This is a genomic window from Streptomyces sp. L-9-10 (assembly GCF_004151105.1).
Classification (GTDB): domain Bacteria; phylum Actinomycetota; class Actinomycetes; order Streptomycetales; family Streptomycetaceae; genus Streptomyces.
The window spans coordinates 9115-66785 of the sequence record NZ_PHRF01000057.1 but is presented as its reverse complement, the minus strand read 5'-3'; the positions used below and the strand labels follow the sequence as shown (position 1 = coordinate 66785).

Sequence of the window (57671 nt, the reverse complement as noted above, 5' to 3'; positions counted from 1 at the left end):
GCAGTTCGCCGCGCTGCTCCTTGGCGTCGCGGGCCATCCGGCCGAGGTCGGAGCCGACGTACGGCGCGAGGTCCGTCTTGTTGATCACGAGCAGATCGGCGGTGGTGACACCGGGCCCGCCCTTGCGCGGGATGTCGTCGCCGCCCGCCACGTCGATGACGAAGATCTGCGCGTCCACGAGGCCCTTGGAGAAGGTCGCGGTGAGATTGTCGCCGCCGGACTCGACGAGGATCAGATCGAGCGGGCCGACGGCGTCCTCCAGATCCTCGACGGCTTCCAGGTTGGCGGAGATGTCGTCGCGGATCGCGGTGTGCGGGCAGGCGCCGGTCTCGACCGCCTGGATGCGCTCGGGCGGCAGCACCGCGTGCCGGAGCAGGAATTCCGCGTCCTCGCGTGTGTAGATGTCGTTGGTGACGACGGCGAGCGACAGCCGGTCACGCAGAGTGCGGCAGAGCGCCGCGACGGTCGCGGTCTTGCCCGAGCCGACGGGGCCGCCGAGGCCGATACGGAGAGCGCGCCGCCTGCCGTCGGGGCGCAGGGCGTCGGCGCTGACGGCGGCCGGGCCCGAATGGCTGTGGTCGAGATGCATGGTGCGGCTCCTGTCGGGTCGGTACGGGACTGAGGATGCGGGGGCCGGGACGGGTCTCACGAGGCGAACAGCCGCACCGGCCACCCCGCGTGCGCCTCCGCGGTGATGTCGAGCAGCGGGGCCGAGGCGGCGGGCAGCACGTCGAGACCCTCCCGCACCGCCCGTCCGGCCAGCTCCGCGGCCCGCCCGGCGACCCGGTCCAGTTCCGGCGCGAGACGGGCGAGGACGGCGGTGGCCTCGAAGGGGTCGAGGCTGAGCAGCCGTACGGCCGCGGTCGCGGGGCCGCTGACCGTTTCGTACCCCGCGCAGTACGCGGCGTCCTCGGGGCCGAGCCCGGCGGAGCGCGCGGTGAGGCCGAGGACGACGGGCTGGTGCGCGCCGCGCGGCCGGGCGGCGGCGAGCGCGTCCAGTTCGCCGCCGGGCCAGGTGGCGCGGGCGGCGCGCATCAGCTGCCGGCCGAGCTTGCGCGCGGTCGCCCGGAGCGCGGGGGAGGGCGTGCGGGCGTCGGCGGCCTCGTCGAGTTCCAGTGGGTCGAGACCCCCGGCCGCCGCGGCGGCGAGGGCCGCCGCGGTCAGCCCGGTGGTGTGCAGCCGGCCCCGGCAGAACGCGGCCAGGCTGGGGGCGTCGTGGATCCGCCCCGCTCTGACGGCCGACTCGGCCCCGCCCGAGTGGGCGTGACCGCCGGCGGGGAACCGGCCGTCGGCGAGTACGAGCAGTGCGGCGCGGTTCATCAGAACAGGAAGTAACGCTGGGCCAGCGGGAGTTCGGCGGCGGGCGCGGGTTCCACCGGCTCGCCGTCGATGGTCACCGTGAAGGTGTCGGCGTCGACCTCGACGCGTGGCAGTGCGTCGTTCTCCCGCATGTCCGCCTTGGTGATCCCCCGCGTGTTGCCGATCGGCGCGAACCTCTTGGCCAGGCCGAGGCGTTCGGGCAGCCCGTCCTCGATCGCCGCCTCCGCGACGAAGTTGACCGAGCCCGCCGCCGCCGCGCGGCCCAGCGCGCCGAACATCGGTCGAGGCAGCACCGGTTGCGGAGTGGGGATGGAAGCGTTGGCGTCGCCCATCTGCGCGTAGGCGATCTGCCCGCCCTTGAGGACGAGGTGCGGCTTGACGCCGAAGAAGGCCGGGTCCCAGAGCACCAGATCGGCGAGTTTACCGGTCTCGACGGAGCCGATCTCCCGGTCGAGTCCCTGCGCGACCGCCGGGTTGATGGTGTATTTGGCGACATAGCGGCGGGCGCGGTGGTTGTCGGCGCGGCCGTCGCCCGGCAGTGCGCCGCGGCGCTTCTTCATCACGTGCGCGGTCTGCCAGGTACGCATGATCACCTCGCCGACGCGTCCCATGGCCTGGGCGTCGGAGGAGATGATCGAGATGGCTCCGAGATCGTGCAGGATGTCCTCGGCCGCGATGGTGGAGGGCCGGATACGGGACTCCGCGAAGGCGAGGTCCTCGGGCACGGCCGGGTTGAGGTGGTGGCAGACCATCAGCATGTCGAGGTGTTCCTCGATGGTGTTGACGGTGTGCGGCCGGGTCGGGTTGGTCGAGCTGGGCAGTACGTACGGCTCGCTGACCACGGTGATGATGTCGGGGGCGTGCCCGCCGCCCGCGCCCTCGGTGTGGTACGCGTGAATGGTGCGGCCCGCGATGGCGGCGAGGGTGTCGCCGACGAAGCCCGCCTCGTTCAACGTGTCGGTGTGGATGGCGAGTTGCGCGCCGGACTCCTCGCACACCCGCAGGCAGGCGTCGATGACGGCGGGGGTGGCGCCCCAGTCCTCATGGATCTTGAACCCCAGTGCTCCGCCGCGCAGCTGGGCGCGCATCGAGTCCTGGGACATCGTGTTGCCCTTGCCGAGCAGCCCGATATTGACGGGGAAGGTCTCCAACGCCTCGAACATCCGGCCGAGATGCCAGGCTCCGGGGGTGACGGTGGTGGCTTTGGTGCCCTCGGCCGGTCCGGTGCCACCGCCGACGAGGGTGGTGACTCCGCTCGCCAGCGCCTGGTCGACGATGGTCGGCGAGATGAAGTGGACATGCGCGTCGATCGCGCCGGCGGTGACGATCTTCCCGTTGCCCGCGATGACTTCGGTCTCGGGCCCGATGACCAGCTCGGGATGGACGCCGTCCATGGTGTCCGGGTTGCCGGCCTTGCCGATTCCGGTGATCCGGCCGTCCCGTACCCCGATATCGGCCTTGACGATGCCCCAGTGGTCGATGATCAGAGCGCCGGTGATCACGGTGTCGGGCGCGCCCTCGGCCCGGGTCGTACGGGACTGGCCCATCGACTCGCGGATCACCTTGCCGCCGCCGAACACCGCCTCGTCCCCGGCGAGCCCCGGCCCGCCGGAGCGGTCCTCCTCGATCTCGACGAGCAGATCGGTGTCGGCGAGCCGGATCCGGTCGCCGGTCGTGGGGCCGAACAGATCGGCGTACCCGGCACGGGACAGCTCAGTCATCGAGGGGACCTCCGGTCTCTCCCCGCAGGCCCGGCACGACGCGCAGACCGGTGAGGGGTACGAGTACGACATCGACGGGGATGCCGGGTTCGAAGCGCACGGCGGTGCCTGCGGCGATATGCAGCCGCTTGCCGCGCGCGGCGGCCCGGTCGAACTCCAGACCCGGGTTGGCCTCGGCGAAGTGGTAGTGGGAGCCGACCTGGACCGGCCGGTCGGCGGTGTTGAGGACGGTGAGCGCGGTGACCTCGCGGCCCTCGTTGAGGGCGATCGGCCCGTCGGCGTAAAGGATCTCTCCGGGAATCATCGGCCGCGCTCCCCCGTCAGACGATCGGGTCATGGACGGTGACGAGCTTCGTACCGTCCGGGAAGGTGGCCTCCACCTGGACGTCGTGGATCATCTCGGGGATGCCTTCCATGACATCGTCCCGGCCGAGCACCGTGCGCCCCGAGGCCATGAGTTCGGCGACGGTACGGCCGTCCCTGGCGCCTTCGAGGATGTGCGAGGTGATCAGGGCGACCGCCTCGGGATGGTTCAGCCGCAGTCCGCGCTCCCTGCGCCTGGCCGCCACGTCGGCGGCCACATGGATGAGCAGACGCTCCTGCTCGTGCGGGGTCAGTTGCACGCTTCCACCTCATCGTCTCCGGCCCGGTGACGGCCGGGCGCAGCGGAACCCTAGCCAACGTCAACACTCTGTTGAACTGCGATCGGGGTGGTCACAGCCAGGCATTGCACGTTAGGGCGGAAGTTTTTCCAACGCGTTAACTGATCTTTTGCCGACCCATGGGCACCGGGCACGCAACCCGTTCGGCAGCACCTCGACGGGCACGTCACCGGGGGACGCGGCTTCCGACGGCCACGGCGGAGCCGGCGGCGACCCGGTCCGGCGCCGGACCCGCCCCCGTCGGCCGGGACCGGGAGCGACGGCCTCACCTGCCGGGGCCCGGAGGCCGGTCACCGCCCTCCGGGCCCTGATGGTCCCGCTGGTGCTCCGCCGCGATCCCGAACCGCCGCCGCTCACCGGGGGCGGACGGTACGGACCCGATGGCCGAGACCGAGCTGATCACCTGCTCCTCGACCGCCTCCGGCTCGCTCTCGAGCCGTTCCAGATCGGCGGCGGAGACCAGCGCGACCAGCGGCTTCCCGTGCCGGGTCACCACCACGCGGTCACCGCCGTAGACGACGCGGTTGATCAGATCGGCGAGCTCTGCCCGGGCTTGCGTCACCGGAATCTCGTAGGCCATGTCCCCCAGCTTAAGAGGACGACACGCCAGGGACTTTCGATCGGCCCATGGCGTCCGGTGGCGGGTCCCACGCTGTGGAAGCGGTCACTGCTCCGCGAAATAGGCACGCAGGACACGGGGCTGGAGCGCGTAGCGCCGTTTGAACGACGGGTTGCGCCGGCCCAGCTCGACCCAGTCCAGGCCGGACGCCCAGGCTTCCCGCATCACATGGGCGTAGGACACATAGAAGGGGCTGTACCCGGGGGTGTCCTTCTGGGCATAGCCGACTGCCCAGAAGTGGAGCCGGGTGTCGTCGGTGAGGGTGAGCGCGGATGCGATCATCCGGTCCTCGACGCGGAGTTCCACGGCCCGGACACAGTCGCCCAGTTCCCGCACGAAGTCCTGGAAGAGACCGGGCCGGTAGTAGTCGGCGTTGTCGAACTTGGCGGCGTTGGCGCGGGCCAGCCGCAGGAAGCCGTCCAGGTCGGCCTTCCCCACGTCGACCGTACAAGCGCTCACTCCCGCACGTTCCGCCTCGCGCAGATCGTGCCTGAGGTTGTGCCTGGCCTTCCTGCTGAGAGCGCGGGTGAGGTAGTCGTCGAACCCCGTGTACCGGTCCAGGGCCAGCCCCCATCCCACATCGATGTCGATCCCGGCGAATCCGGCGTCGGTCAGCTGGGCGTCCAGCGGGCCTGCGGCGTCCGCGTTGACGATGCCGCACAGGCCCGCACCCCACTCGGTCGCGAGATCCCGCAGTGCGGTGACGGCGCACTCGGCGGCGGACCGGCTTCCGGGGCCGGGCCGCACCGGCAGCACGGTGTCGTAGCAGTGCCAGGCGTGACTGAGCAGCGCGGTCCGGCCGGCCGCGTGGGGGTAGTGCTCCGCGATCACCCGCATCGGGTCGACATCGCGTTGCAGATAGGCGGGCAGGGCGGCGTGCGCCCGCCCCGACCCGTCCTCGACCAGGAGGTACGCGGTACGCAGGACCGGGTGCAGCGGATGCTTCTCGAAGGCGCGCAGGAACGGGCGGCGGTAGAAGACGGGGGCGTGGGCCGCCGTCATCAGGTCGTCCCACCTCTCGTCGACATCGTCGATCGTGGTGTGGACACGCACGGTGCAGTCCATGACGGCCCCCTCAGTCCCGGGGGACCCAGTCGAGGATCACCTTGCCCGCGTGCCCTTCGGCGGCGGTGGCGAAGGCCTTCTCGTAGTCCTCCGCGGGGAAGTGGTCCGTGATGACGAACGACGGGTCCATGCCCTGGTCGAGCAGGTCGGCCATGGCGTACCAGGTGTCGAACACCCGGCGTCCGCTGATGCCCTGGATGGTCAGCATGCGCAGGGAGATGTCCGCCCAGTCCGTGGGTACGTCCTCGTCGGGCAGGCCGAGGGCGGCGATCCGGCCGCCGTGGGCCATGGCGCCGATCAGATCGCTCAGAGCGGACGGATTGCCGGACATCTCGAAGCCGATGTCGAACCCCTGCTCCAGGCCGAGCGCGGCGGGGTCGATGGGTCCCTCACCGGCGTCGATGACGAGATCGGCACCGGCCCGGTGCGCGAGGTCGAGCCGGAAGGGGCTGACATCGCTGACGGCGACCAGACGCGCGCCCCGGTGCCGGGCGACCGCGGCGGCCATGGCACCGATCGGCCCCGCTCCGGTGACCAGTACCGTCCGGTCACGGACGGGGAAGGCGTCGGCGACATGAACGGCGTTGCCGAAGGCGTCGAACATGGCGGCGACGTCCAGGGAGACACCGGGCCGGTGCGCCCAGACGCTCCGCGCGGGCAGGACCACGTATTCGGCGAACGCGCCGTCGCGCTGGACTCCCAGGCCCTGTACCGCGTCGCACAGATGCTGCCGGCCGGCCCGGCAGTTGGCGCAGGTGTCGCACGTCACATGGCCTTCGGCGCTGACCAGTTGGCCGGGCAGCAGGCCCCCGACCCCGGCCCCGGCCGCCACGATCTCGCCGACGAACTCATGGCCGACGACCCGTGGTGCCGTCACCGTCCGCGTCGCCCACGGGGTCCCCTTGAGAATGTGCAGGTCCGTGCCGCAGATGCCGGTGCGCAGCACACGGACGAGGACGTCGTGGCGTCCCGGCTCCGGCGTGGGTACGTCGGTGTAGTCGAGCCCTTCGCCGGGCCCGCGTTTGACGAGCGCCTTCATCGCACACCCGCCGAACCGGCGCCGTCGACCGCCCGGCCCCTGACCGCGTCCAGCGGGACGGCGATGCGCTGGTCGTTCTTGTCCACGAGCCACTGGTCGATGTCCAGCAGCCACCACCGGTGGACTTCGAGCAGATAGAAGCGGCGCGGTCCGTCGCCCCTGAACTCGTCCAGCGGCAGCCGCCACTGGCGGCGGACCTCCTCGTCAGGGAAGTTCCGCTCGTAGTACCAGGTGCTGAGCTCTCCGAGTTCGTCCGGCTCCACCGGCCGCGCGGTGCCGGTGAACTGCGCACCGTCCAGCCCGAAACCGGGCAGCTCGGTCAGATAGATCGAGCCGGATATCCGCGGGTCCGCCTCGATATTGCGTGAGTGCTGGGCCCGGCGCAGCGAGTACCACAGCAGCCGGAGGGGGTTGCGCAGCGGTACGTAGTTGACGGTGGAGGCCCAGGCTCCGTCGGGACCGTGGGTGGCCAGGGTGGTGAAGCGGCCGTTCTCGATGAGGAAGCCGCTGCGTTCGGCGAGTTGAGGCAGGGGTGTCATGACGGCTCGTACTCCTTGGAGGTGTCGAGGATGGCGGCGTGCGGCGCGGACAGGTAGGGCGCCCAGAATTCGGGCGGGCCGGCGGCCGAGGGCGACAAGCGGTGCGACTGCCACCGCACGGGACCGAATCCGGCCTCCCGCAGCGCCTTCTCCAGCGTCGTCACGCTCCAGTAGCGGGCGGTGATGCTGACGTCGTGCGCGGCGAAGGACAGGGCGAGATCCACCGGGGAGCCGTCCTCGGGGGACTCGCCCGTGCGCAGCCGGAATCCGTAGCGTTCATAGTGGCGGGGGTCGTGGTGGGCTTCGGGATGGATGGGCAGGGTGACGAACCTGCCGCCCGGCCGCAGCGCGTCAGCGGCGGTCCGGCACAGGCCCACGAGTTCCTCGTACGTGGTGGCGTACGGGAGGACGTACACGCCGATGACCAGGTCGAAGCCGCCCTCCAGTCCGGCCGGCAGGTCGCCGTCGACGTAGCGGACGCCCAGGGGCTCCGCGGACTCCTGCGCGCGGGCGTGGTCGATCATGCCGCCGGACTCGTCGAGCCCCACGACCAGCGCGGTGCCGCTCCGTGCCAGCGCCCGGCTGTAGACGCCGCTTCCGCAGCCGAGGTCCAGGACCTTGAGCCGCGAGAGGTCGCCCAGCAGCCCGAACACGCTGGGGAATTCGAGGTCGCGGCGGAACGGCAGCCGCGAGAAGTCGTCGTAGATCTCGGCCAGTTCATCGAATTGCGTCATCGAGGACTCTTTCCGTGTGGGTCGCGGGAACAGCGGTGGTGGCCATCGGGCCTCCTCGGGGAGGGTGCGGAGAGGAATCGGGCCATACTCGTCCCGGGCACCGGGATCGGGATGAAACGCCGCGAGACCGGGGATATCTCCTACAGTTACCCATCGGCCCGCCCCCGAGCGCGGTCCGCCGTGATCGATGCGTGCACGCGTTGAACGCTTGTGCCATCGCGCACTCGACGGCATCGAACGAGGCGCACCGGGCACGTCCTGAGGAGAACAGGGGGCCGTGGCCCGCCATCAGCCCAACCGACACCTTGCCCGGCTGCTCAACGAGGCCCGCTGGAATCCGGCGGAACTGGCCAGGACCGTCAACGATCTGGGCGCGGCTCAGGGCCTGCGCCTGCGCTACGACCGCACCTCGGTCGCCCACTGGCTGACCGGATCCCGTCCCCGGCCTCCCATACCCGACCTGGTCGCCTCGGCGTTCAGCCGCCGCTGCGGACGGCTCGTCACGACGCGGGAGACCGGCCTCGCGCGGGGCCCGCAGGCGACCGAGGATCCGCTCCTGGCCGACCAGGACATGCCGGGCAACGCCCTGGACCGGCTCGCCGCCCTGACGCACGCCGACACCGACCCCGCGCGCCGGGCCGTGCTCACCGGCTCCGCCTATGACCTGGGGGCCACCAGCGCGACCTTCTGGAGCCCCGAGCGGCCCGCCGTCCCGCCGCCGGCACGCGCCGCGGGCCCCCGGGCCACCCCGGCCGACGTCCAGCGCCTGCGCTGGATGGTCCACATCTTCGCGGACCTCATGGAACGCCACGGCGGAGCCCACGCGCGCACCGCCCTGACCGCCTATCTGACCGACGACACAAGCCGTCTCCTCGCCGCTCCCGCCCGCCCCTCCCTGCGCCGGGAGTTGCTGAGCGGTGCGGGGCAACTCACCCATCTCCTGGCCCGTATGAGCATGGACGCGGGCCATCCGAGCCTGGCCCAGCGCTACTTCGCGGCGGCTCTGGGGCTCGCCCGCGAAGCCGACGACCGCGGCCTCTTCGCGACCACCCTGCGCGCCATGAGCACCCAGGCCCTGTACCTCGGGTTCGAGGAGCACGCCGGAGATCTCGCCGACGCGGCCGTCGACACCGCCGGCCGGCGCGCCGATCCGGCCCTCCGGGCCTTCGTCCTGAGCCAGCGCGCGCTCACCCACGCCCGCACGCGGCGCCGCCGCGAGGCCGTCAGGGATCTCACGGCGGCGGAGACGCAGCACGACCGCGCGACCGGCCTGCCAGGACCGTTCACCCACTACCCCCGGCCCGGACTCGACTACCAGCACGGCAGGACCCTGATCGCCCTGGGGGACACCGCGGGGGCGACGCGGCTCTTCTCCGGCGCGGCCGAGGCCCGTGCCGAGGACCGCCACAGATCAAGTGCCCTCACCCGGGCGCGGCTCGCCGACACGCTCCTGACCCTGGGTCACCTGGAGGAGTCCTGTGTCCAGTGGCACGTCTTCCTCGACCACTACCCCAGTCTGCGGTCGGCCCCCGCCGACCAGGCGCTCAGGCGTCTGCGCGGATCTCTGAGCGGATTCCGAAGACGGCCGTACGCCGCCGCCGTGCTCCACCGTGCCCGGGGCCTCACTGTCCCGCCGTCGCCCACCTGACCGGGGCGTATCCGAGCGGGACGTATCCGGCCGGGGCGACCCTGACCGGGGCGTCCGCAACGGGCTGAATGCAAAAGGATCGTCCATGCCCGAGGTGTAGCGCCACGCCACCCCCGGCGAACGGCCGGAGCGGGCGAGGCGCGGAGAGTGCACCCGCAGAATCGCTTCATGTCTGCTCCATTCGACCGAACGCGCCCACGGCGAAGGCCTCTTGCTCCGGATTCCCCGGCATACCCCGCATCTCATTTTCTGTACGTCCTGTACATTTTTCACAGAGCCCGCGAGAACCGCGAGACGCGCGTACGAGGAGAGGCACGCCATGAACCGTCCGTCAGCCCGCTACGTCCTGCCCGAGTTCACCGAGCGGACGACCAACGGGACCCGCACCCTCGACCCGTACTCGAAGCTCCTCGAAGAGCGGATCATCTTCCTCGGCACGCCGGTCGACGACACCGCGGCCAACGATGTGATCGCGCAGCTCATCCACCTCGAATACGCGGCGCCCGACCGGGACATCTCGCTCTACATCAACTCCCCGGGCGGGTCGATCAGCGCCATGTCCGCGATCTACGACACGATGCGGATCGTGACCTGCGACGTGGAGACCGTCTGCCTCGGACAGGCGGTCTCGACCGCCGCCGTACTGCTGGCCGCGGGGGCGCCGGGCAAGCGGCTGGCGCTGCCCGGCGCCCGGCTCGTCCTCCGGCAGCCCGCCATCGAGGAGCCGATCCAGGGCCGGCCGTCCGACCTGGAGATCCACGCGCGGGAGATGCTCCGACTGCGGTCGCTGCTCACGTCCATGCTGGTGCGTCACACCGGGCAGAGCACCGAGCGGATCACCGAGGACATCGAGCGCGACACGATCTTCGACGCGCCGGCCGCCCAGGCGTACGGACTGCTCGATCACGTCATCCGGAACCGCAAGACATCCCTCGACACGCCGCGCGACCCCTTCGGCGGGCGGTGAACGCCGGTGCCGGCACGGCGAGTCGTTCCCGTATGGACGCCGCCCATACGGGAACGACTCGCACGTTCGGCGTATGAACCGTCCGGACCAGTACGGGGTCCCAAGTTGCGCGAAGCGACCGGATCGTCCAGGCGCCCCGAACTCCCTTGCAGGTACGGCCCTCATCGGGGCTCGCGCCGCCGGCGTGACACACCCCTTCGCCACCCTTTTGGGGCATCCGTGATGAACTTCACATATCGTCGTTTCGTCTCGGATATCCACCTGTTCCTGCGTCAAGATCCGTGGGACGACAAGCCCCCGCCACCGCGGCGGGGCGGTCCGGGCGGACGCCGAGTCCTGCCGCCGCACCGGATGCCTGGTCGACAGGAGTGGATCGGCAGGAGTGGAGGACCCAGGCAGAACGGGACGACGCCCGGTGTGGTCGTCCCTCGGGGTGAAGTCGTGAGAGCGGCCGGGCAACTTCGCCAGCCCGAACCCGACAGGTCATCCTTCACAGGCGGCTGACGAAGGGTTGCGCATGACCGCGCAGACGAATGTCCCGTCTCTGCTGTCCAGGACCGGTGCGGTTTCGGTCCTCACACTCGCCGCGCTCGGCGGCACGATGCTCGTGCCCGGCGCCACGTCCGAGGCGGAGGCCGCCACGCGCGCGGTCAACGCCCTCAAGATCGCCGCCTCGAAGAAGGGCTCTCCGTACCGGTGGGGAGCCACGGGGCCCCACCGCTTCGACTGCTCCGGGCTGACGCTCTACTCGTTCAAGAAGGCCGGCAAGACGCTCCCCCGTACGGCCCAGCAGCAGTACAACTCATCCCGGCACATCTCTTCCTCCCAACGGCGCAAGGGGGACCTGGTGTTCTTCCACTGGGGCAACAGCGTCTACCACGTCGGTATCTACGCCGGCAGGGGGAGGATCTGGCACTCGCCCAAGACCGGGGCGCTGGTGCGGCTGGAGCGGATCTGGACCCGGAGCGTCCTCTACGGCCGGGTGAACTGACCGGGACGGGGCCGGGACCGCCCCGTCCCGGCCCCGGTCGGCCGGTCTCAGCTCACGTCGGCCGCCACCGGGACCGTCCATGGCAGGACGATCCAGACCGTCTTGCCCCCCTCCGCGGTCGGGGTGACGGAGAGCTGTCCCCCCTGCTCGGCGGTGAGCGAGCGGACGATCACCATGCCGCGGCCGTTGTCCTGCTGAACGGCCGCCGGCAGCCGTTGCGGCCAGCGCGGATGGCTGTCGGTGACTCCGACGCGCAGCTGCTCGTCACGTTCGAGCCGGACCTCCACGGTGAACGTGGGTGACTGCCCGAAGGTGTGCTGTACCGCGTTGGTGGCCAGTTCCGAGACGATCAGCCGGACCGTCTCGGCCATGTCCTCCCGCACCGGCAGCCCCCACTCGGCCAGCAGGTCCACGACGTATCTTCGCGCCGCGGTGACCGAGGCGGGATCGCTCGGCAGGGTGATGGATGCTTCCTGGTGGTCTGCCATGGCGACGCCGTCCCTTTCCCGCCGGGCCTGGCTCCGGCACAGAGCGAATGACTGCGCGGACGGCCTCGGACCGTGCTTCGCGTCAGCCTCCCACTGATCGTGCCGTTCCCAGGGCCGATCCACCGAGATCTGCATATATCTGTCGCTCAAAGCGGTGAACTCTGCAACGCGAGACCGTATTTGGGCGCCGGAAAGATATCTTCTCCGCCGCGGCGCCCGAGGGCGCGACGAACACTGGGCGGGGAGGCAATCATTCATGCGGCATATTCCAGCGGTGCGCCGGCGCAGGCTCGGCGAGGAATTGCGCAAGCTGCGGCAAGGCGCGGGACTGACGAGCGGCCAGACCGCGCGGCTGCTCGGCTGGCACCAGTCGAAGGTCAGCCGGCTCGAGACGGGTGTCAGCGGGGTGAAGGACGAGGATCTGGCCGGACTGCTCGACGCGTTCGGCGTCACCGACGCACAACAACGGCTGCTGCTGGGCGCCTTGGCGGGGACCACCAGCAGCGGCCAGGGGTGGTGGATGGCGTACGGCGGCGTGATCCCGCCACAGTACCGGGACTTCATCAGCCTGGAGTCCCAGGCCCGCACCGCGCGCACGCTGGAGACTTCCGTGGTCCCCGGGCTGCTCCAGACCCCCGCGTACGCCCGTGCCGTGACCCGTGCCGCGCTCGGCGGACTGCCCGCCACGACGGTCGACTCCCTGGTCGAGGTGCGGCTCGCCCGCCAGGAGGTGCTGCGCGCCGACATACCCCTGGAGCTGCACGCCGTGCTGGACGAGGCCGTTCTGCGCCGTGAGGTGGGCGGGCCCGGCGTGATGCGGGAGCAGTTGCAGCGGCTCTCGGAGCTGGCCCGTCTTCCGCATGTCTGCCTTCAGGTGCTGCCGTTCACGGCCGGCGGCTATGTAGGACTTACCGGCCCTTTCGTTATCTTCTCATTCCCGCACATTACTGATCTGGATTTGGTCGTTCTCGACCATTTGACGAATAGCCTCTATCTGGAGCGGAAAGAAGACCTTGAGGCGTACTGCGCGGCGTTCGGCACCATGCAGGCGCATGCCCTCTCGACAGAGGATTCATTGGATCTCATCGCCGGGATCGGTGACGGCGCCTAGGGAGCATCATGACCCCCCACCTGACATGTCCATCCGCATGGCATCGCAGCAGCTACAGCACCGGCGCGAACAACTGTGTGGAGTGCGCCCCCATCGCCGTGGGCGGACTGGCCGTACGTGACTCCAAGGAAGTGACCCGACCCCATCTGTTCTTCTCGGCGGACGCGTGGACTTCCTTCGTCTCCGCGCTGCGCGACGAGGCGCCCGCGCACTGACCGCTCGGGCCCGGTCGGCTCAGCTCGCGTCCCCCGGCGCGAGCGCGACGATCGTGTCCACCGCCGTGCCGATCTGCTGATCCGTCAGATCGGCACGCGCGGTGAGCCGGATCCTGGAGATGCCGTCCGGCACCGAGGGCGGACGGAAGCACCCCACGGCCAGCCCCGCCGCACGGCACTCCGCGGCCCAGCGCACCGCCGCCTCGGGGGACGGCGCCCGCACGGAGACCACGGCGGCGTCCGGTCGTACGGCCGTCAGGCCCGCCCCGGTCAGCAGCCGGTGCAGCGTACGGGCCACCTCACGCGCCCGCTCCGGCCGGGCGGGCTCGCGGCGCAGCAGCCGCAGACTCTCCAGCGCGCCTCCCACGGCCGCCGGCGCCAGTCCGGTGTCGAAGATGAACGTACGGGCGGCGTTGACCAGATGGCCGATGACCCGTGCAGGGCCGAGTACCGCGCCGCCCTGGCTGCCCAGGGACTTCGAGAGCGTGACGGTGGCCACCACACCGTTGGCGCCGGCGATACCCGCCGCGTACGGCGTGCCCCGGCCCCCCGCGCCGAGCACCCCCAGTCCGTGCGCGTCATCGACGAGCAGCGCCGCGCCCCGGGTTCGGCAGACCTCGGCGAGTTCGCCGAGCGGCGCCGCGTCGCCGTCCACGGAGAACACCGCGTCGCTCACCATGAGCGCCCGCCGCCCGGCGTGCGCGTCGAGTGTCTTGCGTACGGCCTCGGGTTCGGCGTGCGGGACGACCACGGTCTCGGCGCGCGAGAGCCGGCAGCCGTCCACGATCGAGGCGTGATTGCCCGCGTCGGACAGCAGCAGCGAGTCGCGGGCCGTGAGCGCGGTGAGGGCGGCCAGATTGGCCGCGTATCCGGAGGAGAGGACGAGCGCGGCCTCGAAGCCGCAGAACGCGGCCAGTTCACTCTCCAGTTCGGCGTGCAGTTCGGTGCTGCCCGTGACCAGCCGGGAGCCGGTGGCGCCGGCGCCCCAGCGGCGCGCGGCCTCCGCCGCCGCGCCGGTCACGGCAGGGTGGCGGGTGAGCCCCAGATAGTCGTTGCTCGCCAGGTCCAGCAGCCCGGATTCGGCGGGGCGCGGCCGGAGCGTACGGACCAGACCCGACCGTTCACGGCGGCGCGCCTCGTCGTCGGTCCAGTCGAAGGGGTCGCGCTCCATGGTCCGGTCCTTTTGTAGGCAACGCACAGACCTTAGCCGGGCCGCCACGGGGGCAGGGTGTGGTCATACACACACGTCGATCCGATGGCCTTGTGGGATTCCTCCTTTTCCCAGACGTCCTCCGTGGGCAAGGATCAGCACCATGGACCTGCTGAACACGCTGGTGGAGAAGGGCCTGCGGCGCGAGCCGCCGACCCGCGAAGAAGCGCTCGCCGTACTGGCGGCCTCCGACGACGAACTGCTCGATGTGGTGGCCGCGGCCGGGAAGGTGCGCCGCCAGTGGTTCGGGCGGCGGGTGAAGCTCAATTATCTGGTCAATCTGAAGTCCGGGCTGTGCCCCGAGGACTGCTCGTACTGTTCGCAGCGGCTCGGCTCCAAGGCCGAGATCCTCAAGTACACCTGGCTGAAGCCCGACGAGGCGTCGAAGGCGGCGGCCGCCGGAGTGGCGGGCGGGGCGAAGCGGGTCTGTCTGGTCGCGAGCGGCCGGGGGCCGACGGACCGGGATGTCGACCGGGTCTCGCAGACCATCGAGGCGATCAAGGAGCAGAACGAGGACGTCGAGATCTGTGCCTGTCTCGGGCTGCTCTCGGACGGCCAGGCGGAGCGGCTGCGGGCCGCGGGCGCCGACGCGTACAACCACAACCTCAATACGTCCGAGGGCACCTACGGCGACATCACCACCACCCACACCTACGCGGACCGGGTGGACACCGTACAGCGGGCGCAGACCGCCGGGCTGTCCGCGTGTTCGGGGCTGATCGCCGGCATGGGCGAGAGTGACGCGGATCTGGTCGATGTCGTCTTCTCGTTGCGCGCGCTGGACCCGGACTCGGTGCCGGTCAACTTCCTCATCCCGTTCGAGGGGACACCGCTCGCCAAGGAGTGGAACCTCACCCCGCAGCGCTGTCTGCGCATTCTGGCCATGACGCGGTTCGTCTGCCCCGATGTGGAGGTCAGGCTCGCGGGCGGGCGCGAGGTGCATCTGCGCTCGATGCAGCCCCTCGCGCTCCACCTGGTCAACTCGATCTTCCTCGGGGACTATCTGACCAGCGAGGGCCAGGAGGGCAAGGCGGACCTGGAGATGATCGCGGACGCGGGTTTCGAGGTGGAGGGCGCGGACACGACCACGCTGCCCGAGCACCGTCGCGACGGGTGCGGTCCGTGTGGCGGAGACGGGTCCCGGACGTCCGCTGACACTGCTCCGGCCGACGCGGCCGATCCGCTCACGGACACCGGGGCGCCCCGTACGGACCTGGTGGCGGTGCGCCGTCGCGGCGCCGGCACCGACCTGGCGCCCAATGCCTGAGACGGCCCCCGGTGAACTGCTGGCCCTGGACCGGGCCCATGTCTGGCATCCGTACGGCCCCATGCCCGGCCGTGCCGAACCGCTGGTCGTGGAGTCCGCGTCCGGGGTTCGGCTGCGGCTCGCCGAACCCGCCCACGGACAGCGCGAGTTGGTCGACGGCATGTCGTCCTGGTGGTCGGCGATCCATGGTTACAACCACCCCGTGCTCAACGCGGCGGCGCACGGCCAGCTGGACCGTATGAGCCATGTGATGTTCGGCGGGCTCACCCACGAGCCCGCCGTGCGGCTCGCGGCGCTGCTCGTCGACATCACTCCGGAACCGCTGCGCCATGTGTTCCTCGCCGACTCGGGCTCGGTGTCGGTCGAGGTCGCGGTGAAGATGTGTCTCCAGTACTGGCGTTCGGTGGGCCGTCCGGCGAAGCGGCGGCTGCTGACCTGGCGGGGCGGCTACCACGGGGACACCTGGCAGCCGATGTCCGTGTGCGACCCCGACGGCGGGATGCATGACCTCTGGTCGGGGGTGCTGCCCCGGCAGATCTTCGCGGACGCGCCGCCCGCGGGGTACGAGGAGACGTACGCCGACGGCCTGCGCGCGCTCATCGCCCGCCACGCGGACGAACTGGCGGCGGTCATCGTCGAGCCGGTGGTCCAGGGCGCGGGCGGGATGCGCTTCCACTCCCCCGCGTATCTGCGGGTCCTGCGCGAGGCGTGCGACGAGCACGATGTGCTGCTGATCCTCGACGAGATCGCGACGGGGTTCGGTCGTACGGGGACGCTCTTCGCCGCCGAGCAGGGGGGCGTCTCGCCGGATGTGATGTGTGTCGGCAAGGCGTTGACCGGCGGGTATCTCACGATGGCGGCCACGCTGTGCACCTCACGGGTGGCCGAGGGCATCTCGCGCGGCGAGGTCCCGGTACTGGCGCACGGACCGACGTTCATGGGCAATCCCCTGGCCGCCTCGGTCGCCCGCGCCTCGATCGAGCTGCTGCTCGACCAGGACTGGGCGCGGGAGGTCAAGCGGATCGAGGCGGGCCTGCGCGAGGGGCTCGCGCAGGCCGCGTCCCTTCCCGGTGTACGGGAGGTACGGGTGCTGGGCGCCATCGGCGTGGTCCAGCTGGACCACGCGGTGGACATGGAGGCCGCGACACGGGCGGCGGTACGGGAGGGCGTATGGCTGCGGCCGTTCCGCGACCTCGTGTACACCATGCCGCCGTATGTCACGGATGACCGGGATGTCGAACGGATCTGCCGCGCGGTGACGGCGGCGGCGAGAGAGGGCTGAAGCATGCCGGTGGTGATCGTGACGGGAACCGGGACGGAGATCGGCAAGACCGTCGTCACGGCGGCGATGGCGGCCGTCGCGCTGGCGCGTGGGCGTACGGTCGCGGTGCTCAAGCCCGCGCAGACCGGTGTCGGCCCCGGCGAGCCGGGTGATGTGGCGGAGGTCGCGCGGCTGGCGGGACCGGTCACCGCCGTCGAACTGGCGCGATTCCCCGAGCCGTTGGCCCCCGCGACCGCGGCACGGCGGGCCGGGGCGCCGCCGGTGGGGCCGGACGAGATCGCCGTCGCGGCCGAGAAGCTGGCCACCGAGCACGATCTGGTGCTGGTCGAGGGCGCGGGCGGACTGCTCGTACGGTTCGACGAGACCGGCGCGACGCTCGCGGACGCGGCCCGGCTGCTGGGGGCGCGAGTGCTGGTGGTGGCCCCCGCCGGGCTCGGCACGCTGAACATGACCGCACTGACCGCGGAGGCGCTGCGCGCGAGATCACTGACGCTTGACGGGGTCGTGATCGGCCGCTGGCCCGCCGTGCCCGATCTCGCGGCGCGCTGCAATCTGGCGGATCTGCCGGACTCGGCGGGTGCGCCGCTGCTGGGCGCCGTCCCGGAGGGCGCGGGCGGGCTGGCTCCGGAGGAGTTCCGGGAGCGTGCGGTGTCCTGGCTGGCGCCGCGCCTGGACGGACGGTGGGACGCGGGGACGTTCGCGCGGGAGGCGTCCGTCGGAGACGGCTGAGGCAGCTGAGGCAGCTGCGGCAGCTGCGGCAGCTGCGGCAGCTGCGGCGGCCGGGGCGGAGGAGACCGCCGGGTGAACGGGGTGGCCGGGGCAGCCGGACATCTCCAGGGGTGTCCGGACGGTCTCAGAGGCTCCAGCCGCGCAGTTCGGCGGCGATGGACTGGACGTCGGCCGTGCCGTCCTTGACCAGTTTCGCCAGGTCCCGGACGCGCTCGGGCGAGGTCACGACCCGCAGCCCGCTCGCCACCAGATAGCCGTAGGCCACGGCGGAGGCGAACAACGCGTTGGAACGTTCCAAGGCCGGGACGTGCAGCAGCAACTGAAGCAGAGCGGCGGCCCGTGCGTGCGGGTCGCCGTAGACGGGCGTGCCGAATATCTCCGCCTCGTGGCGGCTGACGGCGGCGACCAGCGCGCCCCAGTCGGTGACCTGCGGATCGCCGGGTGTGTTGTGCTCCGCGACCATGAGGAGCCAGGCGAGCTCGATCCGAAGGGTCAACGCGCGCCCGCGCGCTCCGCGCCGAACTCCTCGGTGAAGACCGATTCGTACTGCTTCATGAAGTCGGCGGCGGACTCCACGAACGTACGCCCGGCCTCACCCGCGTCGCGTTTGACCAGTTCCTCGATATAGCGGTTCACGCTCATCCCCCGTTCGGAGGCCCGCAGGCGCGCGGCCTCCGCGGTGGTCTCGTCCACGCGTACGTTCAGCTGCGTCTTGGCCATACCACAAAGCTAGCGCGTCAGCGCTAGCAACGGCAAGACGGCCAGGGCGCGCCCCCTCCCCCGGTGGCGGCGTACTACCCCCGGTGGCGGTGGGGCGCCTAGGGTCGGCTCCATGACCATGACACGCCCTTTCCGGTTCGGTGTGAACATGACGACGCCCGATGTCGGCGACGCCTGGCGCGCACGGTGCGTACGGGCGGAGTCGCTCGGCTACGACGTGATCCAGGTGCCGGACCATCTGGGGATGGTCGCTCCGTTCCCGGCGCTGGTGGCCGCGGCGGCGGTGACCCAGCGGCCCCGGCTCGGCACCTTCGTACTCAACACCGCCTTCTGGAACCCGGCGCTGCTCGCCCGGGAGATCGCGACCACGGACGCCCTGACCGGGGGCCGTCTCGAGGTCGGGCTCGGCACCGGTTATGTGCGGGAGGAGCACGAGCGGGCCGGTCTGGAGTTCCTTCCGCCCGGCGAGCGGGTCGGTCATCTGATCCGTACGGTCGCGGAGCTGGACCGGCTGCTCTGCGACGAGACGGAGCTGCCCCGGCCCGTACAGCGGCCCCGGCCGCCCCTGCTGATCGGCGGGAACGGCGACCGGATGCTGCGGCTGGCCGCCGAGCGCGCCGAGATCGCCGCGTTCACCGGGGGCCGGGCCACCAACGTGGGCAGTATGCGGCCGCTCGCCGCCCGGGAGCTGGCCGAGCGCGTCGAGGCGTACCGGGGTTTCGAGGCCGGGCGGGCGGTCCCCGCCGAGCTGAATCTGCTGCTCCAGTACGTCGCCGTCACCCCGGACCGCGGGGCGGCGGTCCGGGACCTGCCGGCGATAGCACCGGGGCTGACCGAGGACGAGCTGCTGGATCTGCCGCTGATCGCGGTCGGTACCGTGCGGCAGATCGCCGACCAGCTGCGGGGGCTGCGCGAACACCTCGGCTTCAGCTTTTTCTCCGTCCTCGACCCCTTCATGGAGGCGCTCGGTCCGGTGATCGAGGAGCTGAGCGGCAGCTGACCACGGAGTGGAATCCGTTCGACCCGCCTGTCCGGACGGTGATGGGATCGCCGTATGAACGATTTCCGGATACGGGCCGCCACGCCGGCCGACCTCGACGCGGTGCTGTCCTTCTGGAAGGACGCCGCGGAGGGCACCAGCATCACGGACGACCGCGACGGCGTGGAGCGGCTCGTGGCCCGCGACCCCGAGTCCCTGATCCTCGCGGAACGGCTCCCCGCGGAGCGGATCCCCGCGGACCGGGACGGTGCGTGGGCGGGCGCGAGGGCGGGCACGGTGATCGTGGGCACGGTGATCGCGGGCTTCGACGGCTGGCGCTGTCATCTCTACCGGCTCGCGGTCCATCCGGACCAGCGGCGTCTGGGCATCGGCACGGCACTGCTGACGGCGGCGGAGGAGCGCTTCGTGCGGCTGGGCGGGCGGCGTGGCGACGCGATGGTGCTGGACGGCAACGAACGGGCGCACCACGCCTGGCGGGCGTCCGGCTACGGCCCTCAGCCGCAGTGGACCCGCTGGGTGAAGCCGCTGGGGGGCGGCTGATCCGTCCGGCACCGCGGGCGCGCCGCACCGCGCGGACGACGCCGGACGGCCGACATCGCGCGGTCCTCCCCCCGCTGACGGATCATGAGACGGAGGTGAATCGATGACCGATGTGCTTCCGCTCGTCGTGGCGGTGCTGCTGTCGCTCGCCTGCGGGGCCTTCGTGGCGGCGGAATTCTCCCTCACCACCGTCGAGCGCGGTGAGCTGGAGCGGGCGGCCGAGCGCGGGGAACGGGGCGCGGCGGGGGCGCTGAAGGCCGTACGGAGCCTCACCTTCCAGCTCTCCGGCGCCCAGCTCGGGATCACCGTGACCAATCTGGTCGTGGGCATGCTCTCCGAGCGGTCCATCGCCCGGCTGATCCGCGGACCGGTCGAGGCCGTGGGGCTGTCCCCCTCCGTCGCCTCCTCGGTGGCGCTGGTGATCGGTACGGCCCTGTCGACCCTGTTCCTGATGGTCGTCGGCGAGCTGGTCCCGAAGAACTGGGCGATCTCCTCGCCGCTGGCCGTCGCCAAGGTGGTGGCCACCCCCCAGCGGTACTTCACCGCGGTCTTCCGTCCGTTCATCGGCCATCTCAACAACACCGCGAACCGGATCGTGCGCGGCCTCGGCCTCGAACCCACCGAGGAGCTGGCCTCCGCCCGCGGCCCGCAGGAGCTGGCCGCCCTGGCGCGGCACTCCGCGAAGGAGGGCGCGCTGGAGGCGGACACCGCCGAGCTGTTCGTACGGACGCTCAGCCTGTCCGCGCTGACCGCCGAGAACGTGATGACCCCACGGGTGCAGGTGATGGCCCTCGACGTGCGCGCCACCGCGCAGGACGTCGCCAACGCCAGCCGCGCCACCGGCCTGTCGCGCTTTCCGGTCTACCGGGGCAGCCTCGACACCGTCGTCGGCACCGCGCACATCAAGGACGTACTGGCGGTCCCCGCCGAGCGGCGGACCCGGCAGCCGGTGTCCGGCCTGCTGCGGGACCCGCTGCTGGTGCCGGAGAGCCTGACGGTGGACCAGTTGCTCGACCGGTTGTCGGGCGGCGCCACGATGGCCGTCGTCATCGACGAGTACGGCGGGACGGCGGGCGTGGTGACGCTGGAGGACATCGTCGAGGAGGTCGTCGGCGAGGTGCGCGACGAACACGATCCGCAGGAGACCCCCGGGCTGGCGCTGCTGGGCGAGGACGCGGAGGGGCATGGACTCTGGTCGGCGGACGGCGCCGCGCGGGCCGACCAGCTGAGGGCCGTCGGGCTGCGGATGCCGGAGGGGCCGTACGAGACGCTCGCCGGTCTGGTCGCCACGGAGCTGGGCCGTATCCCCGCCGAGGGCGACCGCCTCGCACTGGACGGCTGGGATCTGGAGGTCGTGGACGCCACGGGCCGGCGCGCGGCCCGGCTGCTGCTGCGCGCGCCGCCCGGCGCGGCCGGTGGGGACAGCGAGGAGGAGGCATGATCACCGCGCTCCAGTTGTTCATCGGTCTGCTGACGCTGGTCGTCAACGCCTTCTTCGTCGCGTCCGAGTTCGCCCTGATCTCCGTACGCCGCAGCCAGGTCGAGCCGGAGGCGGAGGCCGGCAACCGGCGGGCGCACAGCGTCATCTGGGGCCTGGAGCATGTGTCGGCGCTGCTGGCGGCGGCGCAGCTGGGCATCACGCTGTGCACGCTGGTGCTCGGTATCGTCGCCGAGCCCGCCATCGCGCATCTGCTGGAGCCGCTCTTCGACGCGGTGGGGGTGCCGCACGGTCTGGTGCATCCGATCTCGTTCGTGATCGCGCTCACCGTGGCCACGTATCTGCACATGCTGATGGGCGAGATGGTGCCGAAGAACGTCGCCCTGGCCGGTCCCGTGCGGGCGGCGCTGCTGCTCGGCCCGCCGCTGGTCGCGCTGGCGCGGGGGCTGCGCCCGGTGATCTTCACGGTCAACGCCTTCGCCAACGCTCTGCTGCGACTGCTCCGGGTGGAGACGAGGGACGAGGTGAGCGCCACCTTCTCCGACGACGAGCTGGCCCGGCTGGTCACGGACGCGGGCCACGCGGGGCTGCTGGACGACCGCGAGGCCGAGCGGCTGCACGACGCGCTGGAGCTGGGACGCCGGCCGGTGCGCGATGTGGTGATGCCCCTGGAGCGGGTGGTCACCGCGCGGCTCGGCATCACTCCGGAGGGGCTGGAGCGCCTGGCGGTGGAGACGGGATTCTCGCGCTTCCCGGTGGTGGACACCGCGCGCCGGATCCTCGGCTATCTCCATGTGAAGGACGCGCTGGACGCCGCACCGCGCGACGAGCCGTTCGCCGTCCGGGGGATGCGGGCGATCGCGCGGGTACGGGCCACGACGCCGATGGACGACGTACTGACGGCGATGCGCCGCAGCCGTACGCATCTGGCCGCCGTCGAGGACGAGGAGGGCAGGCTGGAAGGGCTGGTGACGATGGAGGACGTACTGCGCGAGCTGGTCGGCAGGCACGCGTAGGGGTGGCTCGTGGGCCCTGTCTTCAGGGTCCCGGCGCGACCCCTCGCGGTCCCGCCGGGACCCCTTGAAACGCGGTGCATACCGAGCGGTACGATCGCTCCGCCATGGAGATGAATGCCAACTACACCAGTTTCGTTGCGATCGGTGACTCCTTCACCGAGGGCATGTCCGACGTCCTCCCCGACGGCTCGTACCGCGGCTGGGCGGATCTGCTCGCGGCCCGGCTCGCGGCCCGTACGCCCGGATTCCGGTACGCGAATCTCGCCGTACGCGGAAAGCTCATCGGCCAGATCGTCGGGGAACAGGTGGATGTCGCCGCCGCGATGAAACCGGACCTGGTGACGCTGGTCGGCGGACTCAACGACACCCTGCGGCCGAAGGTCGACATGGGGCGGGTGCGCGGACTGCTCGCCGAGGCGGTGGAACGGCTCGCCCCGGCCTGCGGGCAGCTGGTGCTGATGCGCAGCCCCGGCCGCAACGGTCCGGTGATGGAGCGATTCCGGCCGCGGATGGAGGAGCTGTTCTCCTTCGTGGACGAACTGGCCGCCCGCCACGGCGCGCTCGTCGTCGACCTGTACGGGGTTCCGGCCCTCGGTGATCAGCGGCTGTGGGACGTGGACCGGCTGCATCTCACCGGCGAGGGCCACCGCCGGGTCGCCGAGGCCGTCTGGCAGACGCTGGGGCTGGACGCCGAGGACGACTGGCGCGCGGAGCTGCCGCAGGCCGTGCCCGCGGGATGGCCCGCGCGGCGGACGAGCGACCTCCGGTTCGCCCGGCAGCATCTCGGGCCGTGGATCATGCGCCGGGTAACGGGACGCTCGTCGGGGGACGGGCGGCCCGCGAAGCGGCCGGAGCTGCTGCCGTACGAGACACCGGCGTCCGCCGCCGCACCGGTACCCGATCCCGACGCCTGATCCAAGGTCCTGTCCGGCCCCGGCGCCCGCCCCGGCCCGGCCCCGGCCGGCGACTCTCGTAGCAAGCCACAAAAACGCCCGCGGCGCTGGCCTGCACAAAGCGCCTATAGAATCCCTTCACGTGACTGCCAAGCCTCGTATCCCCAATGTCCTTGCCGGCCGCTACGCCTCGACGGAGCTGGCCGTGCTGTGGTCCCCCGAGCAGAAGGTGAAGCTGGAGCGTCAGCTCTGGCTCGCCGTACTGCGGGCCCAGCGGGACCTCGGGATCGAGGTCCCGGAGTCCGCGCTCGCCGACTACGAGCGCGTCCTCGACCAGGTCGATCTGGCGTCGATCGCCGAGCGCGAGAAGGTCACCCGGCACGATGTGAAGGCACGGATCGAGGAGTTCAACGCGCTCGCCGGCCATGAGCAGGTGCACAAGGGGATGACGTCCCGCGATCTGACGGAGAACGTCGAACAGCTCCAGATCCGGCTGTCCCTGGAGCTGACGCGGGACCGTACGGTCGCGGTGCTGGCCCGTCTCGGCAAGCTCGCGGGCGAGTACGGGGAGCTGGTCATGGCCGGCCGCTCGCACAACGTCGCCGCGCAGGCCACCACGCTCGGCAAACGGTTCGCGACGGCCGCGGACGAACTGCTCGTCGCGTACGGACGCCTGGACGACCTCCTCGGCCGCTACCCGCTGCGCGGGATCAAGGGCCCGGTCGGCACCGCGCAGGACATGCTCGACCTGCTGGGCGGCGACACCGCGAAGCTGGCCGAGCTGGAGCGCCGCATCGCCGGACACCTCGGCTTCGCCCAGGCCTTCACCTCGGTCGGCCAGGTGTATCCGCGCTCGCTCGACTACGACGTGGTGACCGCGCTGGTGCAGCTGGCGGCGGCGCCGTCGTCGGTCGCCAAGACCATCCGGCTGATGGCCGGGCACGAGCTGGTGACCGAGGGCTTCAAGCCCGGCCAGGTCGGCTCCTCGGCGATGCCCCACAAGATGAACACGCGCTCCTGCGAGCGGGTCAACGGCCTCATGGTGATCCTGCGCGGCTACGCGTCGATGACCGGCGAGCTGGCGGGCGACCAGTGGAACGAGGGCGATGTCTCCTGCTCGGTGGTCCGCCGGGTGGCGCTGCCCGACGCGTTCTTCGCGTTCGACGGGCTGCTGGAGACCTTCCTGACGGTCCTCGACGAGTTCGGCGCGTTCCCCGCGGTCGTGGCGCGCGAGCTGGACCGCTATCTGCCGTTCCTGGCCACGACCAAGGTGCTGATGGGCGCGGTACGGGCCGGGGTGGGCCGCGAGGCGGCGCACGAGGTCATCAAGGAGCACGCCGTGGCCTCGGCCCTCGCCATGCGCGAACAGGGCGCCGAACGCAACGAGCTTCTCGACCGGCTGGCCGCGGACGACCGTATGCCGCTCGACCGGGCCGCACTGGACGCGCTGATGGCGGACAAGCTCTCCTTCACGGGGGCGGCGGAGGACCAGATCGCGACGGTGGTGTCCCGCGTCGAGGAGATCGTGAAGCGCCACCCGGAGGCCGCGGGCTACACGCCGGGCTCGATCCTGTGACCGCCGGACTGTGACCCGCCGGACTGTGACCCGCCGACCTGTGATCCCCGGCCTGTGATCTCCGGATGAGGCCCGAGGAACTCGAAGCCGCCCGCGACCGCGTCATCCCCGACGTGGTCGCGGGCGGGCTGCGTGTGCTGTTCTGCGGCATCAACCCGGGCCTGATGTCCGCGGCCACCGGCCACCACTTCGCCCGCCCCGGCAACCGGTTCTGGCCGGTACTGCACCTGTCCGGCTTCACCCCGCGCCGGCTGCTGCCCGCCGAGCAGAACGAGCTGCTGACGTACGGCCTGGGCATCACGAACGTGGCGGCGCGGGCGACGGCGCGGGCCGACGAGCTGACCGCCGAGGAGTTCCGCGAGGGCGGCCGGATCCTCACGGCCAAGGTGGAGCGGCTGCGGCCGGGCTGGCTGGCGGTGGTGGGCATCACGGCGTACCGGACCGCCTTCGACGACAAGAAGGCACGGATCGGACCGCAGGAGCGGACGATAGGCGACACGAGGATCTGGGCACTGCCCAACCCGAGCGGGCTGAACGCGCACTGGACGGCGGAGACGATGGCGGAGGAGTTCGCGCGACTGCGGACGGCCGCGGCCTCGTAGCGGACGTCGAAGGGCATGGTCCGACAGTGCTTGGCCCGTTCGGACGCGATGCGGTGCGCCGCGTGAAGTGGCCGGGCGGCAGGAGAACAATGAGACGCATGGCTCATATCTCGCCGGGCGGCCCTCCGTCTCCGTTGAGCTGGGAGACGCCCGCGGAGCGCGCCGACCGCAACCTGCTCGAACTCCTCCAGGAACTGAGGGTCGTGCAGACCGGCGTGCAGATCGTCTTCGCCTTTCTTCTCGGCGTGGCCTTCACCGACCGGTTTCTGCGCCTCGACACCTTCGAACGCGGCACGTATGTGGTGACGTTGCTGCTCACGGTGGTCTCCTCGGCCGTGCTCGCGACTCCGGTCGCACTGCACCGCGGTCTGTTCCACCGGGGCGCCAAGATCCGGATCGTCGCCGTGTCCGCGCGGTTCGCCGAAGTCGGGCTGGTCTTCCTCGCCCTCGCCCTCAACGGCGTTGTTCTCCTGCTCATGGATGTCGTCCTCGGCCTGACCGCCGCCGTCACGGTCACGGCCGTCACCCTCATCCTCTTCGCCGGCCTGTGGTTCGTCCTCCCGAGGGCACTGCGCCGCCCGGCCCTTGAGGTGCCCGTCGAGCCCCGGTGAACGGCCCGGCACGATCGTCTACGGCGGATCCGTCTCGGTGACGGCCACGACGATACGGAACGGCCGCTCCCCGGCCTCACCGTCCGCGCCCGTCTCCCCCGCCGCCCCTTCCTCCCCCGCCGCGCCCAGCGCGAGCCAGCGGCCCTCCCACCGCCACAGGTGGAGCCAGGCGAAGGAGCCGCTCAACTCGCACCAGGGGTCCGGTATCTGCTCACCCTCACTGACGCGGGTCCGCACGCTCCACAGGCTGATGTAGTACGGCTCACCGAACCGGGCGGTGAGAATGCCGGTCAGCGCGGTGTGCTCCGCACCGTGCTGATCCGCGTCCGCCACACCGTCCCCCCGGAACAGATCGGCGAGGTGGTAGCCGGGACCGCTGCTGCCCACCTCGGTGGTGCCGCGCTCCGCGGGGAAGGCGCGGACACGCAGCAGCTCGATGACGGCGAGTTGCTGTGCGGTGGTCATGCGTCCAGTAAACCTTCACGCACTGACATGTGGCTGCCCGTCAGGTGGCCGTACGGCCACCGGCCCGCCCCACCCCGTTCAGTTCACGACGCCCGCGGTGGCACGCGCCACTCGCAGCACCGGCGGCCACCGAGTACCATCCGCCTACACGCGCACGAGCTGGGAGGACACACCGTGGGGCGGCTGACCGGTGGAGACCCTTCGCTCCTGCGGCGGATCAACTCCGCGGTGGTGCTGCACTCCCTGCGCGACGCCGGTGATCTCACGCTGACGGATCTGACGCGGATCACGGGGCTCTCCCGGCCGACGGTCGAGGGCGTGGTGGAGGGTCTGATCGAAACAGGCCTGGTCATGGAGTCCGCGCCGGCGGAGGGCGGGACCCGTAAGCAGGGCCGCCCGGCGCGCCGGTTCCGGTTCCGGGTCGAGGCCGGGTATCTGCTGGGCATCGAGATCGGGCCGCACCGCGTGGCCGCGCTGATCTCCGGACTGGACGGCCGGATCATCGGCGCCGGCTCGCGTGTGGTCTCGGAGACGGCCGACGCGGACGAGCGCCTCGAACGCGTACGGCAGGTCGTCACCGATGTGCTGCGCCGCACGGGCGTGTCACGCGGCGCGCTGCGCGCGGTCGGCGTCGGCAGCCCCGGCATCGTGGAGGCGGACGGGACGGTACGGCTCGGCACCGCGCTGCCGCAGTGGACGGGGCTGCCGCTCGGCGAGCGGCTGCGGCGCTCGTTCCGCTGTCCGGTGCTGGTGGAGAACGACGCCAACGCGGCGGCCGTGGCCGAGCAGTGGAAGGGCGCGGCCATCGACTCCGACGACATCGTCTTCGTCCTGGCCGGGCTCAGCCCCGGGGCGGGCGCCCTGATCGGCGGGCGGCTGCACCGCGGCTTCGGCGGGGCCGCGGGCGAGATCGGCGCGCTGCATCTGCTGGGGCGCGGCGAGACGCCGGAGACACTGCTGTCGACGACGGACGAGCCGCTGCACCCGCTCGACGAGCAGGCGGTGGCGAAGGTCTTCGCCGATGCCAAGGGCGGGGACGTCCGGGCGCAGGAGGCCGTCGAGCGGTTCACCCAGCGGCTGGTGCACGATGTGGCGGCGCTGGTGCTGGCGCTGGATCCGGAGGTGGTGGTGGTCGGCGGCTGGGCCGCCGGGCTCGACGGCGTACTGGACCCGCTGCGCGACGAACTCTCCCGCTTCTGTCTGCGCCCGCCGCGCGTCGCGCTCTCGCTGCTCGGCGAGGCGGCGGTGGCCACGGGTGCGCTGCGGCTGGCCCTCGACCATGTCGAGGAGCAGCTGTTCGCGGTGGAGGGAACGGTGACGGCCCGCCGCTGAGCGACGGGCCGTACGGACCGGACGAGGCGAACGCGTCTCAGGACGCGCGGCGCTCCTGCGGCTCCTCGCTGATCTCCAGGTCGCCGGAGTCCCCGAAGGTGAGACGGCAGGTGTCGGCGCGGTACGTGGCCACCGACACGGCGGCGGTACGGCCCGCCACGACATAGCGCGTCGTGACGACGAGGACGGGAGCGCCGGGCAGCCGGTCCAGCTCCCGGGCGTCGTCGGCGCGCGCGGAGCCCAGTTCCACGGCGCGGTCCTGGCCGTCGAGACCGAGGCGCTGGAGCTCGCGCAGGACGGAGCGGGCGCGCGCCGGGCCCTCGGGCACGTCGATGGCCGACAGCTCGGGCACCGACGAGGCGGGTACGTAGAGCAGCTCCGCCGCGACGGACTGACCGTGCGTGGAGCGGACCCGGCGGACGGTGTGGACCTCTTCGTCGGCGGCCGTCTCCAGCAGCCTGGCCACCGCGGCGGGCGCGGGCGCCGTGGCGCAGCCGACGGGCTGCCAGGCGTCCCCTACGGTGCCCGGCCATTCGTGCTGGGTGGTGGAGACGTCGACGCCGACGCGCGGCGGGGCGACGGTCGTGCCGACCCCGCGGCGGCGCTGGAGCCTGCCTTCCAGCTCCAGCTGTTCGAGCGCTTGCCTGAGCGTGGCGCGGGCGACTCCGAAACGGGCGGCGAGGTCACGCTCGTTCGGCAGGACCTCCCCCACCGCGAAGTCGGAGTCGAGCGCTTCGCCGAGCACGGTCTTGAGGTGCCAGTACTTAGGCTCCGGCACTGCTTCCAGCTGCGTGGTCCCCACCCTGATCCTCCGCAATCGCCGTCTCTCCGGCGGGTTTTCCGTGCCCTTGTTTATTAAAGGTTCCTACACTAAATAGCGACGATAGGACGGGCCATCCCGTTGGTCAAGACCAATCCTCCATCGGTCACGGAGAGAAGTCACTTCCCGACGCAGGGTGTTCACAGTACGTTCGTACGCTGGTGAGACGCGCGTGACAGGGGCCCCGTTCGTCCGGATCGGGTCCGGGGCCGGACGGACGCGGGGAGCGACGAGCAGGGCTTATGCGGTGGGGTGCTCCAGGACGGCTCCGCTGAGCTTGTCCGGATTCCGCACGATGTAGACGCGCCCCACCTTGCCGTCCCTGACCTCCAGTTGGAGGACGAGATCGGGTACTCCGCCGGCGAGGGCGAGCACCGCGGGGGCGCCGTTGAACTCCACGATCCGGAAGTCGAACAGCACCGCGTCCCCCGAGACGGCGAACAGGAACCGGCCCACCTTGTCGGCGCCCTCGATGACCCGCAGCGGCGCCTTGGACTTGCCGCCGCTGTCGCCCACCAGTTGTACGTCGGGCGCGAGCAGGGCGAGCAGCGCGTCGAGATCGCCGCCGCCCGCGGCGGCGAGGAACCGTTCGGTGAGAGCCCGGCGTTCGGCCGGGTCGACGTCGTAGCGCGGCCTGCGTTCCTCGACATGGCGGCGGGCCCGGCCGGCCAGCTGCCGGACGGCGGCCTCGCTGCGTTCCAGGGTGGCGGCGATCTCGCCGAAGGGGAAGCCGAACGCCTCCCGCAGCACGAACACCGCGCGCTCCAGGGGCGAGAGGGATTCGAGGACGACCAGTACGGCCACGGACACCGAGTCGGCGAGCACGGCGTGCTCGGCCGTGTCGGAGACGGCGGGTCCGAAGTCGGTGACGACCGGTTCGGGCAGCCAGGGACCGACATAGGTCTCGCGCCGCGACTTCGCCTGCCGGAGCCGGTCGATGGCGAGGCGCGTGGTGATCCGTACGAGATAGGCGCGCGGCTCGCGGACGTCGGCGCGTTCGGCGGCGCTCCAGCGCAGCCAGGCCTCCTGCACGACGTCCTCGGCGTCGGCGACCACGCCGAGCATGCGGTAGGCGACCCCGGTCAGTACGGGCCGGTGCGCTTCGAATTCGTCGGTGCTCGCGGTGTCGGTCGCCACGCGTCCATCCCAGCCGATGGGCACGCCATCTGTCCAGGTCATTCTGGCGCCGCCGCCCGGACCGTTCACGGCCACCGAGCGGCCGGTACGTGCTCCGGCGGCGGGATCCCGCCGCCGGCCGCCGGCCGCCGCGCCGCTGTCGACCCGCCTACCGGGAGGGGGTACGGCTACTGGCGGAGGCCGCCCGGGACGGGTAGGACGGGCGGGGCGCACGGCCGGTTGTTCACCCGGGGTTCGCGCTCCGGCCGCCGCCGGGCGTTAGGCATGGCATGACACCCCGGCGCACCATCTGCCCAGGAGACGCATCGATGTCGCACAACCCCCGCACCACCTCCTCTTCCTCCTCTTCTTCCTCTTCCGCTCCGTCCGCCGACGCCCCGGTGGCCCCGGGCCGCCGCGGTGTGCTGCGCGGCTCGCTCGCCGCGTCGGCCGTGCTGGCCCTGCCCGGTGCCGCCGCTCTCGCGGGCGCCGTCCCCGCCCAGGCCCTGTCCGGCCGGCCGCGTGCCGCCTGGGGTGTGCAGGCCGGCGATGTCACGTCCTCGTCCGGGCTGGTGTGGGTACGGTCCGACCGGCCGGCCCGCATGATCGTGGAGACCTCGGCCACCGAATCGTTCCGCCACGCCCGTTCCTGGCACGGTCCGCTGCTCGGCCCCGGCACCGACTTCACCGGTACGGTCCCGCTGCGCGGACTGCCGGCCGGCGAGCAGGTGCACTACCGGGTGACCCTGGCCGATCCCCACGACCCGCGCCGTACCGGCGAGCCGGTGTACGGCACGTTCCGTACGGCGCCCGCGAGGCGTCGGCAGGGCGTGCGGTTCGTGTGGTCGGGCGATATCGCGGGGCAGGGCTGGGGCATCAACCCGGACATCGGCGGCTTCACCGTGTACGACGAGATGCGCCGGCTCCACCCCGACTTCTTCCTGTGCAGCGGTGACACGATCTACGCGGACGGTGTGATCGAGCCGAGCGTGACGCTGCCCGACGGCCGTGTCTGGCGCAATGTCACCACTCCGGAGAAGGCGAAGGTCGCGGAGACGCTGGCCGAGTACCGGGGGAATTTCCGGTACAACCTGCTCGACGCGAACGTACGAAAGTTCAACTCCGAGGTCCCGTCGATCACTCAGTGGGACGACCACGAGGTGCGCAACAACTGGTACCCGGGCCAGATCCTGGACGATGTGCGCTACACCGAGAAGAACGTGGACGTGCTGGCGGCCCGCTCCACGCAGGCGTTCCACGAGTACTTCCCGATCTCGGCGCAGCCCGCGCGCGGGGCGGACCGGCGCGTCCACCGCGTGGTGAACCACGGCCCGCTGCTCGATGTGTTCGTGCTGGACATGCGGACGTACCGCAACGCCAACTCGCCCGGCCGGCAGACCGATGACACCAACGGCATCCTCGGCGCGGAGCAGCTCGCGTGGCTCAAGCGCGAGCTGTCGCGGTCGCGCGCGGTGTGGAAGGTGATCGCCGCCGACATGCCGATCGGTCTGGTCGTGCCGGACGGTACGGCGAACATCGAGGCGATCGCCCAGGGCGACCCGGGCGCTCCGCTCGGCCGGGAGCTCCAGATCGCGGAGCTGCTGCGGCACATCAAGCACCACCGGATCACCGGCACGCTGTGGCTGACGGCGGACGTGCACCACACCTCGGCGCAGCACTACACGCCGGAGCGGGCCGCCTTCAAGGACTTCGCGCCCTTCTGGGAGTTCGTCTCGGGTCCGGTCGCGGCGGGCCAGTTCCCGGCCAGCAAGCTGGACGACACGTTCGGGCCCGACCGGGCCTTCGTCAAGGCGCCGGAGGGTCAGAACCTCTCCCCGATGGAGACCCCGCCGCTCTTCGGCGAGGTGGACATCGACGGCGCCAGCGGTGAACTGACGGTCCGGCTGCGGGAAGAGGGCGGGACGGTGCTGTTCACCAAGGTGCTCCAGCCGGGGAGGGTCGGCCAGTAGGAGCCCGCGGCTCCGCCCCTGCCGGAGTTCGCCCGAGGCCGGTTGTCAGTGCCGGGATCTAACGTCTTTTCCATGACGCGATCCGTACAGGCGCTTGCCTATTCCCGTCCGTCCGCCCTGGAGAGTGCGCGGGGCGGACGGCTGCTCGGTCTGGAGACCTCGGGCGGGCTCACTCCCACCGGTACCGAGGCGCATCCGCGTTTCTTCTCCGGGTTTCTGTCCTCGCCGCGAGCCGCCGCCCAGGGGCTGCTCGCGGTCGCGGATGTGGCGGGCGCCCGGTATTACCAGCAGGTGTCGCGCGCGTCGCTGGATCCCGTGGTGACGGGCAACGGTGACCGGCTGCGTTTCGAGTCGTTCTCCGGCTGCTGCGGGGTGTACGCGCGGCTCGATGTGGGACGGGACGGGCTCGACGGCGCGGAGACCGGGCACGGCACGACCAATGTGGATGTGAACGATCCGTTGCGTGCGGCCCTGTCACGGATGACCGGTGACGATCCGCTGCATCTGCGGGTGGGGCCCGACGAGTTGGCGGTCACCACGCTGGACGGCGCGGTGGTGGAGAAGAAGGTGCCGCTGCCCGACCGGTGGCTGCGCGGTTTCGCCGAGGCGCAGGTCGTCTCGGCCGGTTTCGATCCGCGGGCCGAGCTGAGCGCGGCGGAGGCCGTCCGTTTCCTGCGCTCGCTGCCGAGCGGCGTGGGCGGTGCCTCGCGCGGGGCGATGTGGGTCGTACCGGCGGGCAGGACGCTGCGGCCGACCACCCGGCCGGTGCCGGGGGCGGTGTGTCTGCCGGGCCCGCAGCGGCTGGTGGCGTTGCGGCGGGTGCTGCGGGAGGCGACGGCCCTGCGGGTGTACGGGCCGGTGGCCGACGGGGCCGCGACGGCGAGCGCCTGGGAGGTGGTGCTGCCGGGCATGCGGCTCACGCTCACGCTGTCGCCCGAAGCGGCGCGCGGATTCTCCGGTGAGGGCGGGGTACTGGAGGCGCTGGCCACGGAAGAGGCCGCCGAGGACGCCGAGTTGGTGTCCGTACTGCTGGCGTGGGAGCCGCGGATCGACCCGGCGGAGCTGGCCGGGCGGGCGGGGCTGACGGTGGAGCGGGTACGGGCCGCGCTGATCCGGCTCGGGACGGCGGGCCGGGTCGGATACGACCTCGCGGACGCGGCGTACTTCCACCGGGAGCTGCCGTACGACGGGGACCGCGCCGAGCGGCACAATCCGCGGCTGGTCGCGGCGCGCGCCCTGGTGTCCTCGGGGGCCGTCGTCCTCGACGGCGAGCTGGCGTCGGTGGCGTCGGGAGAGCGGCGTTATCAGGTGCGGGAGGCGGCGGGCGTGCTCAGCTGCACCTGCCGCTGGTGGGCCGACTACCGGGGGAAGCGGGGGCCGTGCAAGCACGCCCTGGCCGTCCGGATGGTACGCCGCGAGGCCGTCGTGAGCGCCGGCGGTACACGATGAGCGAGCTGGTCGATGCCGTACGGGCCGGCCGGGCCCGTGCCGTTCCCGGGCTGGTCGAGCCGCTGACGGCGGCGGACCGCAAGGAGGCGCTGACGGCGCTGAAGGCACTCCGCCAGGAGCTGCGCGACTGGCCGTGGGACCGGTGGCGGGAGCGCGAACGGATTCGGGAGGCGCTGGTGGTCGCCGGGGCCGGCTGTCATACGGGGGCCGCCGCGACGGCCGCCTGGATCGGCGCCCGCGATCTGCGCGAGGGTCTCCCGCTGCCGTACGAGCTGCTGCTCGGACTGCTCGCGGACCGCGAGCCCGGCTGGCTCGGTGATGTGGCGCACCGGCTCGCGGGGCGGGCGTCGACCGCGCGGCTCGACTACCCGTTCATCGCGGGCCTGGTCCGGCTGGCGGGATGTCCCGTACCGACGACGGACGAGTATGTGCACGGCTGGGCCGAGGCGGTTCCGTCCGCCGGTGGGCCGCTGCCCGCGCTGCGGGAGGATCCACAGCTGTCGGTCATGGTTCCGCGTCTCTTCGAGATGGCCGAACTGCCCGACCCGCTCGTCCGGTACGGCGACGCCACCGCTCCGCACCACTGGCCGTCGGTGCTCGCCGTCCTCGCCGAGGAAGGGGTGGTGGAGCGGCGGCTGCTGGTGGACGCCTCGGTGACGCGGCTGCTGCGCGGCGGGAAGCCCGGCGCGCTGGACTTCTTCCTCAAGCTGCTCGACCGGCTGGCGCTGACCCCGGAGGAGGAGCGCGACCGCGCCTCCGACTGGATCGCCCTGGCGTCGGACGGCATCTCGACGGTGGCCGGGCACGCTCAGGGTGTGCTCGCGCGGCTGGCGCTGTCCGGCGCTCTGCCGACGCGGAGCCTGGCCGGTCTGTCGGGGGCGGTGCTGTTCCGGCCGGAGAAGAAGCTCGTGCGGGCCCAACTGGTGCTGATGGGCAAGGTCCTGCGCGCGGACGGCGGGGCCGCGGGCGAGCTGCTGCCCGTGGCGGCCGAGGCGTTCGGACACGAGGACGGGGGCATCCAGGAGCGGGCGCTGAAGCTGGTGGTCCGGCATCTGCCGGCCGTGACGGACGATCAGCGGTCGGAGCTGGCCATGGCCGCGGCCCGGCTGAGCCCGGTCCACCGGGCGCGGGCCGCCGAGGTCTTCGGTGAGCTGCCGGCGGAGCCGGATTCCGGACCGTACGAGGAGATCCTGCCGCCCGCACCGCGGCCGGCTCCACTGGCTCCGTCCCCTTCGGACCTCGCGGAGCTCGTGGAGCGGACGTCGGCGTTGATCACCTCGGGCGGGACGATGCCCGACTTCGAACGGGTGCTGGACGGTCTGGTCCGGCACGCCTACCGGGACCGGGAGGCGCTGGCCGGGAGGCTGCGCGACGCGCTGGCCACCTGCTGGTGGATGAGGGACGGAACGCCGCGCGACCGACACCAGTGGCTCTCCCGGCACTCCAGCGGGGTGGAGGTGGTGGCCGCTTCGGTGCTGGAGAGGGTGTCCACGAAGGCGCTGGGGAACGCGACCACACGAGGGGCGGGCAGGGGATCCTGCGCCCACGTCACGCTGAACGGGGTGATCGACGCACGGCTGTGGGAGGCCGCGTATCTGGTGCGCACACGACCGCTGCCGTTCCTGCTCGCCACGCCGACCCGGGAGACGGGCGCGCTGGATCCCGATGTGCTGGTGGAGCGGCTGGGCGAGTACCAGCGGCTGTGTGCCACCCCGGCTCCGGTCGACTTCGCGCAGGCGCTGCTACGGGTACGGCGCGGCAAGGACCCGGAGACGGCGCGCGCGGCGGCGGCGCTCGGCACCCCCGAGGCCGGCCGGCTCGCCGCCTGGCTGACCGGGGACGGCATGTCTCTGCCCGCGCTCGACGGCGGTGCTGAACGGGAGAGGTCCACGTTGGCCACGCGGCTGGGACAGAGCCTGGCCGTCCGGCGGGGATTCCCGCGGGCGTTCCGCTGGCTGGGCCTTCCGGACGTCCCGGACCCGTCGCGGTGCTACCACTGGATCGGGGACCGGCACGGCGACTGGCCGGCTGTCCTGCCGGAGGACCGGGAGACGCTCGCCGCATGGCTGCTGCCCCAGGTGACCGCCTGCGCGCGGGACGATCAGCGGGGCGGGTCCTGGTGGCTGCCGCCGCTCGCCGAGAGCGGCGGCCCCGCGGGCCGCTCACTGCACCGGGGCCTGGCGTACGGCCTCGGGGCGCGTCACCCGCAGGACCGGCTGGCCGCGGTGGACGCGCTGCTGGTGCTGGCCGCCCGCGGCGATCTGGACGGCGAGCTGCTGGGCCGGGAGCTGGCCGCCCTGGTGAACGCGGACGAGGTCAAGGTGAACCGGCTGGCCGACGCCGTCCGTACGGCCGCGGCGACCGGCGCCCATGCCACGGTCTGGTCCGTCCTGGGCGCTGCCCTGCCCGGTCTCCTGGCTCCGGGGACCGCGCGTCCCGGGCTCGGGGAGATTCTGTCGGTGGCCGCCGAGTGCGCGGAGCGATGCGGTGCGACCGGGGAGACGGCCGGGCTGGCGGAGTGGGCGGGGCGCGGGGGCAGCTCGCGGCTGGTCGCGGAGTCGGCCCGGCTGCTGGCCACATTGCGCTCCTGAAGCGAACACTCCGCGCCAAATTTGGCCAAAGATAGGCCAAAAGCGAACAGATCCATCCTTAACCCATCAGTCACAAACCGTTCGTGATCACGCAACACCATTCCGTCAGAGTGGGTCCATGACCAATGTGACTTCTGCGAAGAGTGTCCGCCGCCCGCACCACTGGCGGCGGGACCTCGTCGAACTGGCCGCCCTGTTCACCGCCGTGGCCGTCGCCGACGCCCTGGCGAACATGATCGCTCATGGACCCGACGGCACGTTCCTGCTGGTCGCCTCCGCCGTGGCGCTGATCGCCACGGCCATGTTCCACACATGGTGGGCACGAAGGCACGGTCATGCCCCTCCGCCGTCCGACAGCCCGGCCCCCGCCACCTCTGCGCCCGCGTCGGCGTCGGCGTCGGACGCACGGGAGGGTGCGACCCCGGCGCAACCGGTGGAGACGACGCTCTGGCGCATGCGGACCACCGTGCGGGACGAGCCGGGGAGCCTCGCCGCGCTGTGCACGGCGTTCGCCGCTCACCATGTCGACATCCTCACCCTCCAGACGCATCCGCTGGCCGACGGCACCGTGGACGAGTTCCTGCTGCGCGCCCCGTCCGCGCTCCGGGCGAAGGACCTCACCCGGGAGATCTCGGCCGCGGGCGGCAGCAGTACGTGGATCGAGCGCGCCGACGCGCACGATCTGGTGGACACCCCGACCCGGGTGCTCGGCCTCGCCACCCGTACGGCCCTGGACGCCGCCGAACTGCCGCTCTCGCTGCGCCAGTTGCTCGGCCGCTGCACGATCCGCTCGCGTCCGGCCGGATCCCTCGCCGACCGCTCGGCCGGTGAGAGCGCGCCCGTCGAAGGGGTGCTGGACGGGACGGAGATGCGGCTGAACGACCCGCACGGCGGCAGCATCATCGTCGAGCGTCCCTATCTGCCCTTCACCCCGACCGAGTTCGCGCGGGCCCGCGCGCTGGTCGAACTGGACGCCCGGCTCGGCCCGCGGATCCCCCGCGGCCAGGATGTGCTCATGCTGCCCGAGGGCGAGGAGATCACCGTCCGCCGCGCCGACCGCGGCGATCTCGACGCCGCGCTCGCCATGCACGCCCGCTGCTCCGAACGGACCCTGGGCCTGCGCTACCACGGGCCGGTCGGTGACGCCGACCGCTATCTGAACCATCTGCTCAGCCCGCGCTTCGGACGTACGCTCGCGGTCGAGACGGAATCCGGCCGGCTCGTCGCCCTCGGCCATCTGCTCTGGGACGGCGACGAGACCGAGGTGGCGCTGATCGTGGAGGACGCCTGGCAGCGGCGCGGTATCGGTGCCGAACTGCTGGGCAGGCTCGTGGCGCTCGCCGTCGAGGCCCGCTGCGCCAGCGTGTACGCCGTCACACAGGCGTCCAACACGGGCATGGTCGCGACCATGCGGGATCTCGGTCTGCCGCTCGACTACCAGATCGACGAAGGAACGCTGGTCATCACGGCCCGGCTGGAGCCGACGGCCGCGCGGGTGCTGCCTCCGTACGGCGACCCCGAGATGTTCGACCACGAGCAGGCCGATCGCTGAACGGACCCATAGCGGACCGATCGCGGACCGATCGCGGACCGATCGCTCAATGGGGGTTCCGGGGCAGCGGCTACGTCGTGATCCGGCCAAAATCGGCCGTGGCCCGAGGGCCCGGCTTCCCCGCGCGGCCCGAAGTCGCCCACGCCGAGGCCCGGTTGCTCCCGCGTCGGGGGACGGCGGTCCCCCGACGCCGCCGTCATCGGCCAATCCGGCCGGTCCGCCGGAATCAAAGATGTGACGCGGGGTGCCCTCTCGGAGAAGATGTCCGGATGTCAGACACATCCGGCAGCGCGCTGCCCCGCCAGGTCGCCGACGCCTACGTCGACGCACTCATCGAACTCGATCCGATCACCGGAACCTATCTGGGCGTCGCGGAGAGCTCCCGTCGCCTGCCCGACTTCTCGCCGGCCGGACAGCAGGCTGTCGCCGATCTCGGCCGGGCGACGCTCGCCCGGCTCGATGTGGCCGAAACACTGCCGGGCGCGGACAGCGATGCCGAGCGGCGCTGCGCCCGGCTGCTGCGTGAGCGTCTGACGGCCGAACTCGCCGTCCACGACGCCGAGGAGGGGCTGCGGCAGGTCAGCAATATCCACTCGCCCGTGCACCATCTCCGCGACGCGTTCCCGCTGACCCCGGCCGAGACGGACGAGGACTGGTCGGCGATCGCCGAGCGGCTGCGGGCCGTGCCCACCGCGCTGGCCGGGTACCGCGAATCGCTCGCCCTGGGCCTGGAGCGCAAGCTGCTGGGCGGTCCCCGGCCCACCGCGACCTTCATCGGCCAGCTGACGGAGTGGGTGGGCGAGGAGCGCGGCTGGTTCGAGGACTTCGTCTCCGCCGGGCCCGAGGCCCTCCGTACGGAGCTGGACGCCGCCGCACGCTCCGCGACCGCCGCCCTCGCGGAGCTGCGGGACTGGATGCGTGACGTGTACGCACCCGGCGTCGAGGGTGCCCCGGACACCGTGGGCCGTGAGCGGTACGCCCGCTGGTCACGGTACTTCAACGGCACCGATCTGGATCTGGACGAGGCGTACGCGTACGGCTGGTCCGAGTACCACCGGCTGCGCGCCGAGATGACGACCGAGGCCGCGAAGATCCTGCCGGGCGCGACCCCCTGGGAGGCGCTGGCCCATCTCGACGAGCACGGACAGCACATCGAGGGCGTCGACGAGGTCAGGGTCTGGCTCCAGAAGCTGATGGACGAGGCGATCGACGCGCTCGACGGCACGCACTTCGAACTCGCCGAGCGGGTACGGCGCGTGGAGTCCCGGATCGCCCCGCCGGGCGGCGCGGCGGCCCCGTACTACACCGGCCCCTCCGAGGACTTCTCACGGCCCGGCCGCACCTGGCTGCCGACGATGGGCGAGACCCGCTTCCCCGTGTACGACCTGGTCTCCACGTGGTACCACGAGGGTGTTCCCGGGCACCATCTCCAGATCGCGCAGTGGACCCATGTCGCCGATCAGCTCTCCCGCTACCAGGCCTCGGTCGGTCAGGTCAGCGCCAACGCGGAGGGCTGGGCGCTCTACGCGGAGCGGCTCATGGACGAGCTGGGCTTCCTGCCGGACGCGGAGCGCAGGCTCGGTTATCTGGACGCGCAGATGATGCGCGCCTGCCGGGTGATCGTGGACATCGGCATGCATCTGGAGCTGGAGATCCCGGCGGACTCGCCGTTCCACCCGGGCGAGCGCTGGACGCCCGAGCTGGCGCAGGAGTTCTTCGGGAACCACAGCGGCCGTCCCGCGGACTTCGTGGAGAGCGAGCTGATCCGCTATATGTCGATGCCTGCCCAGGCGATCGGCTACAAGCTGGGCGAGCGCGCCTGGCTGCTCGGCCGGGAGAACGCCCGCAGGGCGCACGGCGACGCGTTCGACGCGAAGGCGTGGCACATGGCCGCGCTGTCGCAGGGCTCGCTGGGTCTCGACGATCTGGTGGACGAGCTGTCGAAGCTCTGACCCCGCGCCGGTTCGTACGACGCGCCGCGTACGACGTGGTACGTATGCGGCGGTACGTACGCAGCGGCCCCTCTCCGTACGAGGTGCCTACGGAGAGGGGCCGGGCGCGGGCCACAGGCATGAGCCCGGCCGGCCCCGCCCCGTCGGCTGCGGTCAGCGGCGGAGGCCGCCCTCGGAGTCGATGACCTGACCTGTGATCCACTCGGCCTCGTCGGTGGCCAGCCAGGCGATCAGCCGGGCCGGGTCGTCGGGCATCCCCCAGCGACCGCCCGGGAACATCGCCGCGATCTCCTCGTACGCCGCACCCGTCAGGTAACCCGTGTCGACGGGGCCGGGGTTGACGGTGTTGACCGTCACCGCCCGCTCCGCGAGCGTGGTGGCCAGCGACCGGGTCGCGGAGGCGAGGGCTCCCTTGGCCAGACCGTAGGCGATCTCCCCCGGCATCCCGCCCGCGATGTCCTGGCCCGACGTCATCATCATGACCCGGCCGCCGGGCGTACGGGCCGGGAGCGTCGCGCGCAGCCGGGCGTAGGCCTGGATGAGCAGGATCACCGACCGGGTGTCGATCGCCCAGTGGGCGTCGAGCATCGCCGCGTCGATGGTGTCGAGCGTGCCGTCGTCACCGCTGAGCGCGTGGTTGGCGACCAGGATGTCGAGCCGCCCGCCGAGCGCCTCGGCGGCGGTGGCGATCAGCGCGGCGGGCGCCTCGGCCCCGGACAGATCGGCGGGGCCGTGCACCACCCGCGCCGCCGGATCCGCGCGCGCCTCCCGTACGGCGGCGGCGACGCCTTCCGGTCCGTCCGGATCGGAGCCCCAGGGCTGTGCGGCGTCGTGCGGCACATGGTGATGGAGATACACGCTCGCGCCGTACGCGACGAGGCGCCGGGCGACCGCGTATCCGATACCGCCACGCCGGCTGGCACCGGTGACCAGCGCGGTACGGCCGCGCAGCGGCAGCGGGTCACGGCGGAGTGCTTCGGGGGCGGGGGGCTCAAGTGCGGGCATGGGCAAAGATCTTGCGGTGCGGGCCGGCCGTTGTCATCCGGTTTTCTTCACAGGTCTTCTTCACAGGTCTCTTCTCAGAGGGATCTCTGTGTCCCCTGCCGGACCGCCGAGCCGTGGCGGTCCTTGACGATCTCCAGCTGGGTGGGGATGCGACGGCGCAGATCGGCGACATGGCTGACGATGCCGACGCTGCGGTCGCGCTCCCTGAGCGAGTCGAGGACGTCCAGGACCTCGTCCAGCGTCTGGTCGTCCAGGCTGCCGAAGCCCTCGTCGATGAAGAGGGTGTCCAGCCGTACGCCGCCGGCCTCGTCGGTGACGACGTCCGCGAGGCCGAGCGCGAGCGCGAGGGACGCGAAGAAGGTCTCACCGCCGGAGAGTGTCGAGGTGTCGCGCGCGCTGCCGGTCCAGGCGTCGATGACCTGGAGCCCGAGCCCGGAGCGCCGCTGGCCGCCCGTTCTGGCGTCGGAGTGGACCAGGGCGTAGCGGCCGGAGGACATGCGCTGGAGCCGTACGGTGGCCGCCGCCGCGACCTGTTCGAGGCGGGCGGCCAGGACGTAGGACTCCAGGCGCATCCTGCGTTCGTTGTCGGTGGAGGTGCCCGCGGTGAGACCGGCGAGACGGGCCACCCTGTCGTACTCGTCGCGCACCGGGCCGAGCGCGCGTACCTCGGCCTCGGCCAGCCGGGAGAGTCTGCCCAGCTCGGCGCGTCGGCCTCCGGCGGTGGCCGCGGCGGACGACGCGTCGCGCAGGGCACGTTCGGCGGCGTCGTGGGCCGCCGCGGCGGCCTCTGTTCTGGCGGGCGGATGATCCGCGGCGGCCCGGGTCTCCGGTTCCGCGAGCCGGTCGGCGACCGCGGCGGCCTCGGCCCGCCAGTCGTCCAGCCGGTGCTGGAGCTCCCGCCGGTCGGTGTCGGTGAGCAGGGCGTCCGCCGCGGCCTCAGGGGTGTCGAACCCGGCCCGGAAGGCGGCTCCCGCGAGTCGGCCGTCGGCCTCCTTGAGCCGGAGCGCGGTGGTTTCGACGGCGCGTACCGCCTCGGCCGCCTCGGCGAGACGGCCGGCCCGGTCCGCCAGCCGCGCGGCGCGCTCGGCGACGCTGTCCGCGTCTCCCCGGGCGCGGCTCAACTCGGACCGCAGCGCGCTCTGTTCACTGTCGAGGGCGTCGCGTCGCGACGTACGGGCGGCGACGCGGCGTTCGGCCTCGCGCTGCGCGGTGAGCCTGCCCTCGTACTCACGCTCGGCGCGGCCCAGGGCCTCGCGGGCCGCGTGCGTACCGGCGGCGACGCGGCGGGCCTCGGTGTGTTCCCGTTCCAGCCGTTCGGTGAGCGCGGCGAGTTCGGCCACACTCGACTCGCCGGCCGCCGCGCGGGCCGCCGCGTGTCGCTCCCGTACCGCCGTGTGCTCGCGTTCGGCGAGTCCGCGGGTCTCGTCGGCGCGCCGGTACGCCGCCAGCGCGGCGTCCTCCGCCGCGGGGTCGACCTGGCCGTCGGCGGCCTGTGCGGGGCCGGGGTGAGCGGCGGAGCCGCACACCGCGCAGGGTTCGCCGTCGACGAGCCGGGCGGCCAGCTCGGCCGCCATGCCGGCCAGCCGTCGTCCGCGCAGGTCGAGCCAGTGCTCGTGTGCCGTATTGGCCTGTTCCCGGGCCGAGTTGAGCCGCTGCCCGGCCTCGGAGGCCGCCGCGTCGAGGGTGTCACGCCGCCGGGCCGCGTCCAGCCGGTCGCGTGCGGGGTCGAGTTGTCCGGCGAGCTGTTCGGCGCGGGTCGCCGCCTCCTGTGCGGCCTCGATACGGTCCTGGAGGGCGCCGCGTCGGGACTCCCACCCGGCGAGCCAGTCGGCCGCCTCCTGGAGGACCTCGTCGTCGGCCCGCGCCTGCCGGTCCAGGTCGGCGCGCTCGGCCGTGATCGCGGCGTCGCGGTGCTCGGCGCGTCGGGCGGCGTCGAGCGCGCCCAGTTCCTGCCGCAGATTCCCTGCCAGCGCGGCGAGTTGTTCCGCTCCGGCGTCCGTGAGGCCGGCGGGCAGCAGCGTGCGGGTGCGCGCCTGCTCGGCGGTGGCGGAGCGGTGTGCCTGTTCGGCGTCGGCGCGCAGCGAGAGCGCCGGGGCGACCAACTCCGCCTTGTGGGAACGCTCCAGCCGGGCCCGCGCCCGCTCGTGCTCGGCGCGCTGCTCCTCCAGTGCTTCGGCGCGGCGCCGTGTCTCCGCGAACCGGCCTTGCAGTGTGGCCAGTTCACGCTCGGCGTCCAGCGCGCTCCGGGCCGCGGCGGCGCGGCTCCCGGCGGCGGACAGAGCGGATTCGATGATGTCGGACCACTCGTGGGCGCCGGTGCGCACGACCGCCGCCCACTCCAGAACCGCGGGGGCGAACCCCGCGTCGCCCGGCCGCAGTTCGGGCAGGGGCGGCGCCGTAGGGTCACCCGCGGGCCGCGCCGTACGGTTGCCTGGGTGTGACGCCGCCCGGTTGCCCGGGGGCTGCGCCGTACGGTTGTCCGGGGGCTGCGCCGTACGGTCGTCGCCCGCACCCGCTTCCTGGGCGAGGCGCTGCGCGACGGCGAGAAGCCGGTCGTCACCCGCGCGTACCCGGTGCTCGGCGGCGCGCCGCAGTTCGGCGAGACGCTCCTCGACCGCGGCGAACCTGCGGGTGTCGAAGAGCTTGCCGAGCAGTCTGCCGCGCGCCTCCGCGTCAGCGCGCAGAAACCGGGCGAAGTCGCCCTGCGGCAACAGCACCACCTGGCAGAACTGCTCCCTGCTCATCCCGAGCAGCTGGCCGATCTCCTCGCCGATCTCCTGGTGGGAGCGGCTCAGCGCCCGCCAGGTGCCGCTCTCCGCGTCGTACTCACGCAGCCGGCTCTGCGCCTTCTCGGTCGTGAATCCCTTCGTCCGCTTCTTCGGCCGGAGCTGCGCGGGCCGTCGGACGATTTCCAGCCGCCGGCTGCCCACGGTCAGATCGAGGCCGATCTCGGTGGGGGTCCCGGCGGGCGCGTGATCGCTGCGGAGAGTGGCCCCGGGGCTCTGGCGGGCGCCCGGCACGGCGCCGTACAGCGCGTAGCAGACCGCGTCGAGTACGGAGGTCTTCCCCGCACCGGTCGGTCCGTGCAGCAGAAAGAGCCCGGCGGCGCAGAGCGCGTCGAAGTCCACTTCCTCGGTGGTGGCGAAGGGCCCGAAGGCGGTGATGGTCAGCCGGTGCAGCCTCACGGGGTCACCTCGCGCGCCGTCGCGTCGACCCGCACATCCTCGAAGGCGGCCCGCAGCACGCCGCGTTCGGGCTCGTCGGGCCCCGATCCACCCCGTACGTGCGCCACGAAGTCCTCCGCGATCTGCTGGTCGGTACGGCCGGCGAGACGCTGCGCGTAGGAGGACCGCGGGTCGTCGTCCTTCCGCTCCGGGTCGAAGACGAGGCTGAGTGTGTACGGGAAACGCTCGGCGAGCCGGGCCATGGGCTCGGCGGGGCGTACGGGATCGGTCAGGGTCGCCTCGACCCACGACTCCTCGTGGCGGACGAGTGCCGGATCGTCGAGCAGTTCGTCGAGCGTGCCCCGGATCCTGGCCAGGGCGCGCGGCACCGGGCAGTCGATCCGCTCGGCTTCGATCCCGCCCTCCGGGCCCAGCTCCACCAGCCACATCGTCTTGCGGTGTGTGGTCTCCGAGAAGGAGTACGCGAGCGGCGAGCCCGCGTAACGGACACGTTCGGTGAGGGTCTGGGCGCCGTGCAGATGCCCCAGGGCGACATAGTCGACACCGTCGAAGACTCCGGAGGGCACGGCCGCCACACCGCCCACGGTGATGTCGCGCTCGCTGTCGCTGGGCGTGCCGCCCGTGACGAACGCGTGCGCGAGAACGACGGAGCGGGTGCCCGCGTGGCGTCCCGCGAGGTCGGCCCGTACCCGCTCCATCGCGGCGCCGAGCACCGTCTCGTGGCCGGCCTTGGCCACCTTGAACTCGTCCCGTACCAAGGCCGGTTCGAGATAGGGCAGCCCGTAGAAGGCCACCCCGCCGTGCGCGTCCTTCAGCAGGACGGGCGTGGCGCAGCCGGCCGGGTCGGTCCGCAGATGGATCCCCGCGCGCTCGACCAGTCCGGAGAGCACGCCGAGTCTGCGGGCCGAGTCATGGTTCCCGGAGATCATCACGGTCGGGACGCCGGCATCGGCGAGACGGTGCAGGGCCCGGTCGAACAGCTCCACCGCGCTGAGCGGAGGCACGGCCCGGTCGTAGACATCGCCCGCGACGACGACGGCGTCCACCTCGCGGTCGTGGGCCGTGGCCACGAGGTGGTCGAGGAACGCGGCCTGGGCGTCGAGCATGTTCACGCGGTGGAACGACCGCCCGAGATGCCAGTCCGACGTGTGCAGAATCCTCAAGACCGGCCCTCCAGCGGGCGAGAGACGCGGGACATACCTGACACCGCGCGGGCGCCGTACTCGTCGTACGCGTTGTGTGCGCTGTGTGCGCTGTGTGCGCTGTGTGCGCTGTGTGCGCTGTGTGCGCTGTACTCGTCGCGGGCGCCGCGCTCGCCGTACGCGCTGTCCTCGCCGTACGCGCTGCTCTGGTCGTACGCGCTGCTCTGGTCGTACGCGTCAGGCAAAGGCTTCTCCGCCCAGTTCCAGCTCGGCGGTACCCGCCGTCGTATCGGCCAGCCACGCCCGGAACGCAGGCACCTCGGAGTCCGGCAGGCCGATCTCGATCGTCACCGCCTCGGCGTACCGCACGTCCCTCACCACACGCCCGGTCGCCCGCAGATCGTTCTCCAGCCGGCCCGCGCGCTGGTGGTCGACGGTGACGGTCGCCAGCCGGAAACGCTGCCGGGTCAGGGTGCCGACGGCGTCCAGGGCCTCGCCGACGACTCCGCCGTACGCCCGGATCAGACCGCCCGCACCGAGTTTGACCCCGCCGTAGTAGCGGGTCACGACCGCGGCGGTGTAGCGCACCTCGCGTCGCATCAGCATCTGGAGCATCGGCGCCCCCGCCGTACCACCGGGCTCGCCGTCGTCACTGGCCTTCTGCACGGAGGCGTCGGCGCCGATCACATACGCGAAGCAGTTGTGCGTGGCCGTCGGGTGGTCCTTGCGGACGCCGGCGACGAACTCCTGCGCCTCCTCCTCCGTCGCCACGGGCGCCAGCGCGCAGATGAAGCGCGACCGGTTGATCTCGGTCTCGTGCACGCCCGCGCGGGCGACGGTTCGGTACTGCTCCTGCATCCCCCCACCCTATGCGGGGCCCGATCCGCCCTTCGACCGGCATGCGACCGGCGTGCGCTCCGGCGGCGAGGGAGAGAGAAAGGCGCGGTCGCGCGGCCGTCGCGCGTTTCGGGCAGTGCGGAAACTCCTTGTCCGGCTTCGCGCGGTTCCGGGAGGGTGGGCGAGCGGCGCGGTCCCGCGTCCGCGTCCGTGGTGTCTCCCCCGCTTCCGGGTCGGCAGGACACAGGGCAACCGTGACCACCGGACCAGAAGGCAGGATTGTATGACGGCGACGACCACCGAAGCCGGCAAGGCCCCGACGGGCCATCCGCAGCGCTGGCTCATTCTCGGCGTCATCTGTCTCGCCCAGCTCACCGTGCTGCTCGACAACACCGTGCTGAATGTCGCGATCCCCTCCCTCACCAGGGAGCTGGACGCGTCCACGACCGACGTGCAGTGGATGATCAACGCGTACTCGCTGGTCCAGTCGGGCCTGCTGCTCACCGCGGGAAGCGCCGCGGACCGTTACGGCCGCAAGAAGATGCTGATCGCCGGTCTCGCGCTGTTCGGTATCGGCTCGCTGGTCGCCGGACTCGCTGATTCCACCGCGCAGTTGATCGCGGCGCGCGCGGGGATGGGGGTCGGTGGCGCGCTGCTGATCACCACGACGCTCGCCGTCGTCGTGCAGATCTTCGACGAGACGGAGCGGGTCAGGGCCATCGCCCTCTGGGCGACTGTCAACTCGCTCGGATTCGCCGTGGGCCCGCTGGTCGGCGGCGTCATGCTGGACCACTTCTGGTGGGGCGCGATCTTCCTGATCAATATCCCGGTCGCGGTGATGGGCCTGGCCGCGGTGATCGCCCTCGTACCGGAATCGAAGACCAAGGAGGGCGACCGGCCCGATCTGCTCGGGGCGCTGCTCTCCACCATCGGGATGACGGGCGTCGTGTACGCGATCATCTCCGGTCCCGAGCACGGCTGGGCCTCCGGGCATGTGATCACCTCCGCGAGCATCGGCCTGGCCGTCCTGGCCGGGTTCGTGGCGTGGGAGCTGCGGATCCCGTACCCGATGCTGGATATGCGGTTCTTCCGCGACCAGCGCTTCGTCGGGGCGGTGGCGGGCGCGGTGCTGATCGCCTTCGGCATGGGCGGCTCGCTGTTCCTCCTCACCCAGCATCTGCAATTCGTGCTGGGATACGGGCCGTTGGAGGCGGGTCTGCGTACGGCGCCCCTGGCGCTGACCGTGGTGGCCCTCAATGTCGTGGGCGTGGGTGCCCGGCTGTTGCCCAAGCTCGGCACTCCGGTCACCATCGCCGCCGGGATGAGCATGCTCGCCGCCGGTCTCGCCGCGATCGCGCTGCTCGGCGGACACGCGTACTCCGGGATGCTGCTCGGTCTGGTCGTCATGGGGGCGGGCATCGCGCTCGCCTCGCCGGCGATGGCCAACGCGATCATGAGCGCGATCCCTCCGGAGAAGGCGGGCGTGGGCGCGGGCGTCAACGGCACGCTCGGCGAATTCGGCAACGGCCTCGGCGTCGCCACTCTGGGCGCGGTGCTGAACTCCCGCTTCGCGGCTCTCGTCCCGGGAGCGGTGGGCGCGGCGTCGCTGCCGACGGCGCTCGCCGCCGCGCACGACGCGGAGGAGAAGCGGCGTGTCACCGAGGGCTTCGCGTCGGGCCTGGAGACCAGTCAGCTGGTGGGCGCGGTCGCGGTACTGGCGGGCGGACTGCTCGCCGCGCTGCTGCTGCGCCGCGCGGAACGGTCGGACACGGCGGGGGCCTGAAACTCTGCTGCGGCTGCCCGCACCTCTGGTGCGGGTGGCCGTGAAGCCCGTTGAGGCTCCTGCGTCGGTTGGCGCAGGAGCCTCAACGGGCTTCGTCGGTACCTCAGTCTGCTGCCGTGTGCGCCTGAACCGCCGCCGTACGCCTAAACGACGCCCGCGGCGGACGACTTCGCCCGCCCGCCGCGGGTAACTGAACCACCGCCCTGAACGCCTGTCCCGGCGTCCCCGTGCGTCAGCCCTCTTCGGTCCGCTCCACGCTCCGCGCGATCTCCCCGAGCGCCCGCGCGTAGGCGGTCGCCAGCCCGTCCATGGTCTCGCGCTCGTACATCGCCGACGAGTACGACCAGGTGACCGTGAGCCGGCCGTCCTGCACCACCGCGCCCACGTCGATCAGGTGCGGGCGCTCCTCCTCCAGGCTGAAGTCCCTTCCGGACAGGTCCAGTTCGGAACGGATCAGCCCGTCGCCTACGCTGCCGCGACCGCTCACGACATCGAACCGGCCGAGGTAGTTGAAGCTGATGCGCGGCTCCCGCGCGGCTTCGGCGGCGAGCGTACGGCCCGGGGTTCCGGGGGCGCTGAACGCGCGCAGCGCGCCGTAGCCGACCCCGTGGTCCGGGACCGCCCGCAGCTGCCGCTTGACCGATCTGATCGTCTGGTCCCAGCCGGCGTCCACGGTCGCCTCCAGCGCCACGGGATGGATCGCGGTGAACCAGCCGACGGTGCCGGAGAGATCGATGTCGTCGAACAGATCCTCGCGTCCGTGGCTCTCCAGGTTGACGACGGTACGGTCCCGGCCGGTCCAGGAGGCGAGTACGCGCGCGAGCGCCGCGAGGAGCACGTCGTTGATCTGCGTGCGGTAGCGGCCGGGGGCGAGGTTGAGCAGGGCGTGTGTCTGCCCGGCGCTCAGCGTCGCCGCGACGGCGTCCAGTTCCGCGCCTGTGTTGGCCGCCCCGGGGCGGTCCACGGGGAGGGGCACGGCGGCGGGGTCGGTGACCGCTCGCCAGTGGTCGAGCTGTCCGTCGAACCCGCCGTCGGCGACCCGCCGGGCGAGGCGTTCCGCCCACTGCCGTACGGACGAGGTCCTCGGCCGCGGTACGACGGGTTCCCCGGCCAGGGCCTGCGCGTAGGCCGCTTCCAGGTCGTCGAGCAGGATGCGCCAGGAGACGCCGTCGACCACGAGGTGGTGTGCGACGACCGTGAGCCAGGGCGACCGGCCGGGACCGCGCGTCCCGAACAGCACACGGAAGAGCGGCCCGGTCTCCAGCCGGAACCCCGCCTGTACGTCCCGGACCAGCGCGTCCCACCGCGCCTCGGGATCGGTCGCGTCGGCCAGCTCGTGGGCGGTGAACACCGTTTCCTCGCCGACGAGTTCCGGTTCCAGGATGCGTCCCGACCAGCCGCCCGCACCGGTCGGCGCGAAGACCGCGCGCAGCATGCCGTGCCGGGTGAGCAGCGCCGCCACCGCCCCGCGCAGGGCCGATTCCTGTGCGTCGGGGGCCAGTTCGAACGACATCGTCATGTCGAAGTGCGCCGGGGCGGTGGTGTGTGTCGCGAAGAACCACTCCGCGACGGGCGTGGGCGGCAACGGCCCCGCCTCGGATTCCTCGCCTGCCGGGGCGGGGGTGGCGGAGCCGCGGGCGGCGTCCATCTCCGCCGCCAGACCGGCGACCGTCTGTCCCACGAACACATCCCGGGAGTACAGCTCAAGGCCGGCACGGCGGGCCCGGGAGACTACCTGGATGCTCAGGATCGAGTCGCCGCCCAGCTCGAAGAAGCTGTCGTGGACGCCGACTTGGTCGACTCCGAGGACGTCCGCCCAGATCCGGCACAGGGCGCGCTCGGTCTCCGTACGCGGCGGGGTGTGCGCGGCGCGGTCCGCGGCGGGATCGGGCACCGGCAGCGCGGCACGGTCGATCTTGCCGCTGGCGTTGACCGGCAGCTCGGGGAGGGTGACGAAAGCGGTGGGCAGCATGTACTCGGGCAGGGAGGCGCCCGCGAAGGCGCGCAGCGCCTCGGCCGACAGAGCGTTCGGCGAGGTCTCCGGCGTGGCTGTCGCGCCGGACTCCTTCGCGGCTGTCGGGAGAGGCTCCGGCGCCGGTTCCGTTCGCTGACCGGGGACCCCGTACGCGCTTCCCGGCTCGGGCACCACGTACGCGACGATGCGTTTGACGCCCGGCCTGTCCTCGCGCACCGTCACCGCCGCCCGTGCGACCGCCTCGTGCCGGGCGAGTACCGCTTCGATCTCTCCCAGCTCGATCCGCAGTCCGCGCACCTTCACCTGGTCGTCCGCGCGTCCCACGTACTCCAGCTGGCCATCGGCCCGCCAGCGTGCCAGGTCGCCCGTACGGTACAGCCGGCCGCCGCCCGAGGGGTCGGCCACGAAGCGGGACGCCGTCAGTCCCGGCCGCCCCAGGTATCCCCGGGCCAGCACGGCGCCCGCCACATACATCTCTCCGGGCACGCCCACCGGCACCGGCCGCAGCCGCCCGTCGAGTACGGACACCGCGGCTCCCGACACCGGCCCGCCGATCGGCGGCGTGCCGCCGGGCGCGAGCGCGGCACTCATCGTCGCGACGACCGTGGTCTCGGTCGGGCCGTAGGCGTTCACCATCGTCCTGCCGCCATCGGCCCAGCGCTCCACCAGGTCGGGGCCGCAGGCCTCGCCGCCCGCGAGCAGCGTCCGCAGCTCGGGGGCGCGCCCCCGCGGGATGCTGCCGAGGACGGTCGGAGGCACCAGGGCATGGGTCACCCGGCCCTCCTCCAGCACGCCTGCCAGCTCCTCCCCGGCGAGCGGCCCGTCGACCGACGGCAGTACGAGCGTGCCCCCGCCGCCGAAGGCCAGCAGCAGTTCCAGTACGGAGGCGTCGAACCCCGGCGACGCGAGCTGGAGGACCCGGGTGGATCCATCGGCCGCACAGCCGTCGGCCAGCGACGCGGCCAGCGAGGTGAGTCCGGTGTGCGGCACGACGACGCCCTTCGGCCGCCCTGTCGAACCCGAGGTGTAGATCACGTACGCCGCGGCGGTCACCGGCACCGCGACCCGAGGAGGCAGGACGGAGTGGCGGGCCAGTTCCGCGGCCACCGCCGGATCGTCCACGGGGACGAGCACCGCCGCGCCGACACCCGCCGGCAGCCGGTGAGCGTACTGACGGTCCGTCAGAAGTATTCCGGCGCCGCAGTCTTCGAGAACGTACCGCAGTCGGTCCGTCGGCCACGCCGGGTCCACCGGTACGTAGACGCCGCCGGCGCGCACCACCGCGAGCACCGCGACGACCCACTCCACCGACTTCGGCAGCAGTACCGCGACCGGTGCCTCGCCGCGCAGGCCGCGAGCGCGCAGCAGCCGTGCCAGCCGGTTCGCCCGCCGGTCCAGTTCCCGGTACGACAGTTCCTCACCGCCCCAGGCCACGGCGGGTGCGTCGGGGTGCTCCGTCGCGCGCCGGGCGAACCACTCCCCCAGCGGCTCGGGCCGCGCCGCCGCCATGCCCATGCCCCAGCGGGCCGCGCGTCGCGTCTCGTACACCGACAGCGGCGCTATGTCGCCCAGCACGCGGTCCGTGGCCGGGGGCATGGCCAGGTCCGCGTCGGCGTGCGGGCCCGTGCCCAGTTCCGCGTCCGCGTCCGCCTCCGTCCCGACGGACAACTCCTCGACCATCCGGGCGAGATGGGTGGCCAGGCGGTCGGCGGTGGGGGCGTCGAACAGCCCCGGGTCGTACGCCAGCGTCATGCTCAGCCCGTCGTTCTCCCCCGCGCCTGCACCTGCTCCCGCTCCCGCTCCCGCTCCCGCTCCCGCGATCAGGGTGAGTGGGTAGTTCGTGGCCTCGACGGCATCCACGTCGCGCAGTGCGATGCCGTGTCCGGCCGCCGCCTCGCCGTCCACCGGATAGTTCTCGAACACCACCAGGCTCTCGAAAAGGCGTGCGCCCGGGGGGAGTTCGGTCTCGACATCGCGCAGCGCCACGTACTCGTGCTGTCTGGCCTCGGAGGCCCGTTCCTGGATGTCGCGCAGCCACGGGACGAGCGGACGGTCCGGGTCGACGTCGACACGTACCGGCAGGGTATTGATGAACAGCCCGAGGATCTCCTCCGCGCCGGGCAGCTCGGCCGGACGCCCGGAGACCGTGGCCCCGAACACCACGTCCCGCGTCCCGCCGTGGTGCGCGAGGAGCAGCGACCAGGCGCCCTGCACAAGGGCGTTGAGGGTGATCCGGTGACGTCGGGCGAACCCGGCGGCGCGGCTCGCCGACGCTGGGGAGAGAGGCACCTCGACCCGCGCGGTGGACCGGCCGCGGTGCGCCCACGCGGCGGGGCGGTCGTACGGGAGCGCCACCGGCTCGGTGAAACCGGTCAGCCGTCCGCGCCAGTACGCGCGACCCTCGGGGTGGTCGCGGTCGGCCAGCCACGCCAGATAGTCGCGGAACGGACCGCGCGGCGCCGCTGGGAGGGGCGGCTCCGGCGTGTTGGTGAGTGACGCGTACTCGGCGATCACATCCGAGAGCAGCGCGGCGCTGCTCCACCCGTCGAGCAGCAGATGGTGGAACGTCCAGACCACCTGCGTTCGGCCGCCGGGAAGACGTGCCAGCAGGACCCGCGTCAGCGGGGCCGTCCCCAGGTCAAGGCCGCGCTCCCGCTCCTCCGCGAGGACGCCGGCCACCTTGGCCGCGCGCTCCGCCTCCGGGCAGCCGGTCCAGTCCACCACCCGTACGGGCAGCCGGACATGGCGACGCACCACCTGTACGGGACGCTCCACCTCCTGCCAGGCGACAGAGATCCGCAGCGCGTCCGACCGGTCCACGACCCGTTGCCAGGCGCGGGCCAGCGCGTCCGGATCCGTCACACCGTCGAGCACGCAGGCGAACTGCTCCAGGTACGCGGCTTCGTCCGGTTCGGCGAGGGTGTGGAACAGCATCCCGGCCTGAAGCGGTGTCAGCGGATAGACATCCTCCACGTCACGCCCGTCCCCGGCGAGCCGGTCCACCTCGTCCTGGGTGAGGGCGACCAGCGGGAAGTCGGCAGGGGTGCATCCGCCGGCGCCTGGCTCCGCGCAGTGCGCGACGAACCCGGCCAGTTCGGCGGCGAAGGCGGCGGCGAGGCGGCGAACCGTCTCCTCGCGGTGCAGCCCCGGCGAGTACGTCCAGGCGAAGGTCAGACGTCCGTCCTGGACTCCGCCGACGACGTCCAGGAGGTGGCTGCGGCGCTCGCGACCGCTGCGATCGCCGCCCGCGTCGGGGAGTTCGGCGCGGTACAGGCCGTTCTCGCCGTCCCGGCCGCTGTCCTCGTCCCGTCCCACCACATCGAACTGACCGTGGTAGTTGAAGGAGATCCGTGGGCCGGGCAGCGCGCGCAGCGCGTCCACGGACGTCGCGCTTGTACCTGTGCCACGGCTGGTGCCGCTGCTGGTGTCGGTGCTGGTGTCGGGAGCGGCAGGGGTGCCGCCGAGGGTGCGCAGTGCCCCGTAGCCGATTCCGCGGTCGGGTACGGCGCGGAGCTGCTCCTTGACGGCGGTGATGCTCGCCCGCCAGTCCTCACCGGACGGCAGGGCGAGAGCCACCGGATACAGCGAGGTGAACCACCCGACGGTACGGGTCAGATCGATGTCGTCGAAGAGTTCCTCGCGGCCGTGGCCCTCCAGGTCGATGGCGACGCGATCGTGCCCGGTCCAGCCGCGCAGTGTGCGTGCGAGGGCGGCGAGCAGCACCTCGTCCGTACGGGTGCGGTACGCGGCGGGCACGCGGTGGAGCAGTGCGTCGGTCTGCTCGGCGCTCAGCGCGCACATGGTCACGGCCTCGTCGGCGACGGTGCCCGCGCCCCCTGGTGTGTCCACCGGCAGCTCGGTCACGGCGCCGTCCAGCGCCGATTCCCAGTAGCCGGCCTGCGTGTCGAAGCCACCGGACGCGACATGCGCGGCGAGCCGGTCCGCCCACTGCCGTACGGAGGTGGTCTTCCGGCCGAGATCGATTCGCCGGCCGGCGAGCGCCTGCCGGTACGCCGTCTCGATGTCGGCCAGCAGGACGCGCCAGGAGACGCCGTCGACCACCAGATGGTGCGCGGTGAACTGCACTCGCGGGTGACGCCCGTCGCCCAGCCGTGCGAGTCCCACGCGCAGCAACGGGCCGTCGTCGAGCCGGATCCGGGCCGCGATGCCTGCCGCCAGTTCCTGCCACGCGACGTCCGGATCGGGCGCGCCGGACAGGTCGTGCTCCGCGAACACCTCGTCGAGGTCGATGCCGCTGACGGGGAGAATACGGCCGCTGACGGCTCCGGGATCGAGTGCGCCCGGGGTACGTGTGAAGGTGGTGCGCAGCGCGTCGTGCTGGGCGAGCACCGCGCGTACGGCGGAGCGCAGGGCCGCCGTATCGGTTTCCGCCGTCAGCTCGAAGGCCATCGACATGGCGAAGTGCCCCGGGTCCACGGGATGGCTCTCGAAGAACCATTCGCGGATCGGAGTGGTTCCCACCGCGCCCCGCGACTCGCCCTGCTCCGCGAGCACTTCGGGGCCCGCGGGGCGGCCCGCCGAGGCCACGGCGGCGAGAGCGGCGACGGTCTGTCTGGCGAAGACATCGCGGGAGGAGATCTCCACTCCCGCGCGCCGCGCCTTGGCGACGAGCTGGATGCTCAGGATCGAATCGCCGCCCAGGTCGAAGAAGTTGTCGTACGCGCCGACGCGTTCGGCACCCAGCACATCAGCCCAGATTCCGGCGAGCACCTCCTCCACGCCCGCGCGGGGCGCGACGTACCCGGCGCTTCCATCGGCGGCCGGGTCCGGGGCCGGCAGTGCGGCGCGGTCGACCTTCCCGTTGGCGTTCAGCGGAATACGGTCGAGCGTGACGAAGGCCGAAGGCACCATGTAGTCGGGCAGCACGGCGGCGGCGTGTTCCCGGAGCACCGCCGGGTCCACCACACCACCGGAAACCGCGGACCCCGCCCCGGACACGGATCCCACCGCGGACGCGGACCCTGCCCCGGGCTCGGCTGCGGTCGTGGTCCCTGCCCCGGGCGCGGGCACCACGTAGGCGACGAGTCGTGAACCGCCGGACGCGACGTCGACCGTCACCTGCCCGACCGACGCGTGCAGGGCCAACACGCTCTCGATCTCGCGGGGTTCGACCCGGAAGCCCCGTACCTTCAGCTGGTCGTCGCGACGCCCGACATACTCCAGTGCGCCGTCCGCGCGACGGCGCACCACATCCCCGGTGCGGTAGAGGCGCTCGCCCGAGCCGAACGGGTCGGCGACGAAGCTCCCCGCTGTCAGCCCGGGACGGTGGAGATAGCCCCGGGCGAGGGCGTGCCCGGCGACGTACAGCTCACCGGCCACCCCGGCGGGGACCGGGCGCAGCCAGGCGTCCAGCACGTAGGACCTGGTGTTGGCGATGGGGGCGCCGATGGGCGGGGTCCCGGCGGTGCCCGCGCGCAGTTCGGTGCTCATCGTGGCGCAGACGGTGGTCTCGGTCGGCCCGTACGCGTTGATCATCGTCCGGCCCGGGGCGCAGCGGTCGACCGTCTCCGGGGGGCATGCCTCCCCCGCGACCACCAGCACGGGTGGCAGATCGGCCGGATCCAGTGCGGCGACGAGGGCGGGCGGCAGCGTGGCGTGGGTGACGCCCGCCGTGGCGACGAGGGGCCCGAGCCTGGCGCCCCAGTCGGCGGTCTGCCCGTCCGGTCCGGTGTCGGACCTGCTGGTCGATCCAGTGCCCGATCCAATGCCCGGTCCGGCGTCCGGTCCTGCGTCCGGTCCTGCGTCCGGTCCTGCGTCCGGTCCTGCGTCCGGTCCTGCGTCCGGCTCGTCCACGACGAGTGTCGCGCCGGTGAGCAGCGCCATGGACAGTTCCCACCAGGAGGCGTCGAATCCGGGCGAGGCGAACTGGAGGACCCGGGCTCCGGGCCCGGCACCCAGCTTCTCCGCCTGGGTCGCGGCCAGACTCGCCAGCCCGGAGTGGGTCACCAGCACGCCCTTCGGACGCCCGGTGGAACCGGAGGTATAGATCACGTACGCCCCGGCGGAGAGCGGCACCTCGACGACTGCCGTCTCAGCGGCGGACGCGGAGGTCTCGCGCGTACCCGAGCCGTCGGGTACGGCAGGGGCGGACAGGGCGCGGACGTTCTCCGGTGCGTCGACGGCGAGGACCGGAAGCCCTGCGGGGAGGGGCAGTTGGGCGGCCCGTGACTGTCGGGTGATCAGGAGTTCGGCGCCGCAGTCCGCGAGGATGTACGCGATCCTGTCCGCCGGATAGGACGGGTCCACCGGGACGAACACCGCCCCCGCCCTGAGCACTCCCAGCACGGCGACCACCTGGTCGACGGAGCGGGGCAGCACGAGGGCGACGCGGGACTCCGGACCGATCCCGGCGTCGCGCAGATGGCCGGCCAACCGGGCTGCCCGCGCGTCCAGTTCGCGGTAGGTGAGCGTGGCGCCGCGCGCGCGCAGTATGGCGGGGGCGTCGGGTGTCGTCGCCACCCACTTCCGGAACAGAGCCGGGGCGGAGAGCGCCGGCACATCGACCGCCGTCCGGTTGTGCCCGTGCGTCAGGGCTTCGCGCTCCGTGGCGGGGAGTGTGTCGATGCCGTGCAGCGGCGCGGCCGGATCAGCGAGTACGGCCTCCGCCAGGTTCAGCCAGTGCCGGGCGAGCCGCTCGATGGACGCGGCGTCGAACAGGTCGGTGCTGTACTCGATGCCCGCCGCCATGCTCCCGTCGTGGTCCTGGAACCCGAAGGTGATGTCGAACTGCGCCGTCTCGCGGGGCACCTGCACCGGAGCCACGTGGAGTCCGAGCAGGTCCAACGGCTCGTCGGGCATGTTCTGGAGGCTGACCATCGCCTGGACGAGAGGAGTGCGACTGGTATCGCGGTCGGGAGCGAGATCGTCCACCAGGACGCTGAACGGTACGTCCTGATGCGTAAAGGCCTGGAGGACCGTCTCACGCGCTTCGGCGAGCAGATCGGTGAAGGAACGCGACTCGTCGACGCGCGTGCGCAGCACGAGGGTGTTGACGAAGAAGCCGACCAGATCCTCCAGTTCGGCCCGTTCCCGTCCACTGACCGCCGTACCCAGCGCGATGTCCCGCTGTCCGGTCCACCGTGACAGGAGAAGCTGGGTGATGGCCGTCAGCGTCATGAACAGACTCGTCCCCTGCGCCTGCCCGTGCCCCTGGCCGTGCCCGTGCCCGTGCCCCGGTCCTTCGCCCGCCTCCCGCAGGCGGCGGGCCAGCGCGTCGGGGACATCAAAGGAATGCAGCGCGCCGACCGTGGTACGGACAGCGGGGCGCGGCCGGTCGGTCGGCAGATCGAGCGTTTCGAGTCCCGCCAGCTGCGCGCGCCAGTAGGGGAGTTGACCGGACAGCGGGGCGGAGCGCTGCCAGGCGGCGAAGTCGGGGTACTGCAAGGGAAGTTCAGGAAGGCCAGGGTCGTCCCCACCTCGTGTCGCGGCGGCGTAGAGGGCGCTCAGCTCGCGCGTGATGACCCCCATCGACCAGCCGTCGGTGACGATGTGATGCATCGACAGCACGAGGACGTGCGTGGTGTGCTCGCTCTGGCCGTTCGGGGCCTCCGGCCGGGACGGGGGCCCAGGTCTCCGCATGCGAAGCAGCAGAACCCGTATCAGCGGTCCGGTGCGCAGATCGAAGGGTCTCGCGGCCTCCGCACGCAGTACGTCGTTCAGCTCGGCCGATTCGTCGCTCACCTCCGTGGTACGGATGGAGAGGTCCGCCATCACGTCCACCGCATCACGCACACGCTGTACACCGCGTCCCTCGACGGAGTCGAAAGTGGTACGCAGCGCCTCGTGCCGTGCCACCAGAGCCGACACCGCCGAGCGCAGCGCATCGATGTCGAGGGCGCCGGTGAGCCGGAGCGCGTCCACTACGTTGTACTCGACGCTGCCACCGGCGAACTCGTCGAGGAACCAGAGCCGTTCCTGTGCGTAGGAGAGCGGCAGCTCACCGTCCCGGGGAACGGGGACGACCGTGCCGGGGACGGCCGTACCTCCGGGAGCGGTCTCGGATGAAGAGCGCTCCTCGTCGACGACAGACGCCAGGCCGGCCACGGTGGGGCGGTCGAACAGGGCACGCGGCGACAGCGCGACCCCGCAGGCGTCCCGGATGCGGGAGACCACCTGGAGGCTGGAGATGGAGTCCCCGCCGAGGGAGAAGAAGTTGTCGTGGACGCCGATCCGCTCGATGCCGAGCACATCGGCCCACACGGCGGCGACAGCGCGTTCGGTCTCGGTACGCGGGGCCACGTACTCCTCGGCGGTATCCAGGTCGGGCGCGGGCAGGGCCCGGCGGTCGACCTTTCCGTTCGTGGTCAGCGGCAGCTCGTCCAGGACGACGAACGCGGACGGCACCATGTACTCGGGCAAAAGCCCGGCAGCGTGCTCACGTACGTCAGTGACGTCCAGGTCCCCGGAGGGTACGAGGTAGGCAACCAGCCGCTTCGCCCCTGGCCGGTCCTCCCTGACGATCACCGAGACCCGG

46 protein-coding genes and 1 riboswitch (1 of these 47 running past the window's edge) are annotated in these 57671 nt (G+C 72.2%); of the genes, 23 read left to right on the top strand and 23 right to left on the bottom strand.

The annotated features are described in order from the left end of the window. The 10 genes from ureG to CU044_RS15805 all read right to left on the bottom strand — a co-directional run. Nucleotides 1-589 carry the 5' portion of an urease accessory protein UreG gene (gene ureG / locus CU044_RS15850; protein WP_129769231.1) on the bottom strand. The gene continues 89 nt to the left of window position 1, outside the view, so only the first 589 of its 678 coding nucleotides appear in the window; it begins with the start codon at nt 587-589; its stop codon lies beyond the left edge, outside the window. A gap of 56 nt (nt 590-645) precedes the next feature. Beyond that, complete coding sequence (locus CU044_RS15845) at nt 646-1320, bottom strand: urease accessory UreF family protein (protein ID WP_129769230.1); 675 nt, start codon at nt 1318-1320, stop codon at nt 646-648. Continuing rightward, nucleotides 1320-3041, bottom strand: coding sequence for an urease subunit alpha (locus CU044_RS15840; protein ID WP_129769229.1), 1722 nt, complete (start codon nt 3039-3041; stop codon nt 1320-1322). Before CU044_RS15840 ends, CU044_RS15845 begins: the two co-directional genes overlap by 1 nt. Further along, nucleotides 3034-3345: an urease subunit beta gene (locus CU044_RS15835; RefSeq protein WP_129769228.1), complete on the bottom strand. Its 312-nt coding sequence runs from the start codon at nt 3343-3345 to the stop codon at nt 3034-3036. Before CU044_RS15835 ends, CU044_RS15840 begins: the two co-directional genes overlap by 8 nt. A 16-nt stretch (nt 3346-3361) precedes the next feature. Next, a complete protein-coding gene (locus CU044_RS15830; RefSeq protein WP_030349821.1) occupies nt 3362-3664 on the bottom strand; it encodes an urease subunit gamma in 303 nt (100 codons plus the stop codon). 304 nt (nt 3665-3968) lie between these two features. Continuing rightward, nucleotides 3969-4283: a type II toxin-antitoxin system Phd/YefM family antitoxin gene (locus CU044_RS15825; protein ID WP_129769227.1), complete on the bottom strand. Its 315-nt coding sequence runs from the start codon at nt 4281-4283 to the stop codon at nt 3969-3971. Between the two features lie 84 nt (nt 4284-4367). Then, on the bottom strand, nt 4368-5387 hold the full coding sequence (locus CU044_RS15820) for a GNAT family N-acetyltransferase (protein ID WP_129769226.1): 1020 nt from the start codon (nt 5385-5387) through the stop codon (nt 4368-4370). Nucleotides 5388-5397: 10 nt separating this feature from the next. Beyond that, nucleotides 5398-6426, bottom strand: coding sequence for an L-threonine 3-dehydrogenase (tdh, locus tag CU044_RS15815; RefSeq protein ID WP_129769225.1), 1029 nt, complete (start codon nt 6424-6426; stop codon nt 5398-5400). Further along, nucleotides 6423-6965 carry a pyridoxamine 5'-phosphate oxidase family protein gene (locus CU044_RS15810; RefSeq protein ID WP_129769224.1) on the bottom strand — a complete coding sequence of 181 codons (543 nt, stop codon included), beginning with the start codon at nt 6963-6965 and terminating at the stop codon, nt 6423-6425. The genes tdh and CU044_RS15810 overlap by 4 nt, the downstream gene beginning before the upstream one ends. Further along, nucleotides 6962-7699: a class I SAM-dependent methyltransferase gene (locus CU044_RS15805; RefSeq protein ID WP_165371901.1), complete on the bottom strand. Its 738-nt coding sequence runs from the start codon at nt 7697-7699 to the stop codon at nt 6962-6964. The genes CU044_RS15810 and CU044_RS15805 overlap by 4 nt, the downstream gene beginning before the upstream one ends. Before the next feature lie 277 nt (nt 7700-7976). Between CU044_RS15805 and CU044_RS15800 the strand changes: the two genes are divergently transcribed. From CU044_RS15800 to CU044_RS15790, 3 genes are all read left to right on the top strand, one after another. Further along, the gene (locus tag CU044_RS15800; protein WP_129769222.1) at nt 7977-9347 is read left to right on the top strand and encodes a hypothetical protein; all 1371 of its coding nucleotides are present in this window, start codon (nt 7977-7979) and stop codon (nt 9345-9347) included. A 319-nt stretch (nt 9348-9666) separates the two neighbouring features. After that, nucleotides 9667-10314, top strand: coding sequence for an ATP-dependent Clp protease proteolytic subunit (locus tag CU044_RS15795; RefSeq protein WP_129769221.1), 648 nt, complete (start codon nt 9667-9669; stop codon nt 10312-10314). A gap of 317 nt (nt 10315-10631) precedes the next feature. Beyond that, nucleotides 10632-10828: riboswitch (cyclic di-AMP (ydaO/yuaA leader) on the top strand. Nucleotides 10829-10831: 3 nt separating this feature from the next. Continuing rightward, nucleotides 10832-11305, top strand: a complete 474-nt coding sequence (locus CU044_RS15790; RefSeq protein WP_129769220.1) for a C40 family peptidase — start codon at nt 10832-10834, stop codon at nt 11303-11305. A 47-nt stretch (nt 11306-11352) separates the two neighbouring features. Here the strand turns inward: CU044_RS15790 and CU044_RS15785 are convergent, their stop codons facing one another. Continuing rightward, nucleotides 11353-11793: an ATP-binding protein gene (locus tag CU044_RS15785; RefSeq protein ID WP_129769219.1), complete on the bottom strand. Its 441-nt coding sequence runs from the start codon at nt 11791-11793 to the stop codon at nt 11353-11355. A 256-nt stretch (nt 11794-12049) separates the two neighbouring features. On the opposite strand from CU044_RS15785, the gene CU044_RS15780 reads away from it, so the two are divergent. Continuing rightward, nucleotides 12050-12904, top strand: coding sequence for a helix-turn-helix transcriptional regulator (locus tag CU044_RS15780; RefSeq protein WP_129769218.1), 855 nt, complete (start codon nt 12050-12052; stop codon nt 12902-12904). 8 nt (nt 12905-12912) lie between these two features. After that, nucleotides 12913-13119, top strand: coding sequence for a DUF397 domain-containing protein (locus CU044_RS15775; protein ID WP_129769217.1), 207 nt, complete (start codon nt 12913-12915; stop codon nt 13117-13119). A 19-nt stretch (nt 13120-13138) separates the two neighbouring features. Here CU044_RS15775 and CU044_RS15770 read toward each other — a convergent pair whose 3' ends face one another. Then, the gene (locus CU044_RS15770) at nt 13139-14290 is read right to left on the bottom strand and encodes an 8-amino-7-oxononanoate synthase (RefSeq protein ID WP_129769216.1); all 1152 of its coding nucleotides are present in this window, start codon (nt 14288-14290) and stop codon (nt 13139-13141) included. Between the two features lie 142 nt (nt 14291-14432). Between CU044_RS15770 and bioB the strand changes: the two genes are divergently transcribed. The 3 genes from bioB to bioD are packed head-to-tail and all read left to right on the top strand — an operon-like array spanning nt 14433 to nt 17607. Then, nucleotides 14433-15596: a biotin synthase BioB gene (gene bioB, locus CU044_RS15765; RefSeq protein WP_129769215.1), complete on the top strand. Its 1164-nt coding sequence runs from the start codon at nt 14433-14435 to the stop codon at nt 15594-15596. Continuing rightward, on the top strand, nt 15589-16878 hold the full coding sequence (locus CU044_RS15760) for an adenosylmethionine--8-amino-7-oxononanoate transaminase (protein ID WP_129769214.1): 1290 nt from the start codon (nt 15589-15591) through the stop codon (nt 16876-16878). Before bioB ends, CU044_RS15760 begins: the two co-directional genes overlap by 8 nt. A gap of 3 nt (nt 16879-16881) precedes the next feature. Next, nucleotides 16882-17607 (top strand): dethiobiotin synthase, encoded by a 726-nt coding sequence (gene bioD / locus CU044_RS15755; RefSeq protein ID WP_129769213.1) that lies wholly within the window; start codon nt 16882-16884, stop codon nt 17605-17607. A gap of 124 nt (nt 17608-17731) precedes the next feature. On the opposite strand, the gene CU044_RS15750 is transcribed toward bioD, so the two are convergent. Next, complete coding sequence (locus CU044_RS15750) at nt 17732-18103, bottom strand: fic family toxin-antitoxin system, toxin component (RefSeq protein ID WP_129769212.1); 372 nt, start codon at nt 18101-18103, stop codon at nt 17732-17734. Continuing rightward, nucleotides 18100-18327: a hypothetical protein gene (locus CU044_RS15745; RefSeq protein ID WP_030349833.1), complete on the bottom strand. Its 228-nt coding sequence runs from the start codon at nt 18325-18327 to the stop codon at nt 18100-18102. Before CU044_RS15745 ends, CU044_RS15750 begins: the two co-directional genes overlap by 4 nt. Nucleotides 18328-18445: 118 nt before the next feature. On the opposite strand from CU044_RS15745, the gene CU044_RS15740 reads away from it, so the two are divergent. From CU044_RS15740 to CU044_RS15705, 8 genes are all read left to right on the top strand, one after another. Then, on the top strand, nt 18446-19327 hold the full coding sequence (locus CU044_RS15740) for a TIGR03621 family F420-dependent LLM class oxidoreductase (RefSeq protein ID WP_129769322.1): 882 nt from the start codon (nt 18446-18448) through the stop codon (nt 19325-19327). A 54-nt stretch (nt 19328-19381) separates the two neighbouring features. Continuing rightward, nucleotides 19382-19867 (top strand): GNAT family N-acetyltransferase, encoded by a 486-nt coding sequence (locus CU044_RS15735; RefSeq protein ID WP_129769211.1) that lies wholly within the window; start codon nt 19382-19384, stop codon nt 19865-19867. Nucleotides 19868-19970: 103 nt separating this feature from the next. Beyond that, complete coding sequence (locus CU044_RS15730) at nt 19971-21308, top strand: hemolysin family protein (RefSeq protein ID WP_129769210.1); 1338 nt, start codon at nt 19971-19973, stop codon at nt 21306-21308. Further along, nucleotides 21308-22321, top strand: a complete 1014-nt coding sequence (locus CU044_RS15725; protein ID WP_129769321.1) for a hemolysin family protein — start codon at nt 21308-21310, stop codon at nt 22319-22321. The genes CU044_RS15730 and CU044_RS15725 overlap by 1 nt, the downstream gene beginning before the upstream one ends. 104 nt (nt 22322-22425) lie before the next feature. After that, nucleotides 22426-23235 (top strand): SGNH/GDSL hydrolase family protein, encoded by an 810-nt coding sequence (locus tag CU044_RS15720; RefSeq protein WP_129769209.1) that lies wholly within the window; start codon nt 22426-22428, stop codon nt 23233-23235. Nucleotides 23236-23356: 121 nt separating this feature from the next. After that, nucleotides 23357-24790 (top strand): adenylosuccinate lyase, encoded by a 1434-nt coding sequence (gene purB / locus CU044_RS15715; RefSeq protein ID WP_129769208.1) that lies wholly within the window; start codon nt 23357-23359, stop codon nt 24788-24790. A 65-nt stretch (nt 24791-24855) separates the two neighbouring features. Next, nucleotides 24856-25392: a G/U mismatch-specific DNA glycosylase gene (gene mug / locus CU044_RS15710; protein ID WP_129769207.1), complete on the top strand. Its 537-nt coding sequence runs from the start codon at nt 24856-24858 to the stop codon at nt 25390-25392. A gap of 98 nt (nt 25393-25490) precedes the next feature. Next, nucleotides 25491-26003: a DUF6328 family protein gene (locus CU044_RS15705; RefSeq protein ID WP_129769206.1), complete on the top strand. Its 513-nt coding sequence runs from the start codon at nt 25491-25493 to the stop codon at nt 26001-26003. 18 nt (nt 26004-26021) lie between these two features. On the opposite strand, the gene CU044_RS15700 is transcribed toward CU044_RS15705, so the two are convergent. Beyond that, a complete protein-coding gene (locus CU044_RS15700; RefSeq protein WP_129769205.1) occupies nt 26022-26468 on the bottom strand; it encodes a hypothetical protein in 447 nt (148 codons plus the stop codon). A 174-nt stretch (nt 26469-26642) separates the two neighbouring features. On the opposite strand from CU044_RS15700, the gene CU044_RS15695 reads away from it, so the two are divergent. Further along, nucleotides 26643-27800 (top strand): ROK family transcriptional regulator, encoded by a 1158-nt coding sequence (locus CU044_RS15695; protein ID WP_129769204.1) that lies wholly within the window; start codon nt 26643-26645, stop codon nt 27798-27800. A 37-nt stretch (nt 27801-27837) separates the two neighbouring features. Here CU044_RS15695 and CU044_RS15690 read toward each other — a convergent pair whose 3' ends face one another. Then, nucleotides 27838-28602, bottom strand: coding sequence for a GntR family transcriptional regulator (locus CU044_RS15690; protein ID WP_129769203.1), 765 nt, complete (start codon nt 28600-28602; stop codon nt 27838-27840). 258 nt (nt 28603-28860) lie between these two features. Then, nucleotides 28861-29757, bottom strand: a complete 897-nt coding sequence (gene sigJ, locus CU044_RS15685) for an RNA polymerase sigma factor SigJ (RefSeq protein ID WP_129769202.1) — start codon at nt 29755-29757, stop codon at nt 28861-28863. Nucleotides 29758-30137: 380 nt separating this feature from the next. On the opposite strand from sigJ, the gene CU044_RS15680 reads away from it, so the two are divergent. From CU044_RS15680 to CU044_RS15660, 5 genes are all read left to right on the top strand, one after another. After that, on the top strand, nt 30138-31706 hold the full coding sequence (locus tag CU044_RS15680) for an alkaline phosphatase D family protein (RefSeq protein ID WP_240045636.1): 1569 nt from the start codon (nt 30138-30140) through the stop codon (nt 31704-31706). A gap of 72 nt (nt 31707-31778) precedes the next feature. Further along, nucleotides 31779-33155, top strand: a complete 1377-nt coding sequence (locus CU044_RS15675) for an SWIM zinc finger family protein (RefSeq protein WP_129769200.1) — start codon at nt 31779-31781, stop codon at nt 33153-33155. Further along, entirely contained in the window at nt 33152-35746 is a 2595-nt protein-coding gene (locus tag CU044_RS15670; protein WP_129769199.1) for a DUF6493 family protein, read from the top strand. Before CU044_RS15675 ends, CU044_RS15670 begins: the two co-directional genes overlap by 4 nt. Before the next feature lie 118 nt (nt 35747-35864). Next, on the top strand, nt 35865-37298 hold the full coding sequence (locus CU044_RS15665) for a GNAT family N-acetyltransferase (protein ID WP_129769198.1): 1434 nt from the start codon (nt 35865-35867) through the stop codon (nt 37296-37298). Between the two features lie 269 nt (nt 37299-37567). Continuing rightward, nucleotides 37568-39250: a DUF885 domain-containing protein gene (locus CU044_RS15660; protein ID WP_129769197.1), complete on the top strand. Its 1683-nt coding sequence runs from the start codon at nt 37568-37570 to the stop codon at nt 39248-39250. Nucleotides 39251-39403: 153 nt separating this feature from the next. Here the strand turns inward: CU044_RS15660 and CU044_RS15655 are convergent, their stop codons facing one another. The 5 genes from CU044_RS15655 to CU044_RS15635 form a co-directional block, all read right to left on the bottom strand. Then, nucleotides 39404-40255 (bottom strand): SDR family oxidoreductase, encoded by an 852-nt coding sequence (locus CU044_RS15655; RefSeq protein WP_129769196.1) that lies wholly within the window; start codon nt 40253-40255, stop codon nt 39404-39406. Between the two features lie 74 nt (nt 40256-40329). Then, nucleotides 40330-43440 (bottom strand): SMC family ATPase, encoded by a 3111-nt coding sequence (locus CU044_RS15650; RefSeq protein WP_129769195.1) that lies wholly within the window; start codon nt 43438-43440, stop codon nt 40330-40332. Beyond that, nucleotides 43437-44603: an exonuclease SbcCD subunit D gene (locus CU044_RS15645; protein WP_129769194.1), complete on the bottom strand. Its 1167-nt coding sequence runs from the start codon at nt 44601-44603 to the stop codon at nt 43437-43439. The genes CU044_RS15650 and CU044_RS15645 overlap by 4 nt, the downstream gene beginning before the upstream one ends. After that, nucleotides 44600-44827 (bottom strand): hypothetical protein, encoded by a 228-nt coding sequence (locus tag CU044_RS15640; protein ID WP_129769193.1) that lies wholly within the window; start codon nt 44825-44827, stop codon nt 44600-44602. Before CU044_RS15640 ends, CU044_RS15645 begins: the two co-directional genes overlap by 4 nt. Continuing rightward, on the bottom strand, nt 44820-45440 hold the full coding sequence (locus CU044_RS15635; protein ID WP_129769192.1) for a YigZ family protein: 621 nt from the start codon (nt 45438-45440) through the stop codon (nt 44820-44822). Before CU044_RS15635 ends, CU044_RS15640 begins: the two co-directional genes overlap by 8 nt. Before the next feature lie 262 nt (nt 45441-45702). On the opposite strand from CU044_RS15635, the gene CU044_RS15630 reads away from it, so the two are divergent. Beyond that, complete coding sequence (locus CU044_RS15630; protein ID WP_129769191.1) at nt 45703-47202, top strand: MFS transporter; 1500 nt, start codon at nt 45703-45705, stop codon at nt 47200-47202. 232 nt (nt 47203-47434) lie between these two features. Here the strand turns inward: CU044_RS15630 and CU044_RS15625 are convergent, their stop codons facing one another. After that, nucleotides 47435-57661: a non-ribosomal peptide synthetase gene (locus CU044_RS15625; protein ID WP_240045627.1), complete on the bottom strand. Its 10227-nt coding sequence runs from the start codon at nt 57659-57661 to the stop codon at nt 47435-47437. Between the last annotated feature and the right edge of the window lie 10 nt (nt 57662-57671).

Coding starts and splice junctions, on each gene's coding strand:
- CU044_RS15845 (WP_129769230.1), bottom strand. CDS start 1,320: ATGAACCGCGCCGCACTGCTCGTACTCGCCGACGGCCGGTTCCCCGCC.
- CU044_RS15840 (WP_129769229.1), bottom strand. CDS start 3,041: ATGACTGAGCTGTCCCGTGCCGGGTACGCCGATCTGTTCGGCCCCACG.
- CU044_RS15835 (WP_129769228.1), bottom strand. CDS start 3,345: ATGATTCCCGGAGAGATCCTTTACGCCGACGGGCCGATCGCCCTCAAC.
- CU044_RS15825 (WP_129769227.1), bottom strand. CDS start 4,283: ATGGCCTACGAGATTCCGGTGACGCAAGCCCGGGCAGAGCTCGCCGAT.
- CU044_RS15820 (WP_129769226.1), bottom strand. CDS start 5,387: ATGGACTGCACCGTGCGTGTCCACACCACGATCGACGATGTCGACGAG.
- tdh (WP_129769225.1), bottom strand. CDS start 6,426: ATGAAGGCGCTCGTCAAACGCGGGCCCGGCGAAGGGCTCGACTACACC.
- CU044_RS15810 (WP_129769224.1), bottom strand. CDS start 6,965: ATGACACCCCTGCCTCAACTCGCCGAACGCAGCGGCTTCCTCATCGAG.
- CU044_RS15805 (WP_165371901.1), bottom strand. CDS start 7,699: ATGACGCAATTCGATGAACTGGCCGAGATCTACGACGACTTCTCGCGG.
- CU044_RS15795 (WP_129769221.1), top strand. CDS start 9,667: ATGAACCGTCCGTCAGCCCGCTACGTCCTGCCCGAGTTCACCGAGCGG.
- CU044_RS15790 (WP_129769220.1), top strand. CDS start 10,832: ATGACCGCGCAGACGAATGTCCCGTCTCTGCTGTCCAGGACCGGTGCG.
- CU044_RS15785 (WP_129769219.1), bottom strand. CDS start 11,793: ATGGCAGACCACCAGGAAGCATCCATCACCCTGCCGAGCGATCCCGCC.
- CU044_RS15780 (WP_129769218.1), top strand. CDS start 12,050: ATGCGGCATATTCCAGCGGTGCGCCGGCGCAGGCTCGGCGAGGAATTG.
- CU044_RS15775 (WP_129769217.1), top strand. CDS start 12,913: ATGACCCCCCACCTGACATGTCCATCCGCATGGCATCGCAGCAGCTAC.
- CU044_RS15770 (WP_129769216.1), bottom strand. CDS start 14,290: ATGGAGCGCGACCCCTTCGACTGGACCGACGACGAGGCGCGCCGCCGT.
- bioB (WP_129769215.1), top strand. CDS start 14,433: ATGGACCTGCTGAACACGCTGGTGGAGAAGGGCCTGCGGCGCGAGCCG.
- CU044_RS15760 (WP_129769214.1), top strand. CDS start 15,589: ATGCCTGAGACGGCCCCCGGTGAACTGCTGGCCCTGGACCGGGCCCAT.
- bioD (WP_129769213.1), top strand. CDS start 16,882: ATGCCGGTGGTGATCGTGACGGGAACCGGGACGGAGATCGGCAAGACC.
- CU044_RS15745 (WP_030349833.1), bottom strand. CDS start 18,327: ATGGCCAAGACGCAGCTGAACGTACGCGTGGACGAGACCACCGCGGAG.
- CU044_RS15740 (WP_129769322.1), top strand. CDS start 18,446: ATGACACGCCCTTTCCGGTTCGGTGTGAACATGACGACGCCCGATGTC.
- CU044_RS15735 (WP_129769211.1), top strand. CDS start 19,382: ATGAACGATTTCCGGATACGGGCCGCCACGCCGGCCGACCTCGACGCG.
- CU044_RS15730 (WP_129769210.1), top strand. CDS start 19,971: ATGACCGATGTGCTTCCGCTCGTCGTGGCGGTGCTGCTGTCGCTCGCC.
- CU044_RS15720 (WP_129769209.1), top strand. CDS start 22,426: ATGGAGATGAATGCCAACTACACCAGTTTCGTTGCGATCGGTGACTCC.
- mug (WP_129769207.1), top strand. CDS start 24,856: ATGAGGCCCGAGGAACTCGAAGCCGCCCGCGACCGCGTCATCCCCGAC.
- CU044_RS15705 (WP_129769206.1), top strand. CDS start 25,491: ATGGCTCATATCTCGCCGGGCGGCCCTCCGTCTCCGTTGAGCTGGGAG.
- CU044_RS15700 (WP_129769205.1), bottom strand. CDS start 26,468: ATGACCACCGCACAGCAACTCGCCGTCATCGAGCTGCTGCGTGTCCGC.
- CU044_RS15675 (WP_129769200.1), top strand. CDS start 31,779: ATGACGCGATCCGTACAGGCGCTTGCCTATTCCCGTCCGTCCGCCCTG.
- CU044_RS15670 (WP_129769199.1), top strand. CDS start 33,152: ATGAGCGAGCTGGTCGATGCCGTACGGGCCGGCCGGGCCCGTGCCGTT.
- CU044_RS15665 (WP_129769198.1), top strand. CDS start 35,865: ATGACCAATGTGACTTCTGCGAAGAGTGTCCGCCGCCCGCACCACTGG.
- CU044_RS15660 (WP_129769197.1), top strand. CDS start 37,568: ATGTCAGACACATCCGGCAGCGCGCTGCCCCGCCAGGTCGCCGACGCC.
- CU044_RS15655 (WP_129769196.1), bottom strand. CDS start 40,255: ATGCCCGCACTTGAGCCCCCCGCCCCCGAAGCACTCCGCCGTGACCCG.
- CU044_RS15635 (WP_129769192.1), bottom strand. CDS start 45,440: ATGCAGGAGCAGTACCGAACCGTCGCCCGCGCGGGCGTGCACGAGACC.
- CU044_RS15630 (WP_129769191.1), top strand. CDS start 45,703: ATGACGGCGACGACCACCGAAGCCGGCAAGGCCCCGACGGGCCATCCG.